This is a genomic window from Kribbella sp. NPDC020701 (assembly GCF_055562215.1).
Genome location: NZ_JBVHFT010000002.1, coordinates 359,281 through 415,442, shown reverse-complemented (window position 1 = coordinate 415,442; position 56,162 = coordinate 359,281). Strand labels below are relative to the sequence as shown.

Annotated in this window: 54 protein-coding genes and 1 riboswitch (1 of these 55 running past the window's edge); of the genes, 30 read left to right on the top strand and 24 right to left on the bottom strand. The window is 68.9% G+C overall.

The window, feature by feature from the left end; genetic code table 11:
* Positions 1-46: 46 nt before the first annotated feature.
* Complete coding sequence (locus ACZ3HV_RS05515) at positions 47-313, top strand: hypothetical protein (protein ID WP_465681207.1); 267 nt, start codon at positions 47-49, stop codon at positions 311-313.
* Here ACZ3HV_RS05515 and ACZ3HV_RS05510 read toward each other — a convergent pair.
* Positions 301-1,476 carry a DUF418 domain-containing protein gene (locus tag ACZ3HV_RS05510; protein WP_465681206.1) on the bottom strand — a complete coding sequence of 392 codons (1,176 nt, stop codon included), beginning with the start codon at positions 1,474-1,476 and terminating at the stop codon, positions 301-303. The genes ACZ3HV_RS05515 and ACZ3HV_RS05510 overlap by 13 nt on opposite strands.
* Before the next feature lie 148 nt (positions 1,477-1,624).
* Between ACZ3HV_RS05510 and ACZ3HV_RS05505 the strand changes: the two genes are divergently transcribed.
* Positions 1,625-2,581, top strand: a complete 957-nt coding sequence (locus tag ACZ3HV_RS05505; protein WP_465681204.1) for a DUF6528 family protein — start codon at positions 1,625-1,627, stop codon at positions 2,579-2,581.
* Positions 2,582-2,656: 75 nt separating this feature from the next.
* Positions 2,657-3,481, top strand: coding sequence for a class I SAM-dependent methyltransferase (locus ACZ3HV_RS05500; protein ID WP_465681203.1), 825 nt, complete (start codon positions 2,657-2,659; stop codon positions 3,479-3,481).
* 19 nt (positions 3,482-3,500) lie between these two features.
* On the opposite strand, the gene ACZ3HV_RS05495 is transcribed toward ACZ3HV_RS05500, so the two are convergent.
* Positions 3,501-3,641 carry a hypothetical protein gene (locus tag ACZ3HV_RS05495; protein WP_360368690.1) on the bottom strand — a complete coding sequence of 47 codons (141 nt, stop codon included), beginning with the start codon at positions 3,639-3,641 and terminating at the stop codon, positions 3,501-3,503.
* Positions 3,642-3,755: 114 nt separating this feature from the next.
* Between ACZ3HV_RS05495 and ACZ3HV_RS05490 the strand changes: the two genes are divergently transcribed.
* The gene (locus ACZ3HV_RS05490; RefSeq protein ID WP_465681202.1) at positions 3,756-4,613 is read left to right on the top strand and encodes a DNA-formamidopyrimidine glycosylase family protein; all 858 of its coding nucleotides are present in this window, start codon (positions 3,756-3,758) and stop codon (positions 4,611-4,613) included.
* A gap of 7 nt (positions 4,614-4,620) precedes the next feature.
* Here the strand turns inward: ACZ3HV_RS05490 and ACZ3HV_RS05485 are convergent, their stop codons facing one another.
* A complete protein-coding gene (locus ACZ3HV_RS05485; protein ID WP_465681200.1) occupies positions 4,621-5,460 on the bottom strand; it encodes a hypothetical protein in 840 nt (279 codons plus the stop codon).
* 141 nt (positions 5,461-5,601) lie between these two features.
* On the opposite strand from ACZ3HV_RS05485, the gene ACZ3HV_RS05480 reads away from it, so the two are divergent.
* The 3 genes from ACZ3HV_RS05480 (at position 5,602) to ACZ3HV_RS05470 (ending at position 10,485) form a co-directional block, all read left to right on the top strand.
* Positions 5,602-5,925, top strand: a complete 324-nt coding sequence (locus ACZ3HV_RS05480) for a rhodanese-like domain-containing protein (RefSeq protein WP_465681198.1) — start codon at positions 5,602-5,604, stop codon at positions 5,923-5,925.
* 230 nt (positions 5,926-6,155) lie between these two features.
* Positions 6,156-9,575, top strand: a complete 3,420-nt coding sequence (locus ACZ3HV_RS05475; protein ID WP_465681196.1) for a phosphodiester glycosidase family protein — start codon at positions 6,156-6,158, stop codon at positions 9,573-9,575.
* A gap of 10 nt (positions 9,576-9,585) precedes the next feature.
* Positions 9,586-10,485: a S66 peptidase family protein gene (locus tag ACZ3HV_RS05470; RefSeq protein ID WP_465681194.1), complete on the top strand. Its 900-nt coding sequence runs from the start codon at positions 9,586-9,588 to the stop codon at positions 10,483-10,485.
* Here the strand turns inward: ACZ3HV_RS05470 and ACZ3HV_RS05465 are convergent.
* The 3 genes from ACZ3HV_RS05465 to ACZ3HV_RS05455 form a co-directional block, all read right to left on the bottom strand.
* Complete coding sequence (locus tag ACZ3HV_RS05465) at positions 10,469-12,265, bottom strand: S9 family peptidase (protein WP_465681192.1); 1,797 nt, start codon at positions 12,263-12,265, stop codon at positions 10,469-10,471. The genes ACZ3HV_RS05470 and ACZ3HV_RS05465 overlap by 17 nt on opposite strands.
* A gap of 64 nt (positions 12,266-12,329) precedes the next feature.
* Positions 12,330-14,108, bottom strand: a complete 1,779-nt coding sequence (locus tag ACZ3HV_RS05460; protein WP_465681190.1) for an ABC transporter ATP-binding protein — start codon at positions 14,106-14,108, stop codon at positions 12,330-12,332.
* A complete protein-coding gene (locus tag ACZ3HV_RS05455; RefSeq protein WP_465681189.1) occupies positions 14,105-15,868 on the bottom strand; it encodes an ABC transporter transmembrane domain-containing protein in 1,764 nt (587 codons plus the stop codon). Before ACZ3HV_RS05455 ends, ACZ3HV_RS05460 begins: the two co-directional genes overlap by 4 nt.
* Before the next feature lie 177 nt (positions 15,869-16,045).
* Here ACZ3HV_RS05455 and ACZ3HV_RS05450 point away from each other — a divergent pair, with 177 nt between their 5' ends.
* A complete protein-coding gene (locus ACZ3HV_RS05450) occupies positions 16,046-17,467 on the top strand; it encodes a DHA2 family efflux MFS transporter permease subunit (protein WP_465681187.1) in 1,422 nt (473 codons plus the stop codon).
* On the opposite strand, the gene ACZ3HV_RS05445 is transcribed toward ACZ3HV_RS05450, so the two are convergent.
* Complete coding sequence (locus ACZ3HV_RS05445) at positions 17,454-18,470, bottom strand: GTP pyrophosphokinase (RefSeq protein ID WP_465681185.1); 1,017 nt, start codon at positions 18,468-18,470, stop codon at positions 17,454-17,456. The genes ACZ3HV_RS05450 and ACZ3HV_RS05445 overlap by 14 nt on opposite strands.
* A 149-nt stretch (positions 18,471-18,619) precedes the next feature.
* Between ACZ3HV_RS05445 and ACZ3HV_RS05440 the strand changes: the two genes are divergently transcribed.
* Entirely contained in the window at positions 18,620-19,813 is a 1,194-nt protein-coding gene (locus ACZ3HV_RS05440; RefSeq protein ID WP_465681183.1) for an ATP-binding protein, read from the top strand.
* Between the two features lie 11 nt (positions 19,814-19,824).
* On the opposite strand, the gene ACZ3HV_RS05435 is transcribed toward ACZ3HV_RS05440, so the two are convergent.
* On the bottom strand, positions 19,825-20,706 hold the full coding sequence (locus tag ACZ3HV_RS05435; RefSeq protein ID WP_465681181.1) for a 1-aminocyclopropane-1-carboxylate deaminase/D-cysteine desulfhydrase: 882 nt from the start codon (positions 20,704-20,706) through the stop codon (positions 19,825-19,827).
* A 108-nt stretch (positions 20,707-20,814) separates the two neighbouring features.
* Here ACZ3HV_RS05435 and ACZ3HV_RS05430 point away from each other — a divergent pair, with 108 nt between their 5' ends.
* From ACZ3HV_RS05430 to ACZ3HV_RS05415, 4 genes are all read left to right on the top strand, one after another.
* Positions 20,815-21,672 (top strand): DUF3152 domain-containing protein, encoded by an 858-nt coding sequence (locus ACZ3HV_RS05430; RefSeq protein ID WP_465681179.1) that lies wholly within the window; start codon positions 20,815-20,817, stop codon positions 21,670-21,672.
* 45 nt (positions 21,673-21,717) lie between these two features.
* The gene (locus tag ACZ3HV_RS05425; RefSeq protein ID WP_465681177.1) at positions 21,718-22,581 is read left to right on the top strand and encodes a hypothetical protein; all 864 of its coding nucleotides are present in this window, start codon (positions 21,718-21,720) and stop codon (positions 22,579-22,581) included.
* A complete protein-coding gene (locus ACZ3HV_RS05420; RefSeq protein WP_465681175.1) occupies positions 22,578-23,240 on the top strand; it encodes an alpha/beta fold hydrolase in 663 nt (220 codons plus the stop codon). The genes ACZ3HV_RS05425 and ACZ3HV_RS05420 overlap by 4 nt, the downstream gene beginning before the upstream one ends.
* 20 nt (positions 23,241-23,260) lie before the next feature.
* Positions 23,261-23,375, top strand: a riboswitch (TPP riboswitch).
* On the top strand, positions 23,369-24,694 hold the full coding sequence (locus tag ACZ3HV_RS05415) for a purine-cytosine permease family protein (RefSeq protein ID WP_465681173.1): 1,326 nt from the start codon (positions 23,369-23,371) through the stop codon (positions 24,692-24,694). It overlaps the preceding riboswitch by 7 nt.
* Here the strand turns inward: ACZ3HV_RS05415 and ACZ3HV_RS05410 are convergent.
* Genes ACZ3HV_RS05410 through ACZ3HV_RS05390 form a run of 5 tightly spaced genes read right to left on the bottom strand, consistent with a single transcriptional unit; the run spans position 24,636 to position 29,428 of the window.
* Positions 24,636-25,853, bottom strand: coding sequence for a cation:proton antiporter (locus ACZ3HV_RS05410; RefSeq protein ID WP_465681171.1), 1,218 nt, complete (start codon positions 25,851-25,853; stop codon positions 24,636-24,638). The genes ACZ3HV_RS05415 and ACZ3HV_RS05410 overlap by 59 nt on opposite strands.
* A gap of 38 nt (positions 25,854-25,891) precedes the next feature.
* The gene (locus tag ACZ3HV_RS05405) at positions 25,892-26,122 is read right to left on the bottom strand and encodes an anti-sigma factor family protein (RefSeq protein WP_465681169.1); all 231 of its coding nucleotides are present in this window, start codon (positions 26,120-26,122) and stop codon (positions 25,892-25,894) included.
* Entirely contained in the window at positions 26,119-26,757 is a 639-nt protein-coding gene (locus ACZ3HV_RS05400; protein WP_465681167.1) for an RNA polymerase sigma factor, read from the bottom strand. Before ACZ3HV_RS05400 ends, ACZ3HV_RS05405 begins: the two co-directional genes overlap by 4 nt.
* A 29-nt stretch (positions 26,758-26,786) precedes the next feature.
* Positions 26,787-27,491, bottom strand: a complete 705-nt coding sequence (locus ACZ3HV_RS05395) for a flavodoxin family protein (RefSeq protein WP_465681165.1) — start codon at positions 27,489-27,491, stop codon at positions 26,787-26,789.
* A gap of 8 nt (positions 27,492-27,499) precedes the next feature.
* Entirely contained in the window at positions 27,500-29,428 is a 1,929-nt protein-coding gene (locus tag ACZ3HV_RS05390) for a thiamine pyrophosphate-binding protein (RefSeq protein WP_465681164.1), read from the bottom strand.
* Between the two features lie 86 nt (positions 29,429-29,514).
* On the opposite strand from ACZ3HV_RS05390, the gene ACZ3HV_RS05385 reads away from it, so the two are divergent.
* Together ACZ3HV_RS05385 and ACZ3HV_RS05380 are read left to right on the top strand one after the other, a co-directional pair.
* Positions 29,515-30,132, top strand: a complete 618-nt coding sequence (locus tag ACZ3HV_RS05385; protein ID WP_465681162.1) for a hypothetical protein — start codon at positions 29,515-29,517, stop codon at positions 30,130-30,132.
* 17 nt (positions 30,133-30,149) lie between these two features.
* Positions 30,150-30,830, top strand: a complete 681-nt coding sequence (locus ACZ3HV_RS05380; protein WP_465681160.1) for a class I SAM-dependent methyltransferase — start codon at positions 30,150-30,152, stop codon at positions 30,828-30,830.
* A gap of 158 nt (positions 30,831-30,988) precedes the next feature.
* Here the strand turns inward: ACZ3HV_RS05380 and ACZ3HV_RS05375 are convergent, their stop codons facing one another.
* Both ACZ3HV_RS05375 and ACZ3HV_RS05370 read right to left on the bottom strand, forming a co-directional pair.
* Positions 30,989-31,555: a methylated-DNA--[protein]-cysteine S-methyltransferase gene (locus ACZ3HV_RS05375; RefSeq protein WP_465681157.1), complete on the bottom strand. Its 567-nt coding sequence runs from the start codon at positions 31,553-31,555 to the stop codon at positions 30,989-30,991.
* Positions 31,552-32,043: an RNA polymerase sigma factor gene (locus ACZ3HV_RS05370; protein WP_360368756.1), complete on the bottom strand. Its 492-nt coding sequence runs from the start codon at positions 32,041-32,043 to the stop codon at positions 31,552-31,554. Before ACZ3HV_RS05370 ends, ACZ3HV_RS05375 begins: the two co-directional genes overlap by 4 nt.
* 344 nt (positions 32,044-32,387) lie before the next feature.
* Between ACZ3HV_RS05370 and ACZ3HV_RS05365 the strand changes: the two genes are divergently transcribed.
* The 5 genes from ACZ3HV_RS05365 to ACZ3HV_RS05345 all read left to right on the top strand — a co-directional run bounded on the left by ACZ3HV_RS05365 (position 32,388) and on the right by ACZ3HV_RS05345 (position 37,001).
* Positions 32,388-32,957 (top strand): flavin reductase family protein, encoded by a 570-nt coding sequence (locus ACZ3HV_RS05365; RefSeq protein ID WP_465681155.1) that lies wholly within the window; start codon positions 32,388-32,390, stop codon positions 32,955-32,957.
* A complete protein-coding gene (locus ACZ3HV_RS05360; RefSeq protein ID WP_465681153.1) occupies positions 32,950-34,005 on the top strand; it encodes an ABC transporter substrate-binding protein in 1,056 nt (351 codons plus the stop codon). The genes ACZ3HV_RS05365 and ACZ3HV_RS05360 overlap by 8 nt, the downstream gene beginning before the upstream one ends.
* A complete protein-coding gene (locus tag ACZ3HV_RS05355; RefSeq protein ID WP_360368762.1) occupies positions 34,002-34,841 on the top strand; it encodes an ABC transporter permease in 840 nt (279 codons plus the stop codon). Before ACZ3HV_RS05360 ends, ACZ3HV_RS05355 begins: the two co-directional genes overlap by 4 nt.
* A 118-nt stretch (positions 34,842-34,959) precedes the next feature.
* Positions 34,960-35,667, top strand: coding sequence for an ABC transporter ATP-binding protein (locus tag ACZ3HV_RS05350; RefSeq protein WP_465681151.1), 708 nt, complete (start codon positions 34,960-34,962; stop codon positions 35,665-35,667).
* Positions 35,664-37,001, top strand: coding sequence for an LLM class flavin-dependent oxidoreductase (locus ACZ3HV_RS05345; RefSeq protein ID WP_465681149.1), 1,338 nt, complete (start codon positions 35,664-35,666; stop codon positions 36,999-37,001). Before ACZ3HV_RS05350 ends, ACZ3HV_RS05345 begins: the two co-directional genes overlap by 4 nt.
* A gap of 42 nt (positions 37,002-37,043) precedes the next feature.
* On the opposite strand, the gene ACZ3HV_RS05340 is transcribed toward ACZ3HV_RS05345, so the two are convergent.
* The gene (locus tag ACZ3HV_RS05340; RefSeq protein WP_465681148.1) at positions 37,044-38,021 is read right to left on the bottom strand and encodes a zinc-binding alcohol dehydrogenase family protein; all 978 of its coding nucleotides are present in this window, start codon (positions 38,019-38,021) and stop codon (positions 37,044-37,046) included.
* A gap of 98 nt (positions 38,022-38,119) precedes the next feature.
* On the opposite strand from ACZ3HV_RS05340, the gene ACZ3HV_RS05335 reads away from it, so the two are divergent.
* The 3 genes from ACZ3HV_RS05335 to ACZ3HV_RS05325 all read left to right on the top strand — a co-directional run bounded on the left by ACZ3HV_RS05335 (position 38,120) and on the right by ACZ3HV_RS05325 (position 40,720).
* Entirely contained in the window at positions 38,120-38,998 is an 879-nt protein-coding gene (locus ACZ3HV_RS05335) for a glycerophosphodiester phosphodiesterase (RefSeq protein WP_465681147.1), read from the top strand.
* Positions 38,999-39,271: 273 nt separating this feature from the next.
* On the top strand, positions 39,272-39,688 hold the full coding sequence (locus tag ACZ3HV_RS05330) for an ATP-binding protein (RefSeq protein WP_465681145.1): 417 nt from the start codon (positions 39,272-39,274) through the stop codon (positions 39,686-39,688).
* Positions 39,689-39,739: 51 nt separating this feature from the next.
* Complete coding sequence (locus ACZ3HV_RS05325; RefSeq protein ID WP_465681143.1) at positions 39,740-40,720, top strand: DUF5926 family protein; 981 nt, start codon at positions 39,740-39,742, stop codon at positions 40,718-40,720.
* Positions 40,721-40,987: 267 nt separating this feature from the next.
* Here the strand turns inward: ACZ3HV_RS05325 and ACZ3HV_RS05320 are convergent, their stop codons facing one another.
* A complete protein-coding gene (locus ACZ3HV_RS05320; protein WP_465681142.1) occupies positions 40,988-42,199 on the bottom strand; it encodes an arginine deiminase in 1,212 nt (403 codons plus the stop codon).
* Between the two features lie 234 nt (positions 42,200-42,433).
* Here ACZ3HV_RS05320 and ACZ3HV_RS05315 point away from each other — a divergent pair, with 234 nt between their 5' ends.
* The 3 genes from ACZ3HV_RS05315 to ACZ3HV_RS05305 all read left to right on the top strand — a co-directional run bounded on the left by ACZ3HV_RS05315 (position 42,434) and on the right by ACZ3HV_RS05305 (position 45,455).
* Complete coding sequence (locus ACZ3HV_RS05315; RefSeq protein WP_465681140.1) at positions 42,434-43,024, top strand: dihydrofolate reductase family protein; 591 nt, start codon at positions 42,434-42,436, stop codon at positions 43,022-43,024.
* A gap of 83 nt (positions 43,025-43,107) precedes the next feature.
* Positions 43,108-43,899, top strand: coding sequence for a glycosyltransferase family 2 protein (locus ACZ3HV_RS05310; protein WP_465681138.1), 792 nt, complete (start codon positions 43,108-43,110; stop codon positions 43,897-43,899).
* Entirely contained in the window at positions 43,896-45,455 is a 1,560-nt protein-coding gene (locus ACZ3HV_RS05305; protein ID WP_465681136.1) for an MptA/MptB family glycosyltransferase, read from the top strand. Before ACZ3HV_RS05310 ends, ACZ3HV_RS05305 begins: the two co-directional genes overlap by 4 nt.
* Here ACZ3HV_RS05305 and larC read toward each other — a convergent pair.
* Positions 45,452-46,774, bottom strand: a complete 1,323-nt coding sequence (gene larC / locus ACZ3HV_RS05300) for a nickel pincer cofactor biosynthesis protein LarC (RefSeq protein WP_465681134.1) — start codon at positions 46,772-46,774, stop codon at positions 45,452-45,454. The two genes, ACZ3HV_RS05305 and larC, sit on opposite strands and share 4 nt — an antisense overlap.
* A complete protein-coding gene (larB, locus tag ACZ3HV_RS05295) occupies positions 46,771-47,490 on the bottom strand; it encodes a nickel pincer cofactor biosynthesis protein LarB (RefSeq protein ID WP_465681132.1) in 720 nt (239 codons plus the stop codon). Before larB ends, larC begins: the two co-directional genes overlap by 4 nt.
* A 111-nt stretch (positions 47,491-47,601) precedes the next feature.
* Here larB and ACZ3HV_RS05290 point away from each other — a divergent pair, with 111 nt between their 5' ends.
* Positions 47,602-48,090: a DUF4446 family protein gene (locus ACZ3HV_RS05290; RefSeq protein WP_465681130.1), complete on the top strand. Its 489-nt coding sequence runs from the start codon at positions 47,602-47,604 to the stop codon at positions 48,088-48,090.
* Between the two features lie 46 nt (positions 48,091-48,136).
* On the opposite strand, the gene ACZ3HV_RS05285 is transcribed toward ACZ3HV_RS05290, so the two are convergent.
* Entirely contained in the window at positions 48,137-49,696 is a 1,560-nt protein-coding gene (locus ACZ3HV_RS05285) for a bifunctional phosphatase PAP2/diacylglycerol kinase family protein (protein ID WP_465681128.1), read from the bottom strand.
* Between the two features lie 173 nt (positions 49,697-49,869).
* Here ACZ3HV_RS05285 and serS point away from each other — a divergent pair, with 173 nt between their 5' ends.
* Both serS and ACZ3HV_RS05275 read left to right on the top strand, forming a co-directional pair.
* A complete protein-coding gene (gene serS, locus ACZ3HV_RS05280) occupies positions 49,870-51,144 on the top strand; it encodes a serine--tRNA ligase (RefSeq protein WP_465681126.1) in 1,275 nt (424 codons plus the stop codon).
* Positions 51,141-51,935 (top strand): HAD family hydrolase, encoded by a 795-nt coding sequence (locus ACZ3HV_RS05275; protein WP_360380202.1) that lies wholly within the window; start codon positions 51,141-51,143, stop codon positions 51,933-51,935. Before serS ends, ACZ3HV_RS05275 begins: the two co-directional genes overlap by 4 nt.
* A 171-nt stretch (positions 51,936-52,106) precedes the next feature.
* On the opposite strand, the gene ACZ3HV_RS05270 is transcribed toward ACZ3HV_RS05275, so the two are convergent.
* Positions 52,107-52,664 carry a WhiB family transcriptional regulator gene (locus ACZ3HV_RS05270; protein ID WP_360380200.1) on the bottom strand — a complete coding sequence of 186 codons (558 nt, stop codon included), beginning with the start codon at positions 52,662-52,664 and terminating at the stop codon, positions 52,107-52,109.
* Positions 52,665-53,236: 572 nt separating this feature from the next.
* Here ACZ3HV_RS05270 and ACZ3HV_RS05265 point away from each other — a divergent pair.
* Positions 53,237-54,055, top strand: a complete 819-nt coding sequence (locus tag ACZ3HV_RS05265) for an HAD hydrolase family protein (RefSeq protein WP_465681123.1) — start codon at positions 53,237-53,239, stop codon at positions 54,053-54,055.
* A 5-nt stretch (positions 54,056-54,060) separates the two neighbouring features.
* Here the strand turns inward: ACZ3HV_RS05265 and ACZ3HV_RS05260 are convergent, their stop codons facing one another.
* The 3 genes from ACZ3HV_RS05260 to ACZ3HV_RS05250 form a co-directional block, all read right to left on the bottom strand.
* Entirely contained in the window at positions 54,061-54,684 is a 624-nt protein-coding gene (locus ACZ3HV_RS05260) for a bacterial proteasome activator family protein (protein WP_360380195.1), read from the bottom strand.
* 64 nt (positions 54,685-54,748) lie between these two features.
* Positions 54,749-55,279, bottom strand: coding sequence for a CGNR zinc finger domain-containing protein (locus ACZ3HV_RS05255; RefSeq protein WP_465681120.1), 531 nt, complete (start codon positions 55,277-55,279; stop codon positions 54,749-54,751).
* Positions 55,280-55,465: 186 nt separating this feature from the next.
* On the bottom strand, positions 55,466-56,162 hold the 3' end of the coding sequence (locus ACZ3HV_RS05250) for an FtsX-like permease family protein (protein ID WP_465681118.1). Its footprint extends 1,937 nt past the window's final position; 697 of the gene's 2,634 nt are visible here — the last part of the coding sequence; the start codon falls outside the window, past its right edge — the gene reads right to left on this strand; the stop codon is at positions 55,466-55,468.

Genomic DNA, 56,162 nt, shown 5'->3' with positions numbered 1-56,162 from the left:
ATAGTGCCAATGGTGGCTGGATCTAGTTGGTAGCATGATTACTGCCATGACCGGATACATCGTTTTCGTAGTACTCGTGCTGGCCGTCATCGCGGCTCTGGAGATCAGCAACAGGCGCCACTCCACCGGTCTGACCGGTTCGGATGGCACCTGGGTCGCTGACGACCGCGACGTGGCCCGGACCAAGCTCGACCTGCTCGCCCTAGGTGGCGCGGCCGAGCCCTTCAACCACAAGCCCGCTGCGACCGCTGGGACCGTGCACACGATCCGCGGCGCTCGCCTCCTCACCCACCACGGCCGTCACGCGGCCTGAACCGATTTGCGCCAGTTGAGGGCGGTCACGTTGGTGGCCGCCCTCAGTGCGCCTTCCACCGGCCCGTAGCTGAAGGTGCTCAGCCAGATGTGGCTCAGCAGCACCTGTACGGCGAAGATGTCGATCGCGACGCCCGTCGTCGCTAATGGGGACAGCTGACCGACCAAGCCGAGGCCGACGCCGGTGAAGATCAGCAGGGTCGCGACGGACTGGCCCAGGTAGTTCGACAGGGCCATCCGGCCCGCCGGAGCCAGCAGGCGGCGGACGTCCTGTCCCCGGTCGGAGTGCATGATCCGCAGCAGCGTGGCGACGTACGCGGCAGTCAGGAAGGGCGCGGTCAGCACACTGGCCAGTACGGAGCCGGTGTCGCCGTTGCCGCCGGACGCATAGGCCACACCGCCCGTGATGCCGATGGTGAAGCCAACGAGTTGGATCAGTCGTAGCACTGCCTCGGTGCCGTTGAGGTTGTCGAGAAGTCGGCGGCGTCCGGCGACCATGCCGATCAGGAACGCGGCCAGGGTGGTCGGGCCTTGGACAGTGAGCAGTGAGAGGCCGTACGTCGGCAGGGCGCGGACGTGCTCGCCGACGACATCGCTGAACGAGCCGGCCAGGTTGGCAGTGGTCTCCTGCGCGGGTGCGACCGCCGTAGTCGGGTCGATGATCGCCGAGCTGTCGATGAACATCGTCGCGGCAGCCAGGGTGACGAAGAGGTAGGCATAGATGGCGCCGGCGACGATCAGGGCCGTCCGGTCCTTCACACGCCGCATGCCGAGCAGGACCAGCCCGATCAGCGCATAGACGCTGAGGATGTCGCCGGTGATCAGGAAGACCCCGTGCAGGCAGCCGATCACGAACAGGCCGCCCAGTCGGCGCAGCATCCGCGGCCGGAACGCTGCACCGGCTCGCTGTGCCGCCACCAGTTGCAACTGGAAGCTGTACCCGAAGAGGAACGAGAACAGCAGGTAGAACTTCATGTCCACGAACGTCGCCGACACCCAGTGCACCGACTCGTCGAGCCACGACCGGTACGCCGGATCCTCCGCGACGTGGATCGGGAAGCCCGAGGCGGCGAAGGTGATGTTCACGATCACGATGCCCAGCAGGGCGAAACCACGCAGCGCGTCGATGTCCTGGATCCGCGGCCGATTGCGTACCTGGCTCATGTGGTCCAGCACACCAATGCACGGCGCCGGGCACAGTAACCCTGACTCTCCCCCTAGGGGTGGACTTTGCTCTACCTCCGACGGGAACCCAACGGCCGCGGGCGTCGTCTGTAGCGACTGAAAGGGTTTTCCGATCTGAGGAGGGTGCATGCACCGGAGGACGTTCCTGCAAGGGCTGGCCGCGGCGGCCGTTGGCGCGCCGGCAGTCACGCTACTGGGGCAGCAGGACGCACAGGCGGCGGTGGTGGCTGCGAACTACTACGTGGCGACCACCGAACAGACCAAGAACAAGGTCCTCGTCTTCCCCAAGAACAAAGCGTTCTCGGACGCCAATGTGCACTGGAGCTTCAGCCCTGGCGGCGGAGCCTGGTCGAACCTGTCCGACGTGAAGATCCGCGAGACCGCGGCGCAGGGCTGGATCGCGCTGATGGCCGCGTCCGGCGGCAAGGCCGGGATCGTGAACATCGACAGCGAGAAGAACACCGAGCTGAACGACCTGGCCTGGAGCGCGATGCCGGGCGGGAACCCGCACGCGATCGAGCGGGTGCCGGGGAACGGGTCCGTGATCGTGGCGAGCTCCGACGGCAAGCTCACGCTGTACGCACCGAGCAGTGTCGGCAACCTCGGCAGCCTGGCGAAGGTGCAGACCGTGGACTACGCGGGTGCGCACGGGGTGCTGTGGGACCCGACGTACGAACTGCTGTGGGTGGTGGGGAAGAACCGGTTCAGCCACTACGCGGTGATGGGCAGCAAGCGGAACACGCGGCTCAAGTACGCCGCCCACTTCAGCTTGGGGAGTGGGAATCTCGGGCACGACCTGCAGCCCGACTACACCAACCACCAGAAGATGCTGATCACGGCGACGAAGGGGGTGTACGAGCTGCTGACCGACGGCGGGACGTTCCGGACCCGGAAGATCTCGTCGGAGACGCGGGTGAAGTCCCACGTGAAACACTCCTCCGGTGAGGTCGTGTCGATCCGTGGCGACGGGACGCAGCCGCGGGACTGGGCGAACAAGACGGTCCGCTTCTCCGCGTCGCCGGACCGGACCCGGTCGGGTGCGCAGTTCTACAAGGCGCGGATCTGGACGCCGGCCTTCCAGTAGATCTGCGCTGCCAATAAGTCGGCGCTGCCGGTAATTCGGTTCTGAGCCGCGTCGCGGTGTGCCAGAGTTCGAGCCGTGAGTGACTACCGGGATGTGAATCGGGCCAGCTGGGACGAGCGGGTGCCGGCGCATGTGGCGTCGCCGGACTACCGGGTGGCGTCGTTCGAGCAGGATCCGTCGTACCTCAGCGGGGTCGTCCGGTTCGACGTACCTCGGCTGGGCGACATCTCCGGGCTGCGCGGGGTGCACCTGCAGTGCCACATCGGCACTGACACGGTGTCACTCGCGCGGCTCGGGGCGCGGATGAGCGGGCTCGACTTCTCGGCGCCCGCCGTGGAGCAGGCGCAGTCGCTGGCCGATCGGCTCGGGCTGACCGCGGACTTCCACGTGGCCGATGTGTACGACGCGGTCGAGGTGCTCGGCGCGTCGTCGTACGACCTGGTCTACACCGGGATCGGCGCGCTGTGCTGGCTGCCCGACATCCAGCGCTGGGCGGACACGGTCGCCGGACTGCTCAAGCCCGGTGGGCGGCTCTTCCTCCGCGAGGGCCACCCGATGCTGTGGGCGCTGGCCGGCGAGGGCCTCGAGGAGCCCGTGCTGAGGCACCCGTACTTCGAAGCCGTGGAGCCGATCGTGTGGGACGAGGGCGGGACGTACGTCGAGACCGACGTCGAGTTCACTGTGAACCTGACCCACGAGTGGAACCACGGCCTGGCCGAGATCATCACCGCGGTCCAGAAGGCCGGACTGACGTTCGACTCGCTCGCCGAACACGACAGCGCGCCGTGGAATGCCATGCCCGGCCTGATGACCGAGGATGCCGCGGGCGAGTGGCGGCTGACGGAGAACCCGAACCGGCTCCCCGCCACCTACACCCTCCAGGCCCACCGCACTCAGTAGCTCAGTGCGCCCGTGACGCTCAGTGCGCCCGGCGCTGCTGGACCTTCTGGAACGCTTCCTTGAGCTTCTGCTGGTTCTCCGGCTTGCTCAGCTCGCGCTGCAAGACCTGAGCCACCTTGGCGACGACGGCACCCTTCACCAACGTCTTCACAAACCCCATGAGGGCCTCCCTACTCTGTTGCCACCGACGGTATCCGGCCGCGCAACCACCCTCCATAGGTGATCCGCCGGAGAAACCCGGGAAAGTGTCCCTGGGTTCGGGCACACTGGGACGGTGCCTGAGTTGCCGGAGGTGGAGTCGCTGGCGGGGTTCCTGCGGGAGCGAGCCGTCGGGCGGGCGTTCGTGCGTGCGGACATCACGGCCATCAGTGCGTTGAAGACGTACGATCCGCCGATCTCCGCGTTGGTCGGGTTGCTGATCGACGACGTGCAGCGGCACGGGAAGTTCCTGGACATCGAGGCGCAGGGCGTGCACCTGGTGATCCACCTGGCCCGCGCCGGCTGGCTGCGGTGGAAAGAGGAGCAGTCGACGACGCTGGTCCGGCCCGGGAAGGGCCCGATCGCGTTGCGAACCGTGCTGGACGACGGCTCCGGGTTCGACCTGACCGAGGCGGGCACGCAGAAGAAGCTCGCGGTGTACGTGGTCCGCGATCCATCCGAGGTGCCGGGGATCGCGCGGCTGGGGCCGGATCCGTTCACGCTCTCACTCGACGACTTCGCCGCCATCCTCAAGCGCGAGGGCCGCGTGCAGCTCAAGGGCGTCCTCCGGAACCAGTCCGTCATCGCGGGCATCGGCAACGCCTACTCCGACGAGATCCTGCACGTCGCGAAGATGAGCCCGTTCAAACCGGCTTCGAACCTCACCGACGACGAGCTCAAGATCCTGTACGACGCGATGCGCGAAACCCTCCAGGACGCGGTCGACCGCTCGGCCGGCCTCGCCGTCCAGGACCTGAAGTCGGAGAAGAAGTCCGGCCTGCGGGTGCACGGACGCAAGGGCGAGAAGTGCCCGGTCTGCGGTGACATTGTCCGCGAGGTCAGCTTCCACGACTCCTCACTGCAGTACTGCGCCACCTGCCAGACAGGCGGGAAGCCGCTCGCCGACCGCCGCCTCTCCAAGCTCCTCAAGTAGTCACCGGTCAAAGGTGAATGACGTACGGCGATGATGCCGACCGGCGGCCCGCGTCGAGCCGGGCCTGAACCTCCTCCGCTCCCGGCGGCCCGGTCAGCCGTGTCACCCATCCGATCGATCGGCCCGGCGCGAGCCGGTCGAACGTCCACCGGTGATCGCTGGCCGACCAGCCCGGCGGCAGTGGCAGCACGACCTCGCCACGGGCCCGCGTCCGGCCGAAGTTGGTGACCAGGACCGTGAGTTCGCCCGGTGCGCTCGGGTGGATGGAGGCCAGCACGGTGCCGACCGGTGCGATGAGCATCCGCCGTACGCCGGTGGGGACGAGCAGCCGCAGCACTCGACTGTCCGGCAGCGCGAACGGGCCGATCGTCGCCCGCTGCAGTTGGCAGCCGGAGACGGCGTACATCCGGCCCGCCAGCCGGATGTGGTGCTGACTGTCCGGATCGATCGGCCCGAGGAACCGTACGGCGACCTCCGCGGAGCGACGTGCGACCAGGTGCGCCGTCGGACCGGCCGGGGTGAGGTCCCAGACGCCGTCGGCGTTGGCGGTGACGGTATCCGGCGGGACGATCCGGAGTTTGCCCTGCAGTGCGACCCGGACGAGCGGTGGGTCGGCTGACTCGGGCAGGCGGACCACCAGGTCGTCGCCGTCCTGCCGCCAGGTCAGGGCCTTGCCGGTCAGGTCCTCGACGACGTGCAGTGGGGTGGTGGCCAGGCCCGGCAGCCGGACCTCGTGGTCGGGTGGCCGGCGGGCGATCCGGAGCAGGAGGAGCTCACGGCTTCGCAGGATCGCCTCACCCCAGGGTTGCGGCTCGAACTCCCCCGGGATCCCCTGAATCAGTGCCACCGCAGCCTCCTTCGAGCCACCGTCCGCAATCCGGGGAGCGTTGTCAATCCGTTATCCCACACCTCGGGCAATCGCATTCCCAGCCTCCCGCGCGACTGCCGGGGCCGACGGTGTGTGGGCCGGTCTGCCATGCTTGGCGGCATGTTCCAGAACCAGCAGATTCCCTCGGTCGTCGTGGCCGATCTCGACGACACGTTGCTGACCGAGGCGTTCGTGCTCGACGTCCGTGAGCCGGACGAGTGGGACCGCGGGCACATCGAGGGTGCCAAGCACATCCCGCTCGGCGAGCTGCAGGAGCGGGTCGGCGAGGTGCCGCTGGATCAGAAGGTGCTCTGCGTCTGCGCCGTCGGCGGCCGCTCCGGGATGGCGACCCAGTTCCTCAATCAGCTCGGCCGGGAGGCGATCAACCTCGACGGCGGCATGCACGCCTGGCAGACCTCCGGGCGTCCGGTAAGCACCAACTGACCACGAGCGTGGTGAGCCGGGTCAGCTTCGACGATCCAGAACCCGGCCACCGCCCGGCACGGTCGCCTCGACCCGCCAGCTGACCACCAACCTGAGAAGAAAACCTTCCGGTCGGGCTCTGGAGACGTTACTTTGTCACCGGTCGGTTGACCGGCGTACACCTGTGCCTCACACGGCGGTAGGGCACACGGCGTCGGATGGCCGCGTCCGTCCACGCTGGGGAGGCTGTTGTGTCGCTCTACCGATCTCTCAGTACCGCGCTCGGGGTGGGCGGCCTGCTCGCCGGCGCCGCGCTGACCCCGGCCTTCGCGCAGCCGGTCCCCGCTCCGCAGCCGGTCGAGGCCCAGCGGGCCTCGTCGTCGAGCTCGGACATCGCCGACGTCGCGATCGCTCCGGCCGGCGAAGGGCTGGTGACGAGCCGGCAGGACAGCCCGGTCGCACCCGGCGTCGACTACACCGCCTTCGAGCGGCTCGACGCCCGCGGCTGGTTGCGCGGCGACATCCTCGCCACTGACCTGGACAAGCACGGCGTGACCGTCGACTACGTCAACACCGGCAAGGTCTCCGGCGGTACGCCGCTCAGCCGGCAGCTGGCGCGGAAAGGCGCGATCGCCGGGGTCAACGGCGACTTCTTCGACATCAACGACACCACTGCGCCGCTCGGCGTCGGGGTCGAGCGGTCCGGCCGGCTGATCAACGCCCCGGCAGCCGGCCACAACGACACCGCGGTGATCGGCAAGGACGGCCTCGGGTCGATCGCCCAGCTCTTCCTGCAAGGTACGGCGACCGACGACGACGCGACGAAGCTCGAGCTGACCAACCTGAACTCGCCGGCCGTCAACTCCGGCGGGATCGGCCTCTACACCCCGGAGTGGGGCGACGCGGCCCGGACCAGGACCGTCGACGGCCTGCCGACCGTCCGCGAGGTGATCCTTCGCGACGGTGTGGTCGTCTCGTCGGCCGCCACACCGGCCACCACGCCGCTGGCCGCGAACGAGCAGGCGCTGATCGGCCGTGAGGCCGGCGCCGACGCGCTCATCGCTTTCGAGGTCGGCGACAAGGTCGACGTGCAGTACGGCCTGCGGCCCGACGCTGCGGACGTCGCGGTCGGCATCAGCGGCAACTACCAGCTCGCGAAGGACGGCAAGGTTCCCGACGACGTGCCGGACGCCGACCTTGCGCCGCGGACCGCGGTCGGGTTCGACGCCGACGGCAGCCGGATGATCCTGCTCACGGTCGATGGCCGGGCGACCGGCTCCCGCGGCTTGTCGCTGAAGGAGATGGGCCAGCTGATGATCGGCCTCGGGGCCGACGACGCGCTCAACCTGGACGGCGGCGGGTCGTCGACGATGCTGGCCCGCACACCCGGCAAGGCGGCGCCGTCGGTGGTGAACGACCCGTCCGACGGCGGCGAGCGCCTGATCCCGAACGGCCTCGGACTGCTGCCGGTCAAGGGCTCCGGCAAGCTCAAGGGCTTCCGCGTCGAGGCGCTGGGCACCGCGGCCGAGGAGCCGGACACCGACATCTCCCGCAGCTCCCGTGTCCTCACCGGTCTCAGCCGCGTTCTCACGGCCACCGGTCACGACGAGACCTACGCTCCGGCGACGGGTACGCCGTCCTGGTTCGGCGGAAGCAATGTCCGCGTCGACCAGCAGGGTGTGGTGACCGGTCGGAAGGCCGGCGAGGCGGTGATCACGGCGGCCCGCGGTACGGCGAACGGAAGGTTCCCGATGACAGTCCTCGGTACGCCGACCCGCCTGGCACCGTCGACCCGGCAGGTGTCGTTGCCGGACGCAATGGCCAAGGGCTTCTTCGAGGTCGACGGGTACGACGCCGACGGCTTCTCCACCTGGATCGAGCCCCGCGACGTCACGCTGGACTACGACCCGGCAGTCGTGAATGTGGTTGCTAAGGGCAATGGATTCCAGGTGAACGTGCTGAGCGACCAGGCGGTCTCGACAGTGATCACCGCCAAGGTCGGTTCCTTGAGCACTCAGCTCAGTGTCACCGCCGGGTTGGCCGCCACGGTCGTCGACGAGCTCGACGACGTCACCAAGTGGGCGGCGAACGCCGTACCGGTCGGAGCGGCGACGGCGTCGCGGTCGGCTGCCGAAGGGCATGACGGCGGTCAGGCGATCGCGCTCGACTACTCGCTCACGGGCAGTACGGCGACGCGAGCGGCGTACCTGTCCCAGACTCCGCAGCAGACGCTGCCCGGCCAGCCGCAGAAGCTCGGCGCGTGGGTGTACGGCGACGGCAAGGGTGCGTGGCTGCGGGCGAACGCGTACGACGCGGCCGGCGGTACGGCACAGACCCTGAACCTCGCCGCTTCGGTGGACTGGACCGGCTGGAAGTACGTCGAGGCGGACATCCCGCCCGGTCTGACGATGCCGCTGCGGTTCTGGCGGATCTACGTGGTGGAGACCGTTCCGACCCGGCAGTACTCCGGCCGGATCATCGTCGACGACCTGACCGTGCGCAGCGCGCCGCCGGTGACGGTGGCGCCGCCGGCGAAGGTGATCGACCCGATGGTGGTGACCGACGGGACGGTGACCGGCGGTGGCCGCTGGCGGTTCGCGGTCATGTCGGATGCGCAGTTCACCTCCGACGACCCGAACTCGGACTACGTCAAGCAGGCCCGGCGGACGATCCGCGAGGCGCTCGCGCAGAACCCGGACTTCCTGGTGATCAACGGCGACTTCGTCGACCGCGCGTTCGGGCCGGACATCGCGCTGGCCAAGCAGATCATCGACGAGGAGGTCGCGGGCAAGGTGCCGGTGCACTATGTGCCGGGCAACCACGAGAGCTACGGACCGGGGGACCTGTCCGAGTGGAGCAAGGTGTTCGGCTCGCCGACCAGCACCTTCGACCACAAGGGCACGCGGTTCATCCTGCGCGACTCGTCGCTCGGATCGCTGCGGGCCGGTGGGTTCGACCAGATCCTCGACCTGCGCGCGCAACTCGACGACGCGGCCCAGAACAAGGCGATCCGCAACGTCGTGGTGATGGCGCACCACCCGATCGACGACCCGTCACCGACGCAGAACTCGCAGCTCGGTGACCGCAAGGAAGCCGCGATGATCGTGCGGTGGCTGGCCGACTTCCGGGCCTCGACCGGGAAGGGTGCGGCGTACATGGCCGCGCACGCCGGGACGTTCGCGGCGACCCGGACAGACGGCGTGCTGCTGCCGCTGACCGGCAACTCGGGCAAGAGCCCGGCCGCGGCGCCGGATGCCGGTGGCTTCACCGGCTGGGCGCTGGTCAGGATCGACCCCAAGGCCTCGGCGGCTCCGGCCGGCGAGCGAAAGTGGTCCGCGCCTGAGCGGTCCTGGTTCCAGGTCGAGCTGCGTCCGCACGTGGACTCGCTCGAGCTCACCGCACCGGCATCACTGCAGCGTGGTGAGATGGGTACAGCGGCAGCCACCGTCGTCCAGGACAGCCGCCGGGTGCCGGTGGCGTTCCCGGTCTCGTCGGACTGGTGGGGCTCGCAGCAACTCCACATCGGCCCGGCCCGGACCGCGCCGTTCTGGGCGGTCGCGTCGTACGACCCGTCCACCGGCCAGGTGACCGCCCTGCGCCCCGGCACCGCTCAGCTCGGCGTCACCGTCAACGGAGTCTCCAAGAGCACTACCATCAAGGTCGATTGGTAGCGTCTGCGGCGTGACTGACGTGCTGGTGCCGCAGCGGCTGCGGAGTGGAGATCGGGTCGCCGTGGTGGCGCCGTCGGGACAGGTGGATGCCGAGCGGCTGGCGATCGGCCTGGAGCACCTGAAGGCCTGGGGGCTCGAGGTCGAGGTCATGCCGTCCGTGCTGACCGGTCATGAGCGGCTGACCTACCTGGCCGCCGACGACAAGGCCCGCGCCGAGGATCTGCGGACGGCATGGCTCGACTCGAGCTTCGCTGCGGTGTTCTGTGCCCGAGGCGGGTACGGCGTCCAGCGGATGCTCGAGTACGTCGACTTCGACGAGCTGGTCGCGGTGCCGAAGTGGTTCATCGGCTTCAGCGACATCACCGCACTGCACGAGCCGCTGAATGCACGGGGCCTGGTCACCATCCACGGACCGATGGCCGCCGCAGTCGAGCAGCTGGACGTCGAGGTCGGACGGGATCGCCTCGGCACGCTGTTGTTCGAGCCGGAGAGCATCACCGACCTGCTCGCACCCAATGGCGGTCGCGAGGTGTTCGGTGGCGTGGCCGAAGGACGCCTGCTGGGCGGCAACCTCGCACTGCTGGCGACGAGCCTCGGCACACCGACGTACGCGCAGCCGGCCGGAGTCGTCGTACTGGAGGACGTCAACGAGGACGGGTACCGGGTGGACCGAATGCTCACGCAGTTGCTGCGGTCCGGATGGTTCGACGAGGTCACCGGTGTCGTGGTCGGGGACTTCAGCGGGTCGGACGAGCTGATCGACGATGTGGTCCACGAGCGGCTCGAGCCCCTCGGCGTACCGGTCGTGGCGGGTGCCGCGGTCGGGCATGAGGCTTTGAACCTCGCCGTACCGCTGGGACTGCCGGTACGGCTCGACGCGACCGCGGGGACTCTTACTCCGCTGTGGTGAGGTGTTCCCGCAGGAACGTGAGGGCCCGGGGGTAGGCGTCCAGACGGTTCTTGAGCTTGGCCAGTCCGTGGCCTTCGTCCGGGTAGACCAGGAGCTCGCATGGCACGTTGCGTTTGGTCAGGGCGTCGGTGACCTGCTCGGCCTCTGACAGCGGCACCCGTGGGTCGTTGGCGCCGTGGATGACGAACAGGGGTGCCCGGATGTCGTCGACCCGGCTGAGCGGGCTCGCGGACGCCAGAAACTCCCGGTCCGTCGCCAGATAGCCGTACTCGCGCTCCCGCATCGCCCTGCGGTAGTCCGAGGTGTTCTCCAGGAACGTGACCAGCGAAGCGATCCCCACGATGTCCACACCGGCCGCCCACAGCTCCGGCTGGAACGCGACCCCGGCCAGCACCATGTAGCCGCCGTACGAACCACCCCACAGCGCGGCGTGCTCCGGGTCCGCACCGATGGACGGCAGCCAGGCATGGATCGCGGCCAGGTCCTTGACCGAGTCGAGCCGCAGCTCCCGGTCGTCGAGTGAGTACCAGCGCTTGCCGTACCCCGCCGAGCCGCGGACGTTCGGTACGACGACGGTGTGGCCATCGGCGGCGAGTGACGCGACCATCGGATTCCAGATGCGCATGGCCGCGCCTTCCGGACCGCCGTGCACGTGGACGACGGTGGAACCCAGGTCCGGACCGGTCGGCCGGAACACGAACACCGGCACCTGCTCACCATCGAACGACGGCACGAGCAGGCTCTCCGGATGCGTGAGCTGTGCCGGCGGCTCAGCCTTCCCCGGCGACCGCAACTCCACGATCTCGCCGGTCGACGGGACGTACCGGTACACCGTCGGCGGCCTGATCGGCGAGTTGTAGGTGATCGCCGCAAACGAGCCGTCGCTGGACCAGAGCGGATCCGGCGTCATCATCGTCAACGCGGCACAGCCGCCCGCGGGCAGATTCAGCGGGGTGATCGCTGCGCCGTCCTTCAGCCGGTGCAGCGCCAGCGACACCTCGCCGTCCTGCACCGCACCGACGAGCAGTTGCTCACCGCCGGGGGAGACCCAACCGGCCAGGTCACGGGCCTCGTCCACCAGTACGTCGCTCCACGCCGCGTCGGCGACGTCGTACCGGCGTAGCGCCATCCGGTCGCGGTCGGCGTTGCTCGACACCAGGAAGGCGGTGGAGTCCGGCAGCCAGGACACCGCCTGCTGGTCGTTGTGGGCGTCGGCCGCGGTCAGTTCCGTGACGGCCTGTGTGGTGGTGTCGACCAGGAGCAGTTGGACTGAGTTCGCCGGCGTGCTGGCCAGGGACAGCACGACCCACCGGTCGTCCGGCGACGGGTCGACTTGCATCACCCAGCCGCCGCCGTCGTACATGGCGGTCTCGGTGCCGGTCGACAGGTCCCGGGTGACCAGGTCGAAGTCGACGCCGTTGCGCCGGTTCGTGGTGAAGAGGATCCGGGTCGCCTTGGCGTCGACCAGGTGGTGGTTGTACTCGAGGTCGTGGACGAGCGGAGTGAGCACGGGTACGCCGGGCTCGTCGAGGTCGAGCACCGACAGTTGGCCGCGTTCGTTGCCGCCGCTGTCGTGCTCGACAACGACCTGCCGGGTGCCGGGGATGAACCGTGCACCGCGACAGGTGTCGTCCAGCTCGGTGAGTGCTCGCCAGGTCCCGTCGGGAGCGATCTCGTTGACCTGGCGGACGCCGGTGCCGTCGTAGAGGACGAGCAGGCGACCCTCGTCGTTCACGTCGAGTGCCAGGGTGGACGTCAGCGAGAACAGCGTTGTCAGCACTGCCCTATCCTCACACGGCTGAGGTCACCGGGGGCAGGCACGCGGCCTGCCCCCGGATGACCTGTCAGCGCTCGCCGTGCCAGGAGTGCCAGAGCGCCGCATACGGGCCCTGGGCATCGACCAGTTCGTCGTGCCCGCCCAGCTCCACGATCCGGCCGTCCTCCACGACGGCGATCACGTCCGCGTCGTGCGCGGTGTGCAACCGGTGTGCGATCGCCACCACGGTCCGGCCTTCCAGCACGCCGGCCAGCGACCGCTCCAGGTGCCGGGCTGCACGCGGGTCCATCAACGAGGTCGCCTCGTCCAGGACCAGCGTGTGCGGGTCGGCCAGCACCAGCCGGGCCAGGGCGACCTGCTGTGCCTGGGCCGGCGTCAGTGAGATCCCACCGGACCCCACCTCGGTGTCCAGCCCGTTGTCGAACCCGGCGACCCAGCCGTCCGCGTCGACCGAGCGCAGTGCTGCCCACAGGTCGGCGTCGGTGGCTTCCGACCGGGCCAGCCGCAGGTTGTCCCGGACACTGCCGACGAACACGTGGTGCTCCTGGTTCACCAGAGCCACGTGACTGCGGACCTGCTCTGCCGACATCTGGTCGAGGGCGGCACCACCCAAGGTGATGTCACCGACCCGAGGCGAGTAGATGCCCGCCAGCAACCGGCCCAGCGTCGATTTCCCTGCTCCAGAAGGGCCTACGAGCGCTACGCGGGCACCCGGCTGCACAGTCAGCGTGACACCGTGCAGCACGTCCCTGCCTTCCAGATAGCCGAACCGAACGTCGTCGGCCAGCACAGTCCGGCCCTCCGGCTCGGCGTCTCCGTCGGTGGCGGCTGCCTCGACCTCACGGACTCCGACCAGTCGCGCCAGTGACACCTGCGCCACTTGGAGCTCGTCGTACCAGCGGATCATCATGTTGACCGGCTCGACGAGCATCTGGATGTACAGCGCGCCAGTGGTGAGCGCGCCGACGGTGAGCCAGCCCTGGATGGCGAGACCGCCACCGAAGACCAGCACGGCGGCCAGCGCGACCGTGTGGGTCATGTTGATCACCGGGAACAGGATCATCCGCAGGTACAGCGTGTACCGCTCCCAGGCGACCCACTGGCCGATCCGGGTGTCGCCCAGCTTGATCCGGCGGTCGCCGAGCCGGTGCGACTCGACGGTCCGGCCGGCGTCCACGGTCTCGGCCAGCCCCGAGGCCACCGCGGCGTACCCGGCGGCTTCGGACCGGTACGCCGCCGGCGCGCGGCGGAAGTACCACCGGCCGCCGATGATCAGGATCGGCGTCGCGATCACCACGGCCACCGCGAGCTCGGGTGCGGTCACGACCAGCGCGCCGATCAGCAGCCCGGCCCAGATCACCGCGATGGTCAACTGCGGCACGGCGTCCCGCATCGCGTGCGAGAGCCGGTCGATGTCGGTGGTGATCCGAGACAGCAGGTCACCGGTCCCGGCCCGCTCCAGTACACCCGGCGGCAGTCCGACCGCGCGGACCAGGAAGTCCTCGCGCAGGTCGGCGAGCATCTCCTCGCCGAGCACCGCACCGCGCAGCCGGGTGAGCCGGATGAAGACCGTCTGCACCAGCAGGGCGATGACGAACCCGGTCACGACATACGGCAGATTCACATCGGTGTTGCCCTGCGACAGCTTCTCCACCACGTTGCCGAGCAGCCAGGGCCCGACCATGCCGCTCAGCGCCGCCACCGCGTTCACCAGCGTCAGCCAGCCGAACGCGCGGCGGTGCCGGCGGAACAGTGTCTTCAGGTAGGCGCGCACGGTCGTGCTGCCTGCCACCGGCAGCCGAGCCACTTCCTGCGGGGCTGCCGGATCGTACTCGGGGCGCTTCACAGCGACTCCTCTAGCGTTGGTTCGTCTTCACGGGTCACGACCGCGCGGTAGCGCGCGTTGGTGTGCACCAGGTCGTGGTGGGTGCCGACGGCATCGACGCGACCGTCCGGCACGAACACCACGCGCTCCGCGCGGTCCAGCATCAGCGGGCTGGAGGTGAACACCACAGTGGTCCGGCCGGCCCGCAGCAGCCGCAGGCCGTCGGCGATCCGGGCCTCGGTGTGCGCGTCCACCGCACTCGTCGGCTCGTCCAGCACCAGCACCGGCGGGTCGACGTACAGCGAACGGGCCAAGGCCACTCGCTGCCGCTGACCACCGGACAGGGACCGTCCGCGCTCGGTCAGCACGGCCTTCATCGCGTCGGACTCACCGGCCGGCAGCGTCTGCCGCAGTACGTCGAGGATGTCGGCGCACTGCGCTGCGTCGAGCGCTGTCTCCGGAGAGACCGCGCCACTCGCCGGCACGTCGAACAGCTCGCGCACTGTCCCCGACAACAGCACCGGGTCCTTGTCCTGCACCAGTACGACGGTCCGCGCCGAGTCCAACGGGAGGTCGTCCAGCGCGACGCCGTCGAGCAGCACCGAGGGCTCGTCGGCCTCGGTCGACGGGCTGTGACCACCCAGCCGGTCGGCCAGCCGACCGCCCGCGTCCGGGTCACCACAGACGACCGCGGTGAAGCTGCCGGTCGGGACGTGCAGACCGGAGACCGGGTCGAGCAGGTCGCCGTCAGGCAGCTGAGCCTCGGCGGTGCCCTTGGTCTCGTCGGTCCGCTGCAGTGACAGCACTCGCGCGGCCCGGCGGGCCGACACCTTCGAGAAGATGAACGCGCTCGCGGTCTCCTCGAACGTGTGCAGCGGCACCAGCATGAAGGTGACGAACCCGTACGTCGTGACGAGCTCGCCGACCGAGATCTGTCCGGAGATCACCAGCCGGACGCCCAGCCACACGACCACCACCAGGAACACCCCGAACAGCAGCACCTGGAGAGCCGCGATCAGCGACCACATCCGGGCACTGCGGACCGCACTGGCCCGGTACTCCTGCGAGGCGGCGCGGTAGCGGTCGAGGAACAGCTGCTCACCACCGATGCCCCGCAGCACGCGCAGACCGGCGACGGTGTCGGCGGCCAGCTCGGTGGCCCGGCCGCCCTTGGCCCGCTGAGCGTCGGCGCGACGCTCGGCCGGACCCATCAGCGGCACGATCGAGAACGCCAGCACCGGAACGGCGATGGCGACCACCAGACCGAGCTGCGGCTCATAGAACAGCAGGCCGATGACGACGGCGAAGCACGTGAGCAGTGCAGCGGCGAACCGGCCGAGCACCTCGACGAACCAGCCGATCTTCTCCACGTCGCCGCTGCTCACGGCGACCACCTCGCCGGCGGCGATCCGGCGGGTGAGCAGCGAGCCCAGCTCCGCGGCCTTGCGGAACAGCAGTTGCTGCAGGCGCGACGCCGTACTGATCCAGTTGGTCACCACGGCGCGGTGGAAGAACGAGTCGGCCGCCGACTTGGCCGCTCCGAACGCGAGCAGCAGGGCCCCGGCCAGGATCAGCTTGGGCCAGGAACGGTCGATCACCGCCTGGACGGCGAGACCGACGGCGACCGGAGCGGCGGCGATACCGCCGAAGTAGAGCAGGCCGAAGAACACCGCGAGGGCCTGCCCGCGCAGTTGCTGGTGCTCCAGCCAGACAATGAGTCGGAGACCGGACCGGGTGTCCGGCACACCCGGGTCGGCAAACGGAATGAGGCGCAGGGACATGACGTCTCGCAAGAGGCGTAGAAGGATGGAAGAAGGGCACCTGACCAGGCGAATGGATCCAGCCTAGGCGTCGCCGCCGACAGTCCGTCAAACCCTTTTCGTCCCAGGCGCCGGACCGTCGGGAATCGTTTCCGACGGCGGTAGTACAGTCTTCAACGGACGAGCGGAGGGAGCCGGGTGGAGGAGCTGACGCGCAGGCGGCGGCTGCTGGTCCTCGGCATCTGCTGCTCCAGCCTGTTCATCGTCGGGCTGGACTCCACGATCGTGAACCTGGCGCTGCCGGCCATCCGCTCCGAGTTCGGCGCCTCGGTGGCCAAGCTGCAGTGGACCATCGACGCCTACACGCTGGTGCTGGCGAGTCTGCTCATGGTCTCCGGCTCGACCGCCGACCGGATCGGGCGGCGGCGGACGTTCCAGGCCGGGCTGGTGGTGTTCGGGATCGGGTCGCTGCTGTGCGGGTTGGCGCCGACCGTGGACCTGCTGATCGTCTTCCGGATGCTGCAGGCGGTCGGTGGGTCGATGCTCAACCCGGTCGCCATGTCGATCATCACCAACACGTTCACCGATCCGCGCGAGCGTGCCCAGGCGATCGGCGTCTGGGGTGGTGTGGTCGGGCTGAGCTTGGCCGTAGGGCCAGTGGTCGGTGGCGCGCTGGTCGACGGCGCGGGCTGGCGGTTCATCTTCTGGATCAACGTGCCGGTCGCGCTGGCGGCCCTGGCGATGACTGCCTTCTTCGTGCCCGAGTCGCGCGCGGCGGTGCCGCGGCGGATCGATCCGGTCGGGCAGGTGCTGGTGGTGCTGCTGCTCGGCGGCCTGATTTACGGAATCATCGAGGGTCAGTCGGCCGGTTGGGGATCGCCGCTGATCATCGGGTGTTTCGTGCTGGCCGCGTCGGCGCTCGTCTGCCTGGTGCTGTACGAGCGGCGGCGGGATCAGCCGTTGCTGGACCCGCGGTTCTTCCGCAGCGCGCCTTTCTCGGGAGCGACGTTGATCGCGGTCGCCGGGTTCTCCGCCCTCTCCGGTTTTCTGTTCCTGAACTCCTTGTATCTGCAGTCGGTGCGTGGGTTCTCGGCGCTGCAGGCCGGGTTGCTGACGTTGCCGATGGCGGCGATGACGGTGGTGTTCGCGCCGCTGTCCGGGTGGCTGGTCGGGCACCGCGGTCCGCGGCTGCCGCTGGTGGTTGCCGGGAGCACGCTCGCCGCCTCTGGGCTGGTGTTGTCGCAGTTGAGCCTGACGACCTCGACCGCGGCGCTGCTCACCGGCTATCTGATCTTCGGACTCGGTTTCGGCATGCTGAACGCGCCGATCACGAATGCCGCGGTGTCCGGGATGCCGGTGTCCCAGGCCGGCGTCGCTGCCGCGATCGCCTCGACCAGCCGCCAGGTCGGAGTGTCCCTCGGTGTCGCGATCGCCGGCACCGTCCTCACCGCTCGGCTGGTCGGCCCGCTCGAGACCGGCTTCGTCGAGGCCGCCCAGCTGTGCTGGTACATCATCGCCGGCTGCGGCGCACTCGTGCTCGTGCTCGGACTGATCACGACCGGCGCCTGGGCCCGACGAACGGCGGCCTCCGTCGCGGAGGACCTGGTCAGGGCTCCGTGATGCCGGCGCGGGCGAGCGCCTTGAGCCGTCCCCGCAGGATCTTCTGGCGGCGCTCCTCGTCCGGGAACAGGTCGACGTACGCCGTCCCCTTCGCGGCCAGGAGGTCGTCGTCGAGGCGCCGTACCGTGCCGGCCGGGAAGCGGTGGGTCATCGCGGCCTGCACTGCGGAGCTGTCGATGCCGGTGAGAAGCTCGGTGAGCTGCTCCTCGGAGGTGACGCCGAGCCGGTCGAGGATGCCGAGCATCCACGCGTAGTGGTTGGTCTTGGCGTGCGGCGCGTCCGGGTAGCGACGGGTCAGGTACGTCGTCAGGATCGCCGTGGTCAGGTCCCGCGGGGTCTTGTCCGTCTCGGCCGCCGCGAGCTCGCGGTAGAGCCGGTCGATCTCGGTGAACTCGTTGTCCACCAGCTCCATCAACGCGGCCGCGAGCAGGAACCGCCGATCGAACTCGGGCTTGCGGTCCGGCGGGATGTCCAGCTTGTACCGGATGTCGTGCTCGAACTCGGCCCACGCGTGCTGGACCGCGGTCCGGACCTGGATCTCCATCGTCAGGTTCTTCAGTACGGCGTACTCCGGCAGCTCCCGGCGATGGGCGTTCAGCCGCACCAGATAGTGCTTGCTCGCGTACCCGAACACACCCTGCGCGCGGGTGTGCGCGCCCATGTCGGTGTGCTCGACGATCTCGAACTCGGCCTCGATCACCTCGCACACCCGGTCCACCGCCTCGACCAGGAACGTGATCACCCGGGCCGCGACCAGGTCGGTGATCTGGTTGAGCGGATCGTCGTACTTCGGTCGGCTCGGATCGTCGGGATTCGGTTTGGCCGCCTTCGCCAGGAACGACTCCGGATCCTTGGCCCGCGCGGTCGCGCTCAGGTAGTTGATGCCCTCTTCTTCACCGATCAGCTCGTCGATCAGCGCCTCGAGCTTGCGGGCACCTCCGACGTACTGCTGATGCACGCGCTCGTACAACGCCCCCGCCTGCCCAGCCCACTCCACCCGCATGGCCGAACCATAGTGCGCCACCGGTCGCTCGCGCTGTCTATCACTCTCTAGTCTTTTCACTAGAAAGTTGTAGACAGCTGTCGCGACACGCTCTCGCGGTGGCTAGCGAAATCTAAGGAAAACGCTAGACGGGCTCATACAGTGACAGCATGGATCCGATCCGGAATCCCTATGCGCCCGGCGCCGGTCAGCGGCCGCCTGAGCTGGCCGGACGCGACACCGAGGTGCGGCAGTTCGAGGTGGTGCTCGAGCGGGTCGCGGCAGGCAGACCGGAGCGGAGCCTGGTGCTCAGTGGGCTCCGTGGGGTGGGTAAGACTGTGTTGCTCAACACTTTGCGCAGCCAGGCGATCAAGCGGGCCTGGGGTACCGGGAAGATCGAGGCCCGTCCGGATCAGAGCATCCGGCTGCCGATCGCGCAGGCGCTGCACACCGCGATGCGGGAGCTGGGGCATCGGCACCGTGACGACGAGCGGGTCGACCAGTTCAGCGCCGTACTCAAGGCTTTTGCTTTGCGGACCGATGCGCACGACCGGAAGGGGATCCGGTGGCATCCGCCGGTCGACGTGGCGGCGGCGAAAGGCCGCGCGGACTCCGGTGATCTGGAGATGGATCTGATCGAGCTGTTCGCCGATGCGGCGGATCTGGCCGGCGATCTGTCGGTTGGCGTGGGGCTTTTCATCGACGAGATGCAGGACATCAGTCCGGACGATCTCTCCGCTTTGTGCGCTGCATGTCACGAGATCTCGCAGCAGAGCGCTCCGCTGGTTGTCGTGGGAGCCGGGTTGCCGCATCTGCCCGCCGTACTGTCCGCCAGCAAGTCGTACTCCGAGCGGCTCTTCCGCTACATCCGCGTCGACCGGCTGGCGCGGGAGGCGTGTGATCGGGCGCTGATGGTCCCGGCCGAGAGCGAGGGCGTGCAGTACGACGAGGAGGCGCTGGACGAGCTGTACGCCCAGACCGACGGTTACCCGTACTTCGTCCAGGCGTTCGCCCACTCCACCTGGGACCACGCCCCGACATCCCCCATCACCATCAAGGACGTCGCGGTCGCGGCCCCGGAGGCCTCCGCCGAACTCACCGTCGGCTTCTTCGGCTCCCGGTACGAACGCGCCACGCCCGCGGAACGCGAGTACATGCGGGCGATGGCCGAACTGGGCATCGGCGTCGACGACGGCTCCGTCCCCACCGCCGAAGTAGCCAGCACCCTCAACCGCAAACCCCAGTCCCTCTCCCCCGCCCGAGACGGCCTGATCAAGAAAGGCCTCGTCTTCTCCGCCGAACGCGGCACCGTAGCCTTCACAGTCCCCCACTTCGGCAAATTCCTCAGAACCCGCACCGCCTGACCCCACACCCGTCAGCCGGTTGCGTTGATCAGGGCTATGAGGGTTGTGCCTTGGGGGAAGGTTCCGCGGGTTATCTGGTCGTAGAGGGCGTACATCATCTTGGCTTCGTAGACCCAGTCCAGCAGCACGCCGTGCCTCGTCCCGAAGTCGTCGATGAAGGCATCCAACTCGGGGGTTCGTTTCGCGTAGCCGCCGAAGTGGTAGTTGCACTCGAGGTGCCAGGTGCCGACACGGGAGCCGTACGTCGTTCTCTGGAGTTCGGTGATCTGGTTCTCGAGGAACGCGCCGCCCTTCAGGACGGGGACGCCGACCACCGCCTGGGGAGCGCTTGCGGCGACGCCGGCCAGGGTTCCGCCGGTGCCGACTGCGCAGAACAGTACGTCGTACGGCTCCGTGAGTTCGGCCGGCAGTTCCGCGCATCCCAGGACGGCCTCGCGGTTGCTTCCGCCCTCGGGCAGTAGGTAGAAGTCGCCGAACTCTCGGTGTAGCGCAGTGATCACCGCATCGGAGGTCTTGGCGCGGTAGGTGGTCCGGTCGAGATAGGTGAGCCGCATTCCGCGGGCAGCGGCGTACGCGAGCGAGGGGTTCAGCGGCAGGTGCGCCTCGCCGCGGATCACGCCGATGGTGTTGAAGCCGCCGTGGTAGCCAACCGCGGCGGTCGCTCGGATGTGGTTGGAGTACGCACCACCGAAGGTCAGCAGCGTGTCGAACCCGAGGTCGCGCGCCGCGGACACGTTGTACTTCAGCTTGCGCCACTTGTTCCCGGGGATCTCCGGATGAATGAGGTCGTCACGCTTCAGCAGGAGACGCACTCCCGCCGCGGTCAGACGCTCGTCGCAAAGCTCCGACACCGGCGACGGCAACCGAAGACCGACCGACGAGAGATCGCTCACGATCCCACGATCACACGACGACGCAGCCGGGTAAATTCCTCCGAGCCGGTACGGCTTAACGTAACTGCCCTTTCGGGCGGGGCCGCTGGGTCGGTAGGGTCGACTGTCATGACCACCCTGCGGAGCGGCCAGCAGGCGGACGCGCCTGGGCGGAAGCGGCGGGGTGGTCGGCACAGTCGGCGGAAGTCTTATAAGGCGCAGTGGTTCTCGGTGACTGCGTTGGCTGTGCTGGGCACCGTGGTAGTGATGCATCCGGATGTGACCCATCGGCGAAGTCTGGCGGCTGACGTGGTGGCTGATATGCCGGTGAGTGCTCCGGTGACCGAGATTCCGGTGAGTACGCCGACTCCGGTTGTCACGCCGACGCAGCGGTTCACGACTCCGTTGCGACCGGCACCGAGTTTGACGCGGCAGCCGAAGAGCTCGAAGCCGAACGTCACCGTGTCCACCGGCAAGCTCGCCGTGGTGCCCGGGTTCAACAAGGCCAGCGGCGTACGGGACAAGCTGACGTATCGGGTCGAGATCGAGCAAGGGCTGTCGGTGAACGGTGCCGCGGTTGCGGCGATCATCCACAAGACGCTGACCGACCCGCGGGGGTGGCAGGCGGTGCACCCGGTCAACTTCGAGCGGACCGACAAGGTGGACGCGGATCTGCGCATCATCCTGGCCACGCCGACTCTGACCGACAAGCTCTGCCTGCCGCTCGACACCGGCGGTGAGGTGTCCTGCCGGGTCGAGGACCGCGTCGTGCTGAACGCCAAGCGCTGGATGTACGCGATCCCGGCGTACAACGGCGACGTATCGCTGTACCGGAGCTACCTGGTCAACCACGAGGTCGGGCACGCACTCGGCCATGGTCACTCGACCTGCACCAAGGCGAAGACCCCCGCGCCGGTGATGATGCAGCAGACCAAAGGCCTGGCCGGCTGCCTCCCGAACGCCTGGCCGACGATCAAAGCGACCTGATCCAACCCCGCGTTCGTGAGAAGCTGAGTCCGAGGGGAGGTAGCGATGTCGTCACAGGATTTCCCGACGTACGGCCGGGGCGATGAGCCCGAGCGGAGCGGCGAGGAGCACCACTACGCCCCGCCCACGCCGTACGGCGGCGGCACCTACGGCTCGGGCCCGCACGCCGACCCGCAGCCGGGCCCCTACGCCCAGCCCCAGCCCTACAACTCCCAGCCGGACAACGGCACCCCACCGCCCCAACAAGGCCCGCCCCAAGGACAGCCGCAGTACGCCGCTCAGCCCCAAGGCCCCATGTACGCCCAGCCGCCCACCTACCGCCCCGGGACCCCCTACGGCCCGCCGGCGCATCCACAGCAGCACGAGCTCCCGACGTACGGCCGGGATCAACCCGTCGCACCCCGTGACCCCCGCGCTGCCCGGGTGGTCGGGCTCGCCACGATCGTCGCGGCGATCTACGGCCTGCTCGTGGTCTCCGTCCAGCGGGTCGCCCTCCGGGAGATCTCCCAGGCCCCGGGCTCACCGCTCAACCACCCGCTCCGCACCGACGTGATCGACACGATCGGCCAACTGGTGCTGATCGTGGTCGGCGCGGCCGCGCTCGTGATGTGGATCCGGGACGTGCTCGCCCGTCGCAAGGCCGGGCGCCAGCCCGACCCGGTCGAGCTGGGTGGTCTGCTGCTGGTCGCAGTCTCTGCGATCCCGATTCTGGTCTGGCTGATCATGGTCCTGTCCACCGGACTGGGCGCCATCGACGACTCGGTCGACCGGCTGCCCACGGCGTACGGCTGGGGCGGCAGCGGTCTGCTGATCCTCGCCGCCGGTCTGGCCCTCGGGTACCGCGAGCTGAAGCCCGAGGTGCGCAACCCGGTCGTCCAGGGTCCGCCACCCAAAGCGCCCTGGGAGTGAACGCACCCGTCATCCTGGTCCCGGGCCTCGGCCTCGGGCCGGAGTCGTACGCCAAGACGGTCGAGCACCTGATCACGCCGCACCACGTGGTCACACTGCCCGGGTACGGCGAACCGGCCGGCGCGCGGGAGGACCTGCATCCGCGCGCATTGGGCGTGGCACTCGCCGACAAGATCCGGGAGCGGTCGGTCCTGGTCGGGCACTCGGCCAGCTGTCAGATCGTGGTCGAGACCGCGGTCATCAACCCCGAGCTGGTCCACGCGCTCGTACTCGCGGCTCCCACCGGAGACATCCGCATGTCGAGCTGGCTGGACCGGGCCGTCCGCTTGCTCGGATCCGCGGTACCGGAGTCACCCCGGCTCATCCGGGTCGTCACCCCGCAGTACGCGCGGACGACGCTCTCCACGATCGCCCGGGCCGGAGAGGCCGCCAGGCACCACGACCTGGCCGCCGTCATCACCCGGGTGAAGGCACCCGTGGTCATCGTGCGCTGTAAGCACGATCTGTTGTCGCCGGCCGACTGGGTGCAGAAGCTCGCGGAGCTGAGCCATGGTGAGGCCCGGACCCTGGATACCGGCTCACACATGCCGGTGCTGACCAATGGCCCAGAGATGGCCGCTCTCATAGAGCGAGCTGCCGCGGTGCCGCCGACGACCTGAGGCGTTATCGTTGAGGCGCTAACAACCTCTGCGGGAGCTCGCACCGATTGCGCGGGCTGAGAGGGCGACAGCTGGGTCGCCGACCGCCTGAACCTGACCGGGTAATGCCGGCGTAGGGAGCGGTCATCATGACCAGTACTGTTGTTCGTCCTGCCAGCCAGACCGAGGCACCGCTGGTCCTGACCACCGATGCCCCGCGGACCCTCGGATTCCTGGACCAGTTCACCCTGTGGGGGAACTTCGGCATCTCGCTGTTCGGACCGGTCACGGGTGCGCTGGTTGCGGCGTACACGGGCTCGCTGTGGCAGGGGCTGCTCGCGGTTGTCGTCGGCTGCGGAATCGGCGCGCTGGTGCTCGGCGGCGCCGCTGTGTTCGGTTCGCAGACCGGTGCGCCGGCGATGGCGTGTCTGCGCGGGCTGTTCGGCCGGCGGGGTTCGATGGCGCCGACCGTGCTGAACATCGCGCAGAACGTCGGTTGGGCCACGATGGAGATCATCGTCATCTCGCAGGCCGCGGTCGCGGTGACGAGTGAGCGGTGGCGCTGGCTGTTCGTCTTACTGGCCGGGGTGATCGCGACGACAATGGCCGTCCGGCCGCTCGGCAGCGTGAAAGTGCTGCGGAAGTTCATGGTCTGGCTGGTGCTAATCGCGTCGGTGTACCTGTTCGTGCAGGTCCTCAGCAAGCCGGTGCAGGCTATGCCGCAGGACAGCGTGTTCGGCTTCTGGCCGGCTGTCGACCTGGCCACCGCGGGTGTGGTGTCGTTCGCGCCGCTGGCCGCCGACTACACGCGGCACTCGCGCACCAACAAGGCCGCCTTCGCCGGATCGTCACTGGGCTACGGGATCGCGGCGATCCTGTACTACGCACTCGGCGTGTTCGCGGTCGCGACACTGCAGACCAACAGCGAGGACGTGATCACCGCGCTCGTCACACTGCCGGCCGGTGCGATCGCGCTGTTCGTGCTGCTGGTGGACGAGGTCGACGAGGCGTACGCGAACGTGTACTCGACCACGATGGCCGCGCACAACCTGATCGGCCACATCGACCGCCGGTGGATCTCGGTCGCGATCGGCGTGCTCGCCACCGGTCTCGCGCTGATGGTTGACCTGGGCAACTACACGCAGTTCCTCTACCTGATCGGCTCGGTCTTCGTCCCGCTGTTCGCGGTCGCGATCGCCGACTTCTTCGTGGTCAGCAAGATGAACTGGGACGTCTCCGATACGGCGCGCTTCCGCTGGCAGCCCACGGTCGCGTGGCTGATCGGCTTCGTCGCCTACCAGCTCGTCAACCCCGGAACGGTCTCCGGGTGGTCCCCGTTCTGGCTCGACCTCCAGCAGAAGCTCTTCAACAACCAACCGGTCCCCGGCTGGCTCGGCGCGACGTACACCTCCATCATCATCTCGATGTTGGCCGCGGTGCTCCTCGGCCGGATCGGACGTCGGCAGGCTGCCTGAGCAGTACGAGCGCGACCGCCGGGAACACCAGCACGGACAGCAGTCCGGCGCAGACCAGAGCGGCGGCGGTGACCGGAGCCATCAGCCCGGTCGCCACGCCGATCTGCGTCGCGGTGACGATGAACGGCAGCGACGTCGCCTGCAGCAACCCCGCGGCCGCGGTCTGCCGGGGCCCTAGGGTGCGCACCGCCAGGTACGCCGGTACGCCGCGGACGACGAGCAACGCGATCAGGAACAGCGGGACGCGGACGAGTGCGCCCGGGTCGTCGAGCAGGCCCCGCAGGTCGAGCCGCAGCCCGCTGGTCACGAAGAACACCGGGATGAGGAAGCCGTACCCGAGCGCCTCCAGCTTGATCCGGAAGCGTGGATGCGAGCTCGCGTCGCGATCGACCAGCCCGACGACCGCGCCGGCCAGGAACGCGCCGAGGATCGTCTCCAGCCCGAACTGTTCGGCCAGGGCGACGAAGGCGACCAGCAGTACGACGGCCGCCCGGACCCGGATCTCCGCCGTGGTGTCCTGGAGCCGCAGCAGGACGCCGCCGATCCGCTGCGACCGCCCGGCCGTCGCGACGACGAAGCCGGTCACGACGACGAGCAGCGCGAACAGCCCGACCATGATCAACCGTTCGCCAGGGCTCCCGCCTTCGGTCGAGAACACCAGCGACAGCACGAGAACCGCGGCGAAGTCGGCCACCGAGGCCGCCGCGATGGTGAACCGGCCGACCGCACCGTCGGCGCGGCCCGCGTCCTTGAGCACCGGCACCACCAGACCCAGCGAGGTCGCCGAGAGCGTGACGGCGAGCAGGAGCGCGCTGTGCACCCAACCGGCAGCCGAGAACGCCGCACCCGCGACACCTCCCAGCGCAAGGGTCACCAGGTAGCCGAGGACGGCGAGCCGCAGGACCTGTCCGCGCAGTTGGTGGACGTCGATCTCCAACCCGGCCAGGAACAGCAGGAACGCCAGTCCCAGCAGGGCAAGGATCTGCAGCGGCAGGTCGACGTCGACCAGGCCGAGGCCGTGTGGACCGACCACGATGCCGGCCACGATCTCCAGCACGACGGCCGGGAAGCGAAGACGCGGGGCCAGGCCGAGGAGCAGTGGCGCGAGCAGCGCGATCACTACGACGACGAACAGGTTGGTGAACTCCACATCCGGCATATCGGATCAGTGCCGCCGGAGCACCCGGGCGTTACAGGTCAGTCGCGGGGGAACGAGCGGAAGGCCTGCAGAAGGCCGTCGCGCGTCGCGTCGGACAGCGTCTCGGGCTCCACCCTGCCGACCTCGGCGATCGTACGGCGCATTTGGTCGACGTAGATCTCGCAGCCGTCGCAGAGCGCGAGATGCTCGACGAAGCGCTGCTCCGTCTCGGGGTCCAGTGCACCGTCGAGGAAGGCGGTGACGAGTTCGACCAGTTCGGCGCACGTCATGACTCAGCTCCGGTGGTGGTGAAATAGTGCTCGAGATGGCCGCGGACCGCTGCGCGTGCACGATGCAGCAGGACCCGCTGGTTGGCCGTTGAGATGTCCAGCAGTGCGCAGACGTCCTCCGCCGTTCGGCCGTCGATGTCCCGCAACGTCAGCACCACCTGCTGCCGGACCGGCAGGCGCTCGATCGCCGCGGCGACGCCGGCTCTCACCTCGTGCGCGAGTACTTCACTCTCGGTGGTCGGCCAGCGTTCCGGAAAGGCGAGCCAGCCGCCCGGGTACTGGTCGTGGGCACCCCGGAACCGGCCCGGGTCCACGGTCGGCTCGCCATCCTCGACCAGGCTGGCCCACGGCACCGTCCGTTGCTCGCGGGCACCGCACTTGCGCGCGATGTTGACCAGGATCCGGTAGACCCAGGTCTGCAGCGAGGATCGGCCCTCGAACCGCTCGATGCCCTGGAACACGGCCAGCCAGGTGTCCTGGACGACCTCCTCGGCAGTGGCCGCGGTCGACACGAACGACCGGGCCAGCCGCAGCATCGAGCCCGACCAGCCGTTCAGCAGGCACGCGAACATCTCCTCGTCCCCGGCCCGCAGCCCGGCGACGAGGACGTCGTCCGTCGGCAGTACCACCCCCACACGCCGACGGTACAGCAGCAGCGCGCCGATCAGCGGTACTCCGGGTTCTCGAAGTCGAAGCGGCAGCCGGCGTCCCACTCGGAGCGCTGGTTGCCGTAGGCCGGGACGCCGCCCAGGTCCTTCAGCATCCTTGCCAGGTGCAACAGGTTCCAGGTCATGAACGTCGTGTTCCGGTTGGTGAAGTCGTTCTCCGGGCCGCCGGAGTCCATGTCCAGGTACGACGGACCCGGACCGGCCTCGCCGATCCAGCCGGCGTCGGCCTGCGGCGGGATCGTGTAGCCGAGGTGCTGCAGCGAGTACAGGATGTTCATCGCGCAGTGCTTCACGCCGTCCTCGTTCCCGGTGATCAGGCAGCCGGCGACGCGTCCGTAGTACGCGTACTGCCCGTGTTCGTTGAGAATCGACGAGTTGCCGTACAAGCGCTCGATCACCTGCTTGGTGACCGAACTGTTGTCGCCCAGCCAGATCGGTCCGGCGATGACCAGGATGTCGGCCGCCATCACCTGCTCCTGGATCGCCGGCCACGCGTCGGTGGCCCAGCCGTGCTCGGTCATGTCCGGCCAGACGCCGGTGGCGATGTCGTGGTCGATCGCACGGACCACGTCGACCTGGACGCCTTGTTTCTCCAGGATCTTCCGGCTGACGTCGATCAGGCCCTCGGTGTGGCTGACCGCGGGCGAGCGTTTCAGGGTGCAGTTCAGGTACAGCGCGCGGAGGTCGTCGTACTCGGGCATGGTTTCTCCTAGAGAAGTTCGGCGTCCTGCTCGATGCAGAGCAGGGCCGGTCCGGTGGTGGTGAAGAGCTCGGTCATCGCGTTGTCGAGGTCGCCGCGGCGGGTGACGCGCAACCCGGTCGCGCCGCAGAGTTCGGCGTACGCCGCCCAGTCGGGGTTCCGCAGTGAGGTGTGCCAGACGGGGTAGTCGGCGGCGAGTTGTTCCTTGCTGATCTTGCCGAGTGAGTGGTTGTCGAGCAGGACGTGCTTGATCGGGATGCCGTACTTCACCGCGGTTGTCAGCTCGGCGGCGTACTGGCCGAACCCGCCGTCGCCGGTGACCGCGACGATCGGCCTCTCCGGCGCGGCGGCCCAGGCGCCGAGGGCGGCCGGGTAGCCGAAGCCGATCGAGCCGAGGTAGCCCGACATCAGCACCGGCTGGCCCTTCGACTCCAGGTACCGGCCGAGCGAGTACGCATGGTTGCCGACGTCAACGGTCACGACCGCGTCGGCGGGCAGGTGCTTGCTGAGCGCGTCGAACACCGCGGCCGCCGAGACACCGCGACCGCGATCGTCCTGGACCCGGCGGGCCTTCTCCGCGCGCCAGATCGCCCACCGCTCGGCGACGTCCGGGCGCTGGTCCTCGGCCTTCGGGTCGGCGAGCATCCCGGTCAGCGTGGTCAGCGCGAGGCCGGCGTCGCCGAGGACGTCCACGGTGACGGCATCGAACCGGCCGATCGCGGCATGGTCGTCGTCGATCTGCACGATCGGCTTGTACGCCGCGATGCCGGTGTGGTTGGCGAAGGAGGCGCCGACCACGATCAGCAGGTCCGACTCGTTCATCAGCCAGCTGGCGACCGGCGTACCGCTGCGACCGAGCACCCCGGCGCCGAGCGGATGTGTGTCGGGCACCAGGCCCTTCGCCTTGAAGGTGGTCAGGACCGGTGCGTGCAACCGCTCCGCGAGCGCACGGACCTCGTCCTTCGCGTCCCGGGCGCCGTGGCCGACGATCAGCACCGGCCGCCGGGCGCCGCGGATCAGGGCCGCGGCCCGGGTCAGCGTGTCCTCGTCGGGCCGGATCTTCCGCCGCGACAACCGGCCGGCCGAATCCTGCGCGGCCGCCTCGGACGGCAGGACCTGCACCTCGTCGGGCAGCACGAGATGGGCGACGCCACGACCGTCGATCGCGTGCTTGACCGCCAGTGCCGCGAGCTCGGCGTGATCGCTACCGGCCTGGACCGCCGTACTGGAGACCGCGACGTCCTTGAAGACCGCGGTCAGATCGAGGTCTTGGAAGGCGCCGCGGCCGAGGACCCTGGACGGCACCTGACCCGAGATGGCGAGCACGGGCGATTTGTCGAGCTTGGCGTCGTACAGGCCGGTGAGCAGGTTGGTGGATCCAGGGCCGGCGATGGCGAAGCACGCGGCCGGGCGGCCGGTCAGCTTGCCGTACGCGCTGGCGGCGAAGGCGGCGGCGCCCTCGTGCCGGATGCCGACGTACGTCAGCTCACCGCGTTCCTCCGCCCGCCGCATCGCCTCGGCGAACCCGAGGTTCGAGTGGCCGACCATGCCGAAGACATGACTGATGCCATGGGCAACCAAAGTCTCGACCAGTACGTCGGCGACCGTCCGGACCGGCTGGGCCGGAGCGGGCAGTCGCACGTAGACACCGTCGGCCCGCTCGTCCACCGGGTACGCCGTGACGCCGTCGGAGAAACCCTCCGGCGGCTGACCGGTGATCGGGTCGTAGTCGTACCCGTGCCACGGGCACCGCAGCAGCCCTTTCTCGATCGAACCCTCGCCGAGCGGACCACCCTGGTGCGGGCACCGGTTCTCCAGCGCGCCTAGCCGGGCGCCGCATCTGGCCAGCGCGACACTCCGGCCGTCCACGACCACACTGCGCACCCGCCCGTCCGCGGGTACGTCGACCTCGTCCACCCGGTGCCACTTCTCCGACATGTAACGTCTCCCGCCCTGTGCGACACGGACCGTTCGAAGGATCAGTGCCGGACCAGGGCCTGGCGTTACAGGAGGAGACTGCACCCATGGATGAACGTTCGCTCGCCGTAACCCGGCGGTCCCTGCACGGTGTCGCCGAGTTGGTGCTGGCCGGACCGCAGTACCGGGAGTCCGGGGAGATCAAGCTGCGTGTGCTGCCCGGTGGGTTCGGGACTGTCGTCGAGCCGGATCTCCGGGTCGAGGGTGACGTGCTCGTCGCACCGGCCGGGTCGTTCCCGTTGGCCGGTAGTCATGCCGAGCTGGCTGCCGCGGCCGGTGTGGAGGCCAGGCGGCTCGACGACGTGTACGCCGGTGGTCCGGCGATCGATCCGGATGAGCGGATCGAGATCGACCCGGTGGCCGCCCGGGTGCTGGTGGATGCCTTCGCCCGCGGTGAGGCCGCGCTCCGGTCCCTGGCGCCGGACGAGGAACCCATCCTCTGGCCCGAGCATTTCGACATCGGCATCAGCCTCGGCGAGGTCAACTACGGGATCTCGCCGGGTGATGACGCCATCCCCGAGCCCTACGCGTACGTCGGCCCCTGGACACCGCGCACCGGTGAGTTCTGGAACGCCTCGTTCGGTGCCGCGCGCTCGATGGCCGAACTGGCCGATGTGCTCGGGTTCTTCCGGATGGGGAGAGCGCTGGTCACTGACCCGGAGTAACCGGGATACTTTGGGCCATGCTGAATTCCGCACTGCGCAGCCGGGCCGAGTACGCGGAACTCGGCGCGGACGGGTTGGCCGCGCGTACGACGCCCGAGCGGGACGCGGCGGTCGTCAAGGCCGTCGAGGAGTTGCTGGCCGGGCGTGAGTCGGTGCTCGACCTGTGCTGCGGCTACGGCCGGATCGCGCTGCCGCTGCGGAAGGCCGGCAAGGTCGTCCGCGCGCTGGACATCTCGCCGAACCTGGTCGAGGCCGGTCAGGCGATGGCGGCCAAGGAGGAGTTGTCGATCGACTGGGCGATCGGCTCGATGACCGACCTGCCGTACAAGTGGGACTCCTTCGACGCGGTGATCTGCCTGTGGACCGCGTTCCACGAACTGTTCGCCGAGGACGAGCAGATCTCCACGATCTGCGAGATCTCCCGGGTGCTGAAACCGGGTGGCGTGGCGATCATCGAGGGCCCGGCCTGGGGTCCGGCGACGGCGGCCGAGATCGCCAACGGGATGCGGCAGGGCCCGGAGCACCGGATCGTCACCACCGAGCACTTCGGCACCAGCAGCGTGCACTTCATCCACGACGAGATCAGCTACGGCCGGCTCTGTACGGCCGCGGGGATCGAGGACTACAAGGTCTACAAGCGGGAGTGGGGCGGGCGTCGCCGGCTCATCCTGGAGATCCACCAGCCGGCCACTGACTGACGTGTCAGTTTCTTGACCTGAATTCTTTTCCGGAACCATTTCACTTCCCCGTATCCCTTGCAGGCAAGGGGAAAACAAGAAGCAGATCCCCACTCCACATTGGGGATCTGCTCCTTTGTTCTGCGAGTGTAAATCAATTCCCCAGGTGCCGGGAAAACTCAGCTTTTTGCTTCAAGATTCAGCAGGAATCGCTTCGCCTCCAGGCCGCCGGCGTACCCGGTGAGCGCGCCGGTCGAGCCGATCACCCGGTGGCACGGCAGGACGACGCAGACCGGGTTCGCGCCGAGCGCCGTACCGACGGCCCGGGCGGCCTTCGGCTTGTGGATCTCCCCGGCGACCGCGCCGTACGTCGTGGTCCGGCCGTAGCTGGTGTGCAGCGGCAGATCGTTGAGCACGAGTCGCTGGAACGGCGTCGCCAGGGCGAGATCCACCTCCAGGTCGAACGCGTGCCGTCGACCGGCGAGGTACTCGTCCAGTTGCCGTCGTACGTCGTCCAGTGCGCCGGGCTGCCGCAGTACGCGCGGTGACACGGCCCGGGCGAGCCGGTTGGTGATGGACTCCTCGTCGCCGAAGGAGCTGGCCACGACCCGGCCGTTCGCGACCGCGAGCAGCATGGTGCCGATCGGGGTGTCGTGCAGGGTGTAGGCCACGTCGGCATCCGGCAGGATCGGTGGTTTCAGGTCTGTGGTGGTGAACCGGGCGAGCCGGCTCTCGAGGTCATTCATGCGTCTACTCCGAGTTTGGTGCGCAAGGTCGCGAGGGCGTCGCTGACGAGCCGGCGCGATGCGGCAGGCGTGGTGTCCAATGCGGCGGCCACGCCGTGGTGGTCGAGGTCGCCGATGTATTTCAGCGTGATCGCGAAGCGCTGGCGTTCGGGCAGTGCGTTGACCGCCTGCCAGAGGTCGGGATCCGGCCAGTCGGCGACGTCCGGGCCGTCGACCGCGATCGGCGGGGCTTCGTCGAGCGGGCGTTGTGGTTTGCGGGCGCGGTGCAGGTCGGTCGCGCACCGGGAGGTGATGGTCAGCAGCCAGCTGCGCAGGTTCTTCGCCGAGGTCAGGCCGGGGTAGGCCGCGAACGCCTTCTCCCAGGCGCGCTGGGCCACGTCGTCCCCGTCCACCGGCCCGGCCAGAGCACGCGCCAGCCGCGCCACGTCCCGCCAGTGCGCGTCGACGAGCGCCTGGAACGGCGGCAGTTCGACTTTCTCCCGAGCCATCACGCCAGTAGAACGCATCAGGTTCGGCCGATGTGAGGGTGCCTGGTCCGGATTCCGAGATTGTCTAGTTACTCAGTGGACATTGATGAGAAGATTGCTGACATGACGACGACCTTGCTCACCCGCCGTCGCGTCATCGATCTGCTGCGGACGGCGAGCGCCACCTGTCGGTGACGCCTGCGCCGTATCGCGTTGCCCCGGCGGAATTCCGCCGTACGAGGCCTGTCTGACCACCGCCTCCCACACCCCGCCCGGCTGTGGTGCTTCCTGCTGCCCTGGACGCGATGAGCTGTCCCAGAGCGAACCGCGCCGGTCGTCCCTGCCCCCGTACCCGAGGGAGAGACATGTCAGTCCATGCGATCAACCCGTCCGATCGTCCGCCCTTGTCCGTCGTCCCGGACCGCCACGAGGAGCAGACCGTCGACGCCGACGTGTTCCGGTCCGTGTTCCGTCGCCACGCCGCCGGTGTCGTGGTGATCACCGCGGACGCCGGGCACGGTCCGGTCGGGTTCACCGCGACCTCACTGGTCTCGGTCAGCCTGCTGCCACCGCTGGTCTCGTTCGCGATCGCCACCAGTGCGTCCAGCTGGCCGACCGTCAGCATCGCGGACAGCCTGGTGATCAACTTCCTGTCCGCCGACCAGCAGGCCATCGCCGGGCGCTTCGCCACCAGTGGCATCGACCGGTTCGCCGAGCCGACCCGCTGGTCCCGCCTGAACACCGGTGAGCCGGCTCTCGACGAGGCGCCGAGCTACCTGCGCGCGCAGGTCGAGCACCGCTTCGCCGTGGGCGACCACTACTTGGTCGTCGCCCGCCTCGCCACCCATACCGAACGACGTGAGCACGACCCGTTGCTCTACCACGACGGCCGCTACGTCACCGCCACCTCTGACCCGAAAGCACACCATGTCTAGGACCAAGTACGCCGTTATCGCCGCAGCCCTCGCGACAGTCGCCCTGGTGGCGGGCTGCGGAGGTGCCGCGGACGCCGGCAGCGGCTCCGCCAAGCTCTCGCTCGACGCCGCCCTGCCGACCACCGTCCCGGACGGCACCAAGATCGTCGTCGGCGACCCGGCCACTGAGGTGGCGCTGAAGCTGTCCGGCCAGATCGACAAGGTGTCGAAGTTCGTCCAGTTCGCCAACCTGAGCGGCGGTCCGCAGACCACCGAGGCGTTCCGGGCGCACGCACTCGACCTCGGCTCGGTCGCGGAGATCCCGCCGATCCACGCGACCTGGACCGGTCTGCACGTGAAGATCGTCGCGTCGAAGTTCCGCAAGGACGCGCTCCAGCACCCGATCTACAAGCTCGGTATCGCGCCCGGCGTGAGCGTGAAGACGCTGGGTGACCTGCGCGGCAAGAAGATCGCCTACAGCCCCGGTCAGGCGCAGGGCGCCCTCGTCCTCAAGGTGCTGCAGAAGGCCGGCCTGACCAAGGAAGACGTGAAGCTGGTCGAGCTGCCGAGCACTGGCGACGTGTACTCCAACGCGCTGGCCGCCAAGCAGGTCGACGTCGCTCCGATCGGCGGCGTGCAGATCAAGCGCTACCTGGCCAAGTACGGCAAGGACGGGGCCAGCACGATCGACCACGGTCTGCGCGACGACGCCGGACACCTCTACGTCGTCACCGAGTCCCTGGAGGACCCGGGCAAGGCCGCCGCGATCCGCGCGTACGTCGCCGCGTGGGGTGTCGCGCAGGACTGGATCGACAAGCACCCCAAGGAGTGGATCCAGGGGTACTACGTGAAGGACCAGGGACTCACCGAGGCCGACGGCCAATGGCTGGTCGACAACGCCGGTCACCCGGACATCAGCGCGGACTGGAGTGACGCGATCCAGCGGCAGCAGCAGACCATCGAACTGGTCGCCAAGGAGACCGGCAACAAGGTGATCCAGGCCAAGGACCTGTACGACCTGCGCTTCCAGACGGTCGCGGCCGACGCGATCAAGGGAGCCACCAAATGAGTGCCACGACGCTGCCCGGCCTGCGGACCCGGGAGGCCACCGGGACCAAGGCCGTCCGGCGTCCCCGGCTCGGACTCGGGAAGCCGATCAGGTTCGGAGGTGCGATCGGACCCGTTCTGCTGCTGGTGATCTGGAGCATCGGATCGGCCACCGGCTGGATCGACCAGCGGGTGCTGTCCGCGCCGTGGACCGTGGTGACGACGGCCGGTGACCTGATTGCCGACGGCCGCCTGCAGTCGAACCTGTGGACCTCCACCCAGCGGGCCCTGCTCGGACTCGCGCTCGGCATCGTCCTGGGCGTCGTACTCGCGCTGCTGTCCGGACTGTCCCGGCTTGGCGAGGCCATCCTGGACGGACCGATCCAGATCAAGCGAGCGATTCCGTCGCTGGCGCTGCTGCCGCTGCTGATCCTCTGGCTCGGCATCGGTGAGTCGATGAAGGTCGTCACCATCCTGCTCGGGGTGTTCGTGCCGATCTACATCCACACCCACAACGGCCTCCGCACGATCGACAGCCGGTACGTCGAACTCGCGCAGACCGTCGGCCTGTCCCGCCGGGACTTCATCCGCCGGGTGGTCCTGCCGGGCGCGCTGCCCGGGTTCCTGCTCGGCCTGCGGTTCGCGGTGACCGGCGCGTGGTTGTCGCTGGTCGTCGTCGAGCAGATCAACTCCACCAGCGGCATCGGCTACATGATGGAACTGGCCCGCACGTACGGGCAGACCGACATCATCATCGTCGGCCTGGTCCTGTACGGCGCTCTCGGCCTGCTGTCCGACGGAGCCGTCCGCCTGATCCAGAGGAGGGCCCTGACATGGCGCCGAACACTAGCGTCCTGACCGTGCTTTTGGCCGGGCCTCCGGCGCCGGCGTGGTCATGGGGCCTTGGTTCCCGGCCTTCCCTCGTCGTTCCAGTCGCTTCGCTCCCTTCACTCCTCAGTCCAGGCCGGGAGGCCCCATGACCGCGCTCATGACCGCCACCGTCCACGTGTGGGATCTGGTACGCCGGTACGACGATCGCGCCGTACTCGACGGGCTTGACCTGGATATCGCACCGGGTGAGTTCGTGGCGCTGCTGGGGAAGAGTGGATCCGGGAAGAGCACGTTGCTCCGGGCGCTGGCCGGGTTGGACTCGGATGTGGCCGGCTCCGGGAAGCTCGTCGTACCGGCCAATGTGTCCGTGGTCTTCCAGGACTCGCGGTTGTTGCCTTGGGCACGAGTGTTGGACAACGTCGTCCTCGGGCTGCCGGGTGCATTCGACCGTGGCCGGGAGAGTCTCGAGGAAGTCGGGCTCGCCGGGCGCGAGAAGGCCTGGCCGAACGAGTTGTCCGGGGGTGAGCAGCAGCGGGTCGCACTGGCGCGGTCGCTGGTGCGCGAGCCGGAGTTGCTGCTCGCGGACGAGCCGTTCGGTGCGCTGGATGCGCTGACCCGGCTGAAGATGCATGTGCTGCTGCGGAAGTTGTGCGCCGCCCACCAGCCCGCCGTACTGCTGGTGACGCATGACGTCGACGAGGCGATCGTGCTCGCCGACCGGGTGATCGTGCTCGACGAGGGCCGGCTGGTCGCTGAAGAGGTGGTCGAGCTGGGTGCGTCCCGTAGCCCGGCCGATCCAGGATTCGCCGCGGTCCGGTCGCGGCTTCTCGACGCGTTGGGAGTTTCGTTGTGAGCAAGCAGTTGCATCTGAACGCGTTCCTGATGAGCACAGGGCACCACGAGGCCTCGTGGCGGTTGCCGGAGAGCGATCCGTTCGCCAACATCTCGGTCGAGCACTACCAGGGGCTGGCCCGGACCGCGGAGCGCGGCAAGTTCGACTCGGTGTTCTTCGCGGACTCGCCGGTACTGCTCGGGGACGTCGGCCGCCGGCCGGCGGGGACGCTCGAGCCGACGGTGCTGCTGACCGCGATTGCGGCGGCGACCTCGCGGATCGGGCTGATCGCCACCGCGTCGACGACGTACAACGAGCCGTTCAACCTGGCCCGGCGGTTCGCCAGCGTGGACCACGTGAGTGGTGGGCGCGCGGGCTGGAACGTCGTGACCACGGCGGGTCCGGAGGCGGCCCGGAACTTCAATCTCGCGGATCAGCCGGCGCACGCCGAGCGGTACGAGCGGGCCGCGGAGTTCCTCGAGGTGGCATACAAGCTGTGGGACTCGTGGCAGGACGACGCGGCGGTCGCGGACAAGGCGGACGGCGTGTGGGCGGTGAACGACCGGGTGGTGCCGATCGACCATGTCGGGCGGCACTTCCAGGTGCGAGGCCCGCTGAACCTGCCGCGGTCGCCGCAGGGGCACCCGCTGATCGTGCAGGCCGGGTCGTCGGAGGACGGCAAGGGACTGGCGGCGCGGTACGCCGAGGCGGTCTTCACGGCCCAGCAGACGCTGGAGGACGCGCAGGACTTCTACCGGGATCTGAAGGCGCGGGCCGCGGCGCTCGGCCGTGATCCGTCGTCGGTGAAGATCCTGCCCGGGATCGTGCCGGTCATCGGCGGGACCGTCGAGGAGGCGCAGCGGCTCGAGCGTGAGCTGGATTCGCTGATCCGGCCGGACTACGCGCGGCTGCAGCTGGCGAAGACGCTGAAGGTCAAGCCGGAAGACCTGCCCTTCGACGAGCAGTTGCCCGCGGATCTCCCCGACGAGGACGAGATCGAGGGTGCCAAGAGCCGCTACACGCTCATCGTGACCCTGGCCCGGCGCGAGAAGCTGACCGTCGGCGAACTCATCGGCCGCCTCGGCGGTGGCCGCGGGCACCGCACCTTCACGGGTACGCCGGAACAGGTGGCGGACGCGATCCAGCACTGGTTCGAATCCGACGCGGCCGACGGCTTCAACATCATGCCGCCGGTCCTCCCGTCCGGACTGACCACGTTCGTCGACGAGGTGATCCCGATCCTCCAGGCGCGCGGTCTGTTCCGCACCGAGTACACAGGCACGACCCTGCGCGACCACTACGGCCTGGCTCGCCCGGTAGGCCGCAGCAAGGCGCTGCAGGAGGCGACCGCCTGATCCCTTGTGCCGGCCCTGTCAGGTGGCAGGGCCGGCACAGGCTCAGCTGACGCGGACGACCAGCTTCCCGACGGCTTGGCCGTCCTGCATGATCCGGTGGGCTTCGCCGATCTGATCCATCGTGAAGACCCGATCGATGCGGATCGGGAGTTTGCCGGCCGCCACCAGGTCGACGTACTGCTGGAAGGCCCCTGCGGGGAGGTCGCTGCTCTCGCCGCCGTACGCCGCCAGCCGGACGCCGTTCGGGAGATAGCCGATCGGGTAGAAGTCGGGGATCGTCCAGTTGTCGCTGAGCATTCCGGTGAAACACACCGTGCCGTGCACCGCGGTCGCCTTCAGGGTGTCCGGCAGGACATTTGTGCCGACGAGTTCGAGGGCCGCGTTCACCCCGCCGGGCAGGATTTCCCGGACCTTCTCCGCAACGTTGCCATCGTCAACGATCGGGTAGTCGACCCCGAGTTCGCGCAACACGTCGGTGCGCTGGGGATTGCGCGTCGTCGAGAACACGGTCAGCCCGTGCTCCTTCGCCAGTACGGCGGCTGCCACCCCGACGGACGACGTACCGCCGCGGACCAGCAACGTCTGCCCGGGCTCGATCGCGAGGCCGGTGTGCAGCGAACCGTGGGCCGTCTGCAGCATCTCCGGCAGCGCGCCGAGCGTGGCCCAGTCGAGGTTCGTCGTCACCGGGATGACCGACGACGCCGGTACGACGGTGTACTCGGCGTACCCGCCGTCGAACTCCCGGCCCATCCCGCCCATCATCGCCACCACCTGCCGGCCCGGCTCGAACTCGCCGCCCGGCGCTGCGTCGACGGTCCCGGCCGCCTCGATCCCTGGGATCACCGGGAACCGCGCGTTCGTCGCGAACCCCGCGCGCAGGTGGTACTCCGACCGGTTCAGGCCGAACGCCTCCACCTTGATCCGGACCCATCCGGCCACGGGCTCGGGGACGGCGACTCGTCGTACCCGCATGTCCTCCGGCGCACCCGGACCGTCCAGCACGATCGCCCGCATCTCCATGCGCCCATCTTCGCTCGGCCGGGTGATGAGAAACCGTTTTCCAACAATCGGCGTGCCTCGGTGACTTCCTCACCTGAAGGGGTGACAGAGTTGTCCATATGGGACAGAGCTTCCTTGGAAAGACGCGCCCCAGAGTGGTGGCCCACCGTGGCGCCAGCGAGATCAGTCCCGAGCACACGCTGGCGGCGTACCGCCGGGCGGTCGACGTGGGAGCCGACGGTCTCGAGTGCGACATCCGGCTCACCGCGGACGGACATCTGGTCTGCGTGCACGACCGCCGGATCGAGCGCACCTCCAACGGCCGTGGCGTGCTGTCCACAATGAGCCTCGAGGAGCTCGAGGCGTTCGACTGGGGTTCCTGGAAGACCCCGTGGGTGGATCTCGACGACGAGGCCGAGCTGCCGAGTCCCGACATGCGGAAGGTGCTGACCCTCGACACGTTGCTCTCCACCGTCCGCGATGCCGGCCGGCCCGTCGAGCTGGCGATCGAAACCAAGCACCCGACCCGGTACGCCGGTCTGGTCGAGCGCCGCCTGATCGAGGCGCTCGACCGCTTCGGCTGGGCGCATCCGAAGGTCGGCACGGAGTCCCCGGTCCGGGTGATGAGCTTCTCCTGGCTGTCGCTACGCCGGCTGCGCACGATGGCGCCGGGTCTCCGAACGGTCCTGTTGATGGACCGCGTACCGCTCCGCTTTCGCGACGGTTCGCTGCCGACCGGGGTCTCGTACGCCGGTCCCAGCCTGGAGATCGTCACCGCGCACCCGGAGTACGTCGATCGTGCGCACAAGCACGGGCACCAGGTTCATGTCTGGACCGTCAACGCCGAGGCTGACGTCCGGCACTGCCGCGACATCGGCGTCGACGCGATCATCTCCGATCGGCCCGAGGCCACGCTGAAGACCCTCGCCGAACCCGTCAAGCCGCCGGTTCCGACGGTCACCTACCCGCCCCGGCGCCGCGACCGCCGACAGTCCTAGGCGGCCGCGGAAGGAGTAGGACGCCGCCCGAGGTGACGAAGTTTGTTACACATCACGGGAGTTTTGTGTGGCGTGTGTCACGCAGTGCGGATACGTAGCGGAGTGAATGCGGGCCGTTATTGCAACGTTCATTTCTGTCGATTTCGTCTCGGTTTCTCCGCGTTTACGCGTGATCCACGGACGGCTATGTAACGGAATTACTGCAGTGGTTTTCCGGGGCCGGAAGCTGGGCAGATGTGATGGTGGCTGTACCGACCATCGAGGAGACCCTGCTTGTCCTCTGCGACCTTGCCCGCCGACGTGAGCGTTGTGGACGTCGTACTGCCGCACGACGTGTCCGCGGTAGCCGACTCCCGGCGCCGTCTGGCCGCATACCTGAAGCGCTACCGGGTCGCTGTAACCGCCTCCGACGACGCTCAGCTCGTCCTGTCCGAGCTGCTCTCGAACGCGATCCGGTACGCCCCGCCGCTTCCGGCGGGTGAGGTCCGCGCGGCCTGGTGGATCGACAAGGCCGGCATCCACGTCGAGGTGACCGACGGCCGTGGCGACACCGAACCGCAACGGATCAGCGACACCCACCCCGAGTCGATCGGTGGCCGCGGCCTGGCGATCGTCGACATCCTCACCTCGACCTGGGACGTCCGCACCGCCGCCAAGCACCGCACCGTCCACGCCATCATCCCGAACTGACCGTCGGGCGGGTTGGCCGTCGGGCGTGGTCGGCTGCCAGACTGCGGGGTTATGGGAAAGAAGTCGCGGCAGCGCGCGAAGAACACGACGACCGTCACGCTCGATCCGGCCGACCTGGTGAACGTCGGCCAGCGGGAACCATGCCCGTGTGGCTCGGGCAAGCGGTTCAAGCAGTGCCACGGCCGGGAGCGGGCGCAGGCGGCGGACACCTTCGTGGTGCGGCCGTTCGAGGGCCTGCCGTCGGAGTGTGACCTGATCGCGTTCCGCGAGATCGTCCCGTCGGGTACGGCGGAGATCGTGCTGACCGCCGACGCCGGCACGGATGCCGCGGGCAAGGTGGTCAACCTGGTCACCCTGCTGCCGATGGCGATGCCGGGCCTGGTCCGCGACGACGAGTCGATCTGGATCGGCCTGCAGACACACGCGTCGTCGGGTGACCCGAGCCGCGACCTCGGCCACGCGATCACCGCCGCGCTGCACACCGAGCCGGGCAACCCGATCCAGCTCGGCGACCTGATGAAGGAAGGTCCGCGGCTGCAGGACCTGATCGACACCTCGAAGCCGATCGAGGTGAAGGTCCACGAGGGCTTCGACTTCTGGGTCGGCGAGAATGTCGAGGACCCGACCGGCGAGGTCGCCGCGGGCCTGGAGCGCGCGAACGCGGCTGCTGCCCCGACCGTGCGGCTGGAGTCGGTCGAGGGCGCGTACTGGACGCAGATCGGCGACCGCCGTTACCTGCGCTGGGTGCTGCCGCACAGCGAGGACACCTTGCTCGACGCCCTCGCCCGCCTGCACGCCGCCGGCTCGTCCGCCCTCATCGAAGGCAGCCGCCTGATCGGCTCCTTCCGCGCCCTCGGCGTCCTGGCCCCCGTCTGGGAGCTCCCCGCCGACACCGAGGCCGCCGACGTCGAGAAGCCCGCCGCCGACTTCGCCGTGGCCCTGGACAAGGCCCTCGCCACCGAGGCCCCGCTCACCACCGAAGAACGCGCCGCCAAGGCCGGTCTCTCCAGCCGCCAGCTCACCATCCGCTGACCGCCGAGAAGCCGAACGCCCGGGTGCACAGGCACCCGGGCGTTTCGCATTCGGCCGCAGAGATCCACGGCGATGAGATGGACCCTCTGGATGGTTTACTGAGAGTGGTCTAGGCCGGGAGGCGGGGGCGCGCCTGCGACCGGACCAGATACGTGGACGGCCCAAGTCCTGCTGACGGGGGAGCAACAGGGCCTGGGCCTAGCCATGAAGAGTACTCATGATGGGTGCCCGCCACAAGCCCCGATTTCACTGCGCGTGTCGCTGGGCTCACCCGACCGGCGCGCGGAGCACCGGGCACGACATGCAGCGCGGTCCGCCACGGCCGGAGCCCAGCTCGGAACCGGAGATACGGATGACATCGATCCCGGACTCCTCCAGGCGCGCATTGGTCTCGATCGTCCGCTCGTAGGCGATGCACACGCGCGGCGCGAGCGCGAGGGTGTTGTTCCCGTCGTCCCACTGCTCGCGTTCGGCGGTGACCGGGTCCAGGCCGGTGTCGATCCGGCGCAGTGTGTCGATGCCGAGGGCCTTCGCGGCGGCCACGAGGAACGGCTCGGGCTCCGCGACGTGCAGCTGTTCGCCGTCGGTGGTGACGGCTAGCGCGCGCATCTCCTCGGCCATGTTCGGATACATCAGTACGGCGTCCACGTCGACCATCGTGCAGACCGTGTCGAGGTGCATCGTCGCGCGCTGCTGAGCGATCGGCACCGCGAGTACCGTGTGCGCCAGGTCCTTCGCGAACACCCGCCGGGCCAGCCGCTCCACGCCCGCCGGCGTCGTCCGCTCGCCGACCCCGACTGCGAGTACGCCGGGGCCGAGCGCGAGTACGTCACCGCCTTCGACGTGCTCGAGCTGGTGGCCGTAGACCTTGTCGGCACCGACGAACCGCGGATGGAACGTGTAGATCAGCTCGGTCAGCTGGGTCTCGCGCACGCGAGCCGGCATCGCGAGCGAGGTGACCGCGACCGAGTCCCGGATCCAGAGGCTGGAGTCGCGGGTGAAGAGCAGGTTCGGCAGGGGGTCGATCAGGAAGTCCTCGTGCGCCAGCAGGGACGTGACCAGCCCACCTACGCGGACTTCGTCGTTCCGTACGCCGGCCATCAGGGCCTCGGCGAGCTGAGCCGGATCGAGCTCGCCGAGCGAGGCCCGGAGGTACTCGCGCAGGGTGTCGCCGAGCCGAAGGTCCTCGGTCGCGCCGCTGACCGCTTGAGCGCGGGCCGCCGGATCGCTGAGCGCCTCGGTGAGTAGCTCGCCGAGGTACAGCACCTCGACGTCGCGATCCCGGAGCGCCTGGGCGAACGCATCGTGCTCCTCCTGAGCGCGGCCGACCCACGGGATGCCGTCGAACAGCAGCTTGTCATTGTTCCGCGGGGTGAGCCGGCGGAGCTCGTTCCCCGGCCGGTGCAGCATCACCGTCCGCAGTGGTCCGACTTCACTGTCGACGCCGTACGCCGCCCCGACTGCCTGCGCCTCGGTCATGAGCCCACCCTCTCCACGAATGCCGCATCGAGTCCGGTCTGCCAACCACGCTACGGCAGCCCACCGCCTCTCGGCAGACGTCACGCTCTCTGTCTGATTGTCCGACAATATCCCTCGGTAAGCCGGGATCGGCCACGGGGTGCGGGATATCGGCCAGGTGGCAGATGTTCCGGCGGTCGCGCGGCGGCAGGATTTCCGGTGTCAGGACGACTCGACATCGGAAGAGGTAGTGAGATGACGCGCAAGGTGACCGCCAACATCATGCTTTCGCTGGACGGCCGGGTGAACGGTGCCGGCGGGGACTACGACATGAGCTGGATCGTGCCGCACGCGATCACCGAGGCGGCGCGGGATCACATGATCCGGGTGACCGCGCCGGCCACCACGATCCTGCTGGGCCGGAAGAACTACGAGGGCTTCGGCGGCTTCTGGCCCGCGGTCGCGGACGACGAGAACGCGGCGCCGCAGGACCGGGCGGTGTCGAAGTGGATGACCGAGACGGAGAAGGTCGTCTTCTCCTCGACGCTGACCGAGGCTCCGTGGCAGAACTCGCGGATCGTCGACGCCGATCCTGCCGACGTCGTCAAGCAGCTGCGGGCCGAGGGCGGCGGCGACATCATCGTGCTGGCCAGCGTGAGCGTGATCAAGGCGCTGCTGGCCGCGGACGAGGTCGACCAGCTGAGCATCACGCTCGCGCCCGAGGTGGTCGGTGGCGGAGCGCGCCTGTTCGACGACGGTCTGCCGGGGTCGTCGTGGCGGCTGGCCGACTCGACGCCGACCGAGTCCGGCGCCATCTGCCTGCTCTTCGACCGCGTCCGCTCCTGATGGTCGTACGAAAGAACGAGATATCCACAGCAGCCGGGATCTGACGCGGTCGATCGGCTCGGAAGGAACTAGGCTGCGGTGCTGTGTCCGGTCATGATCTGCCATCCGAGCCTTATCAGCGTGCCGTCGCCTGTGTGATTCCGGCGAAGGACGAGGCGGAGCGGATCGCGGCCACCGTGGACGCGGTGCACAAGATCATCGGGGTGGACCTGGTCGTGGTCGTCGACGACGGCTCCGCGGACGGTACGGCGCAAGCCGCCGAGCGCGCCGGGGCAGTCGTCGTCCGGCACGACCGGAACCGGGGGAAGGCGGCGGCGATGGAGACCGGAGCGGCGGCGGTCGCGGAGCGCGATGGCGCCCGGCCACGGCACCTGCTGTTCCTCGACGCCGACCTGACCGACTCGGCGACGGCCGCCGCGCCGCTGATCGAGCCGGTGCAGACCGGCCAGGCCGACATGACCATCGGCACGCTGCCGGTGCAGTTGCGGCCCGACGGGTCGAAGGCCGGTGGCCACGGGTTCGTGGTCCGGCTGGCTCGAGCCGGTATCGAGGAGGCGACCGGCTGGGCTCCGGAGCAGCCGCTGTCGGGGCAGCGCTGCCTGACCCGGGCCGCGTTCGACTCCGCCGTACCGCTGGCGGCCGGGTTCGGGGTCGAGACCGCGCTGAGCATCGACCTCGGCCGCAAGGGCTTCCGCATCATCGAGGTGCCGATCGAGGTCGCGCACCGAGCGACCGGGACGGATCTGCGCGGCCAGCTTCACCGCGCGAAGCAATACCTGCACGTCCGTCGTGCCCTCGCCGCGCGCAGTGCCCTGCCCGCGGAGGGCGGCGGTCCGTCGTTGCGCAGCCTGTTCCCGCGGAAATCGTCGCAATGAGCACCAGCGAGACCACCACCGACCGGCAGTTGGGCAACCGGTACGGGCGTCGCGCAGTCGCGTTGTACCTCGCCTGTACGGCGCTGATCGTCGCGGCCGGTCTGCTCGGCCCGTCCGTCGTCGTGCTGACCCTGACCAACCGGCACGCCTGGCTGCCGTCGTACTGGTTCGACAGCAAGCCGAACGACTGGCTCGTCACGGTGATGATCTACGTCGCCATCCTGCTCGGCGGGTACGGCGTCTTCCTGGCCACCAAGGCGCTCAAGAACGGCTGGGCTCCGCGGGTCAACCGATTGATTGCCCTGGGCATCGGTACGACGGCGGCCATCACGCTGGTCCCGCCGATGGCCTCCGGCGACGTGCTGATCTACGCGGCGTACGGACGGATCATGTCGCTCGGCGGCAACCCGTACACGACCGCGCCGGCGGACACGATCCGGCTCGGCTACGACCCGGTGATCGCGGCGACCGAGCGGCCCTGGCAGGGCGCGAAGAGTGTGTACGGCCCGATCGCCACGTGGATCCAGTGGCTCGCGTCGCTGATCGGCGGCGACTCGATGCAGCTGACCGTGTGGATGCTGCAGTTGTCCGTCGCGATCAGCCTGGTCGTCACCGGACTGCTGCTGCTCAAGCTCGTCGGCCCCAACCTGCCGAACCGTCGACGCGTGATCATGCTCGGCCTGGCGAACCCGCTGATCCTGTGGACCGTCCTGGCCGGCGCGCACAACGACGCGATCGCGGTGATGTTCGCGGTGATCGCGCTGGTGCTGTTCCGGCGGCACGTGTTCTGGGCCGGCATTCTGCTCGGTGTCGCGGGCTGCACCAAGCTGTCCATCGGCCTGGTCGGTGTGGCGATGCTGTGGTCGCTGCGAGCGGATCGACGCAAGGCACTGATCTTCTGCGGCGGCGGTGCGCTGGCCATGGGCGGTCTGTACGCCGTGGTCGGGCTGCAGGCGTTCCAGCAGGCGCGTTCGCAGACGTCGTTCATCTCGACGGGTACGCCGCACAAGGTCCTGCTGAGCTTCTTCACCCTGTTCCTGCCGAACGGGCTGGTGCGGACGGTCCTGGCGATCCTCGCGTGGGTCGGCCTGATCGTGGTCGCGATCCTGCTGACGCAGGTGTTCCCGAAGTCACTGGTCCCGCAGACGCATCCGGACGACCCGACGCCGGCCGCGATCCGCTACACCGCGATCTACGCGATCGCCTGGATCCTCACCGCGATGTACTCACTGCCCTGGTACGACCTGATCGCCTGGGTCGCACTGGCCGCGGTCGCCGCGTCGAAGGTCGACGGGCTGATGGTGGTCCGGACGACGATGCTCGCGATCGCGTACGTCCCCGGCCGAGATCCGAACGCACGTCAGGTCGCCGCGAGCCTGTCCGACTCCCTCGAGTGGTTCAGCGCGCGGCTCCGCGACACGATCTGCCCGGCTGTCGAGCTCGCGGTCCTGGTCCTGCTGATCGTCTGGGCCCGTCGCGGCGGAGCACAGTGGTGGCCGTACGACTGGCCCCGCCGCAAACAGAAGACCCTTCCGCAGAAGGCCGAAGCCCGCTAACCCCAGAGGTCGTGCCCGGCCGCGATCGCCTTGGCCAGCACGGTTTTGACCGGCTTCTTCAGGGCGGCGGCCGCGGCGGCCACGTCGTCGTACTCCGGCTGCACGTTGACCACCTGACCGCCGTACCGGGCGATCTTCACGTGGATGCGCTGCCCGTCGACGTCCACTGAGGCGAACTCCCGGTCCGCGGCGTGCTTGCGGATGCCGAACTCCCGCAGGCCGATCGCAGAGGTCTCGGCCAGGATCACCGAGCGGACCAGTTCGGCCTTCGCGCTGCCGACCAGAACCGACAGGGTGTGCGCGGGGCGGCCCTTCTTCATCAGGATCGGGGTCAGCCACGCGTCGGCCGCGCCGGCCTCCATCAGCCGGGCCAGCACCTGCGGCCAGATCCGCGGATCCAGGTCATCGACATTGGTCTCGTAGACGAGTTCGGTGGACGACTGCTCGATCGACTCACCCAGCACCACGCGCACGATGTTCGGCACCTCGACCGGATCCCGCCCGCCCGCGCCCACGCCGGTCTGTTCGATCCGCATCGGCGGCAGCAGCCCGAAGTCGTCGGCGAGCGATGCAAGCAGGGCTGCTCCGGTCGGCGTCGTCATCTCGTACGCCGCTGCGCCGCCGGTGACCGGTGCTTCGGCCTCGGAGAGCAGATGCAGTACGGCCGGACCCGGGATCGGGATGCCGCCGTGCTGACCGCGCACCTGGGTACCGCCGCCGAGTGCGATCGTCGAGACGACGACCCGGTCGATGTCCAAGGACACGGAGGCCGCTGCCACGCCGACGATGTCCGCGATTGCGTCCAGGGCGCCGACCTCGTGGAAATGCACGGCATCCGGCTCGACCCCGTGAGCCGAAGCCTCCGCGCGAGCCAGGCGAGCAAACGTGTCCAAGGCCCGGTCCCGGACCGCATCGGTGAGATCGGCCGCCTCGAGGAGACGCCGGACATCAGCCCAGGCCCGGGTCGGCGGATGACCGTGCCCTCCCCCCGACCCAGCGTCCCCGTCGTGCTCGTGCCCATGCCCAGCACCGGGCTCAGCCGGCGCATGCCCGTGCCCGTGCCCGTGCCCGTGCCCATGCCCGTGTCCGTGGTCGGCGTCCGGGAAGTTTTCCGGGTGGGGCGTTCCGTTCACCTGGACGCTGGCTTTGGTGGCGGCGATCTGGTGGCGGAGGGTGTGCTCGACGGTCACGGACAGGGAAGGGTCCACAGCGGCGACGGCCGCGTTGACCACGGTCACGTCGGCGCCGGCGTCGAGGAACGCGCCGAGCAGCATGTCGCCCGAGGCCCCGGCCGAGCAGTCGATCCAGGCGATTCTCACTGGTTCTCCTTGGACTCGCGAGGAGCGGAGCGGCGGGCAACCCGGGCGGCAAAGACGCCGGCCCCGAAGCCGTTGTCGATGTTCACTACGGAGACTCCGGGCGCACACGAGTTGAGCATCGCCAGCAACGCCGCCAGCCCACCGAACGAAGCGCCGTACCCGACCGACGTCGGTACGGCGACCAGCGGTACGCCGACGAGTCCGCCGACCACACTGGGCAGCGCACCCTCCATACCGGCCACGACGATCAGGCAGTCCGCGGCGTCGAGGCGCTCACGCACGCCCATCACCCGGTGCAGCCCGGCGACACCCACGTCGGTGATCAGGTCGACGTTCGCCCCGAAGACCGTGGCCGTTGTCGCAGCCTCGGCCGCCACCGGGGCGTCCGACGTACCGGCCGCGACCACGGCGACCGTCCCACGCAGTACGGGCGCCGCACCGAGCACCGCCGTACGCCCGACCGGATCGACCACCGCGGACGGCAGCGCCGCGGCGACAGCCTCCTGAGCCTCCTCCGTCAGCCGGGTGGCCAGCACGGCGTGACCGGGGTGGGTTGCGTGCAGCGTGCGCAGCAGTTCGACCACCTGAGTCGGCGTCTTGCCGGCGCCGTAGACCACCTCGGCGTCGCCGGTCCGCTCGAGCCGATCGGTGTCGAGACGTGCATATCCCAGGTTGTGGACACCCGGCTGAGGACGTTGATCAGGCAAATGAGTCACGTCGAGAATCTACGTGGCCTGGGACGATGCCACGTCGCGTGGTCCAAACATGCACTCTTCGCAGTCGCCTGAATACTCAGGCATAAAGGCCCATGCCTTAGGCTGCGGTGCGTGTCTTCGTCGTTAGCCGGTGCATTTGGAATTGCCGCTCTGTTCGTGGCGGTGCTCGCCCTGGTGTTCGCCATTCAGGCCTTGCGGGCTCATGCCGGCACGTCCAAGTCGGCCGGTGTTGCGCCGAGTCCGGCGCCTGAGCCGGAGCCTCAGCAGCCGGAGGCCAAGCCCGGCACGGTCCGGTCCGAGCTGCGCAAGCTCGGCAAGGAGATCGAGGTCACCCGCGGGGAACTGCGCCAGACGCTGCAGCACCTGGCCGTGGTCCGGTACGACGCGTTCGGGGATACCGGCGGGAAGTTGTCGTGGTCGATGGCGCTGCTGGACGACCAGGGCGACGGGGTCGTGCTGACGTCGATCAACAGCCGGGCCGATGCGAGGACGTACGCCAAGGAGGTCAGGGCGTTCGCGAGCGAGGCCAAGCTGTCGCCGGAAGAGGAGGAAGCCATAGAGACCCTCCGGAAAGAATCCGAGCAAAAACCCCCCAACTGAACTGCGCTCTCCGGGCGCGGGGTGGGGTGGGGCTCGCAACGCCGGGTTAGCGGCGTTTGGGGACTCGGGCGGTGAGGGCGCCGGGCTCGATTTCCGCGGTGAGGAAGCGACCTGGACCGATCGGGTCCCCGTCCAGCTGCCGTTGGACGTCGACCGCCGCGACGATCTCGACCTTGCGCCCGGTGAACCGCTCCAGGTACATGTCCTTGCGGTTCGTCCGCGTCATCAGCCGCCAGACGACGATCGGCCACTGCGTCACCCGGCGCGGAGCGATCACCACGACATCGAGCAGCCCGTCGTCGGGCCGCGCGTCCGGCAGCAGCGGGATGTTCGCCTGCAGCATGCCGACGTTGCCGACCACGACCGTACGGACCCGCCGCTCGATCGGCGCCCCGTCGTCCAGCGCGAGCCGCACCCGGACCGACGGGTGGTTGATGTTCTTGGCCGCCGACACCAGGTACGCCGTCCAGCCGATCTGCGCCTTCAGGTGCGGCGGCGCGTCCGAGATGATCGCGGCGTCCAGCCCGAGCCCGGCCATCACCGCGAACCGGTCCGTGTCCAGCTCGTCACCGCGCACGCTGACCAGGTCGATCCGCCGGTCCCGGCCGTCCAGGATCCGCTCCAGCGCGTCGTCCAGGTCGAGCGGGATGTGCAGGTTCCGGGCCAGCAGGTTGCCGGTGCCGGCCGGGATCACCCCGACCGGGATCCCGGTGTATGCCAGCGCCGCGCAGACCACGCGGACCGTACCGTCACCGCCGGCGACCAGCACCAGATCCGACTCGTTCTCGATCGCCTGCTTGGCCATCGCGTTCCCGGCGTCGTCCACCCGGGTCTCCAGCCACAGCGGGTCGTCGTACCCGCGGACCGCCAGCGCCCGGGTCACCTTCCGCCGGAACGCCACCCCGTCGCCGACCTTGATCGGGTTCACGATCACGGCCGCCCGCGGCGGGATCGTCGTACCGTCGCTCTCCGCCGGCGTACGGCGTCGCCGCCGGCGCAGCCCGGGACGGAGACCGAAGCCGATCGACGTCGCGGTCAGGATCGCCAGGCCGAGCGCCCACCCGCCGAGCACGTCGGACAGGTAGTGCACGTTCAGCGCGATCCGGTCGGCCGACGCGATCCACACCACCGCGATCGCCGGCAGCATCACCAGCAGGCGGAACCGGCGCCGCCAGCCGCGGACCGACGGCAGCACGACGCCCAGCGCGCCGGCCATCACGAATGCGGCGGTCGCATGGCTCGAGACGTACGACCAGCCGACGGCGTCGACCAGCGCCTGGGGCGGCCGGGGCCGCTCGAAGATGTACTTGACCGCCTGGACCAGGCCCAGCTCCGCGCCCGCGGTCACCAGCAGCCAGAACGTCAGCACCCGGGCCCGACGCTGCCAGAGGTACGCCGCCACGACGACGACTACTGTCCGTGAGGTCCACGGCAGGACCACCGCGCCGACGACCTGCCAGAAGTCGATCACGCTCTCGTGGGTGGCGCCGTACGCCGCGGCCCGGGCCGCGACGGACTGGTCCCAGCGCTCGAGCGGCGGCCAGTGTTCGAAGACCAGCACGGTGATCACGATGAACGGCAGCGCACCCAGGACGACCGTGAGCACACGGCCGACCGAACTGGGTGGATGGTGGTTCATGACCCGCTCAGATCCCCCTCGATGATCGCGTGCAGTAAGTGCTTCATCGAGAGTCGCTGGCACATCTACTCTCGATGAAGCACACCACATCATCCCGAATAGACTTCGCCGTCTGTGACACGCCCCGATACCCTCGTCGTGTGATTGACGCGAAACTGCTCCGTGAGAACCCCGATGTCGTGCGCTCGGCCCTGACCAAGCGCGGTGAGAGTGCGGACCTGGTCGACCAGATCCTGGTGGCCGACAGTGAGCGTCGATCGTCCCTCTCCGCCTTCGAGTCGCTCCGGGCCGAGCAGAAGACGCTCGGTAAGCAGGTCGCCCAGGCCAAGGGCGACGAGCGCACCGCGCTGCTGGACCGGACCAAGACCCTGGCCGCCGAGGTGAAGGCGAACGAGGCCGCCGCGAACGAGGCCGGGAACCGCTTCGACGAGCTCGCCCGCGCACTGCCGAACCTGGTCTCCGACGAGGCCCCGGTCGGGGGCGAGGACGACTTCGTCGTGGTCGAGGAGGTCGGCAAGCCGCGGGACTTCGCCGCCGAGGGCTTCGAGCCGCGCGACCACCTCGAGCTGGGCGAGCTGCTCGGCGCGATCGACATGGAGCGCGGCGCGAAGATCAGCGGCTCGCGGTTCTACTTCCTCAAGGGCGCCGGCATGCTGCTCCAGCTCGGCATGCTGCAGCTGGCCATCCAGCAGGCGGTCGAGTACGGCTTCACCCCGATGATCACCCCGACGCTGGTCAAGCCCGAGGTGATGGGTGGCACCGGCTACCTGTCGGCACACGACGACGTGTACAGGCTGGCCGACCCGGATCTCTACCTGGTCGGCACCTCGGAGGTGTCGCTGGCCGGGTACCACATGGACGAGATCCTCGACCTGGGAGAAGGCCCGATCCGGTACGCCGGCTGGTCGTCCTGCTACCGCAAGGAAGCTGGGTCGCACGGGAAGGACACCCGCGGGATCATCCGCGTCCACCAGTTCGACAAGGTCGAGATGTTCTCCTACTGCAGCCTGGACGAGGCCGCCGCCGAGCACCAGCGGCTGCTCGGCTGGGAGAAGGAGATGCTCGACAAGATGGAGCTGTGCTACCGGGTGATCGACACCGCGACGGGTGACCTCGGCATCTCGGCGTACCGGAAGTTCGACTGCGAGGCGTGGGTGCCGACGCAGGGCCGGTACCGGGAGCTGACCTCGACGTCGAACTGCACCGACTTCCAGGCCCGCCGGCTGAACATCCGGCACCGCGACGCCGACGGCAAGACCCAGCCGGTCGCGACGCTGAACGGGACGCTGGCCACCACCCGCTGGATCGTCGCCATCCTGGAGACGCACCAACTGGCCGACGGCTCGGTCCGGGTCCCGACCGCCCTCCGCCCGTACCTGGGCGGCCGCGAGATCCTCGAACCGGTTGGCCGATGACGGACGGCCCGCGGCCGACGGCCGTTGCCCTGGACATCGATGGAACGCTGATCGACCACGACGAGGGGCTGTCGCCCGCGGTCGTCGACGCGGTACGGCGTACTGCCGCGCAGGTGCCGGTGATCCTGGCGACCGGCCGGGCCTGGTCGACCACGAAACCGGTGGCCGAGCGGTTCGGCCTGCCGGCCGGCGGATTCGTTGTCTGCAGCAACGGCGCGCGCACGCTGCGGTTCCCGGACGGGAAGGTCGTGGACGAGCGGACGTTCGATCCGACCACGGTGATCGCCTCCGTGCGCAAGTACGCCCCGAACGCCCGGATGGCGGTCGAGGAGTACGACGGCAGCTACCTGGTCACCAAGCCGTTCCCGGACGGCGATCTCGGCACCGGAGCGACGATCCGGGTGGTCAGCGACGACGAGCTCGCACCGGAGCCCGTGACCCGGTTGATCATCCGGGACCCGGAGCAGTCCGAGGCCGACTTCGTCCGCCTGGCGGAACGCCTCGGCCTGCACGGCGTGAGCTACTTCGTCGGGTGGACCGCGTGGCTCGACATCGCCCCCGAGGGTGTGGACAAGTCGACCGGGCTGAAGGTCGCGCTGGCTCAGTACGACCTGGACCCGTCCGGCCTGGTCGCGATCGGTGACGGCCGCAACGACATCGAGATGCTGACGTACGCCGGTCGCGGGATCGCGATGGGGACGTCGCCGGACGAGGTCAAGGCCGCCGCCGACGAGGTGACCAAGTCGGTCCAGGACGACGGCGTCGCCGCCGTCCTCAACCGCTGGTTCTGATTCCTGACGGTTGTCAAGAGCAAGCGAAAGGCCCGGAACCCCTGTCTGTACAGGGATTCCGGGCCCTCGTTGCTCCTTCATCTCTTTTCTTCTCCGCTGTCGAGCGCAAAGCTCGAGAGTGAAGAAGAGAGGAGGGGTGTCCGATAGTCCGCTGGCGGGCCGAGTATCGGATCAGGCGACCCGGCTGCTGCCGGTCCGGCGTGGCTGGAGCTGCTGGTGGTCGATCACGGTGTCGAACGCGTCGAGTACGGCGTTGACCTCCGGGCGCGGCCGCGGCGTCTTGGCCGCCGGGCTCTGTCCGCGGCGGGCGCGGCGCAGGTGACGCTTCACCGTGGACAGCGAGCATCCCAGTCGCATCGCCAGGGACTCCAGGCTGTCGTTGGGGTACTGCGTACGCAGCCGCAGCACTTCCTCGTGGCTGACCGGCCGGCGGGTGCCACGGGCACCGGCGAGCTGGTCGAAGTCGTCGGCCTGGACCTCGACATCGAGCAGGTTGCGGATCGAACGCCGTTGCACCGCGGTGGTTCCGGCGACGAAGCCGCTCACGTCGTGCTCCGCGACGGCGCTGTACAGGCAGTCGGTGAACAGCGGGCACGCAGCGCACAACGTTTTCGCGTCACGCACCAGTTGCTCGTACCGCTCCCGGGTGCGACGGGTGGCGGACGCGGGCGGCGGCTCTTCCATCAGGCGGTGCTGGAAAATGTCCGAGCGGGCGATGCAGCCGGTCATTGCCCCTTCCCTGTTGGAAGATGTGTCGACAGCCACTCGGGAGCTATTGCCCCCTGGCCCCGCTAGATTGGCGCTGTTGACGGTCATCAATGGCTCCCCAAGTATCAGGACCCGCGTGAACGAACGGTGAAACGACGTTCGGTCCTACAGATCCACTAGCTGATGGACCGGCGAACTGTTGCCGGACCCACCGTGTCGTCCCGGGCGCGGGACGCACCGATCCATAACTGTTGACGCCGCTGCCGCGGTTTTGGTTGCAGCCAACTCCGCAACGGTTTGGTGGCGTTTGTGTCTTGTTCAGGGTTGGTGGGGCAGTATCAGTCGCGCTGATCCAGAACAGGCTTACGACGCGGCCGAATCGCCCCCGGTTCCCCGCCAGACCAACGCATGAAATCACGCGCAAACCGGGCTGCGCAGGGGAACTTGCTGCCTTTGCAGCATCCTGCCGTAACGGTCTGATGACGTTGTCAAAAGCTCAATCAGATAAGTCAGAAACGTCTGAAACCGACGTCGGATGGCTTGCGCCGGACGTGCCGACAGGAGTAGTGGAACCCGGAGGATACGGTGGCCGCGTGACCGCCACCGACAGCCCTCGTCCACCCCGCCTGATCGGCACCGATCTCGACGGAACGCTGGTCCGCAGCGACGGAACGGTGTCGGCGCGCACCCGCGCGGCGGTCCTCGCGGCCCAGCACGCCGGAAGTGTTTTCGTGATGGTCACCGCCCGGCCACCTCGCTGGCTGCACGACCTGTCCGACCTGGTCGGTGATCACGGTGTCGCAATAGTTGCCAACGGCGCCATTCTGTACGACGTCGTGCGCCGCAAGGCGATCCGGACCCGGTTGATCGACCCGGCGGTCGCCCTCGAGGTCGCGCAGGCGATCCGCGCGGAGATTCCCGACGTGGAGTTCGCGATCGAGCGATCGGACCGCTACGGACAGGAACCGAACTACCTCAACCGGTGGCCGAGGCCCGACAACACGCTGGTCGCGGCCATCGACGTACTGCTCTCCGAGCCGGCTGCCAAGCTGCTCGTCCGCCACCCCAGCTGGCATTCCGACGAACTGCTGGCCCGCATCGGTCCGGTCGTCGGCGATCGGGTGACCGCGAGTCACAGCGGTGGTCACAGTTTGGTGGAGATCTCCGCGAGTGGTGTCTCCAAGGCCGCGATGCTGGCCGATTTCGCTGCGGACCAAGGGATTTCGGCGGCCGAGACGATCGCGTTCGGTGACTCGGTCAACGATCTGCCCATGCTGGCCTGGGCGGGTACGTCGTACGGCGTGGCCAACGCGCATCCCGACGTACTGGCCGTGGTCGACGTGGTGTGCCCGGCAAACGACGAGGACGGCGTCGCCGCCGTCCTCGAAGTGTTGTTTCAGCCTTTGAATTAAGGGATCTACAGGTACATCCCGCCGCTGCCGGGGCCGTCGGTGTTGCCGGCCTGCGGCGCACCGGGGAAACCGGGGACGCCCTCCTCGGCCGGCACCTGCTGGCCACCGGGGAGTGCGCGGCGCATCTGCTCCAGCTGCTGGCGCGCCGCCATCTGCTGGGCGAACAGCGCGGTCTGGATGCCGTGGAACAAGCCCTCCAGCCAGCCCACCAGCTGGGCCTGCGCGATCCGCAGCTCGGCCTCGGTCGGCGTGGTGTCGTCGGTGAAGTCGAGGCTGAGCCGTTCCAGCTCCTCGACCAGCTCGGGCGCAAGGCCGCTCTCGAGCTCCTTGATGGACGCCTCGTGGATCGCCTTCAGCCGTTGCCGCGAGGCTTCGTCGAGCGGAGCGGACTTCACCTCCTCGAGCAGGTTGCGGATCATGTTGGCCACCCGCATCACCTTGGCCGGCTGCTCGACCAGTTCGGTCACCGATCGCGGTTCGTCCTGCTCGTCGTGCTCGTCCCGATCACGCTCGGAGCGCGGCGGCCCCTCGACGGCCATTCCGTCCGGCCCGACGATCAGCACCTTGCCGTCCTCGGTCCGCGCACCGGCCATCGGAATTTCCTGGCTCTCGCTGCTGCTCTCGGTCATTTGCCCATCCTAGATCTGCTTCTGGATCCGCTGTCCGCACCCCGAACGGTCGCCTGTGGACAACTCAGGACGCCTTCGCGCGATGCCGCCGGACCGCGTCCCGGTTCGCGCAGGCGGGGCTGCAGTACCGCTGCCGGCCGGTGCGCGACAGGTCGGCGTACACGGTGTCGCAGCCCGCCGCCGCACAGCGCCCGAGCCTGGTGATGCCACGGCCCGCCAGGTGCAGCGCCGTACCGGTGCTGATCAGCGTCGTGACCAGCCGGCCGACCGGCACTCTGTCCGGCCGGTAGTGCATGTGCCAGCCGTCGCCGGCGTGGTTGGTGAGGCGTGGATGCTCGGTGTACTTGGCCAGCATCGCGTTGATCAGGTCGACCCGCGTCCGCTCATCGGTCGCGTCCACGACCGCGAGCCACTCGTCGAGAGCGACTCGCACTGCCGCCAGGTCCGCCGCGGTGACGCGGCGCTCGCGGACCAGGCGGCTCTCGACGCCACTTTCCTCGCACCGCTCGGCCAGCTCCTCGGGGGTGGTCGCCGGCCGGGTGACCAGATTGACCGCGAGCAGGACCGCGTCCGCGCCGTAAGGGTTGAGATGCATAATGCCATTACATCACGATGGACACATGACAGCCGGAGACGAAGTTCATCGGCACCGCTGGAACGCGGTGTCGTCCCATCAGGTCAGCGAAGGCATGGTCGTGTACCAGCGGTGTGCCTGTGGTCAATGGAGAGTCACAAGCACACCGCCGTACCCCGTCGCCTACCCCGAGATCGCCCAGGCCGGCTAGTCGATCCGGCTCACCATCGGTAGCCGGGACCGTGTCATCAGCCAGGCGAGCAGCCCGGCGAAGAGCGGTACGACGATCACGATGCCGCCGAGTTCCGCCCACGGGACGATGAAGTGCGGGGAGCCGAAGGCCGCGTGGGCCGTGTAACCGTAGAGCGCGCCGACACCGACACCCAGAACACAGCCGAGCTGGCCGAGCACCCAGGCTTGGGCGGCCGCCAGGGACCGCCGCCGGCGCGGTTGGGCCCCGATCGCCGCGAGGGTCGCGAGATCCGCGCGGCCCTCGGCGGCCGACAACGACACGGAGATCGCCACGCCGAGCAGGGTGACCACGGTCGCCGCCGCGAGAATCCCGATCAGGAACACGCGCGCCGGGCTCTGGTAGCCCTCCTCCAACTGCAGTACGTCGTCCCCGCCGAGGATCCGCGCCACCGCGGCGAGCTCCGTATCGGTCGGCTTGCGGGTCAGCTCGTACTGGATCTCGGACACGTCGATCCGGCCGTACTTCCGGGCCCCGTCCGGGGTGATCAACGCGCTGCTGCGGAGGAACTCGACGTTCGGCGTCATGCCTACGGAGGCCGCCTCGACGGCCCAGCCCTTGTCGCCGGTGTCAGACGGGCCTTGGTTGTGCAGCGTGATGGTCTGGCCGGCCGTGAGCTTCGTACTGGGGATCACGACCTTGCCGGCCCGCAGT

Coding starts and splice junctions, on each gene's coding strand:
- ACZ3HV_RS05260 (WP_360380195.1), bottom strand. CDS start 54,684: ATGACCGAGAGCAGCAGCGAGAGCCAGGAAATTCCGATGGCCGGTGCG.
- ACZ3HV_RS05255 (WP_465681120.1), bottom strand. CDS start 55,279: ATGCATCTCAACCCTTACGGCGCGGACGCGGTCCTGCTCGCGGTCAAT.
- ACZ3HV_RS05305 (WP_465681136.1), top strand. CDS start 43,896: ATGAGCACCAGCGAGACCACCACCGACCGGCAGTTGGGCAACCGGTAC.
- ACZ3HV_RS05445 (WP_465681185.1), bottom strand. CDS start 18,470: ATGCGGGTGGAGTGGGCTGGGCAGGCGGGGGCGTTGTACGAGCGCGTG.
- ACZ3HV_RS05370 (WP_360368756.1), bottom strand. CDS start 32,043: ATGGCTCGGGAGAAAGTCGAACTGCCGCCGTTCCAGGCGCTCGTCGAC.
- ACZ3HV_RS05375 (WP_465681157.1), bottom strand. CDS start 31,555: ATGAATGACCTCGAGAGCCGGCTCGCCCGGTTCACCACCACAGACCTG.
- ACZ3HV_RS05390 (WP_465681164.1), bottom strand. CDS start 29,428: ATGTCGGAGAAGTGGCACCGGGTGGACGAGGTCGACGTACCCGCGGAC.
- ACZ3HV_RS05360 (WP_465681153.1), top strand. CDS start 32,950: ATGTCTAGGACCAAGTACGCCGTTATCGCCGCAGCCCTCGCGACAGTC.
- ACZ3HV_RS05455 (WP_465681189.1), bottom strand. CDS start 15,868: ATGTCCCTGCGCCTCATTCCGTTTGCCGACCCGGGTGTGCCGGACACC.
- ACZ3HV_RS05350 (WP_465681151.1), top strand. CDS start 34,960: ATGACCGCGCTCATGACCGCCACCGTCCACGTGTGGGATCTGGTACGC.
- ACZ3HV_RS05380 (WP_465681160.1), top strand. CDS start 30,150: ATGCTGAATTCCGCACTGCGCAGCCGGGCCGAGTACGCGGAACTCGGC.
- ACZ3HV_RS05415 (WP_465681173.1), top strand. CDS start 23,369: ATGACCAGTACTGTTGTTCGTCCTGCCAGCCAGACCGAGGCACCGCTG.
- ACZ3HV_RS05340 (WP_465681148.1), bottom strand. CDS start 38,021: ATGGAGATGCGGGCGATCGTGCTGGACGGTCCGGGTGCGCCGGAGGAC.
- ACZ3HV_RS05515 (WP_465681207.1), top strand. CDS start 47: ATGACCGGATACATCGTTTTCGTAGTACTCGTGCTGGCCGTCATCGCG.
- ACZ3HV_RS05395 (WP_465681165.1), bottom strand. CDS start 27,491: ATGCCCGAGTACGACGACCTCCGCGCGCTGTACCTGAACTGCACCCTG.
- ACZ3HV_RS05365 (WP_465681155.1), top strand. CDS start 32,388: ATGTCAGTCCATGCGATCAACCCGTCCGATCGTCCGCCCTTGTCCGTC.
- ACZ3HV_RS05405 (WP_465681169.1), bottom strand. CDS start 26,122: ATGACGTGCGCCGAACTGGTCGAACTCGTCACCGCCTTCCTCGACGGT.
- ACZ3HV_RS05335 (WP_465681147.1), top strand. CDS start 38,120: ATGGGACAGAGCTTCCTTGGAAAGACGCGCCCCAGAGTGGTGGCCCAC.
- ACZ3HV_RS05510 (WP_465681206.1), bottom strand. CDS start 1,476: ATGAGCCAGGTACGCAATCGGCCGCGGATCCAGGACATCGACGCGCTG.
- ACZ3HV_RS05495 (WP_360368690.1), bottom strand. CDS start 3,641: ATGGGGTTTGTGAAGACGTTGGTGAAGGGTGCCGTCGTCGCCAAGGTG.
- ACZ3HV_RS05505 (WP_465681204.1), top strand. CDS start 1,625: ATGCACCGGAGGACGTTCCTGCAAGGGCTGGCCGCGGCGGCCGTTGGC.
- ACZ3HV_RS05270 (WP_360380200.1), bottom strand. CDS start 52,664: ATGACCGGCTGCATCGCCCGCTCGGACATTTTCCAGCACCGCCTGATG.
- ACZ3HV_RS05440 (WP_465681183.1), top strand. CDS start 18,620: ATGGATCCGATCCGGAATCCCTATGCGCCCGGCGCCGGTCAGCGGCCG.
- ACZ3HV_RS05355 (WP_360368762.1), top strand. CDS start 34,002: ATGAGTGCCACGACGCTGCCCGGCCTGCGGACCCGGGAGGCCACCGGG.
- ACZ3HV_RS05275 (WP_360380202.1), top strand. CDS start 51,141: ATGACGGACGGCCCGCGGCCGACGGCCGTTGCCCTGGACATCGATGGA.
- ACZ3HV_RS05480 (WP_465681198.1), top strand. CDS start 5,602: ATGTTCCAGAACCAGCAGATTCCCTCGGTCGTCGTGGCCGATCTCGAC.
- ACZ3HV_RS05325 (WP_465681143.1), top strand. CDS start 39,740: ATGGGAAAGAAGTCGCGGCAGCGCGCGAAGAACACGACGACCGTCACG.
- ACZ3HV_RS05425 (WP_465681177.1), top strand. CDS start 21,718: ATGTCGTCACAGGATTTCCCGACGTACGGCCGGGGCGATGAGCCCGAG.
- ACZ3HV_RS05430 (WP_465681179.1), top strand. CDS start 20,815: ATGACCACCCTGCGGAGCGGCCAGCAGGCGGACGCGCCTGGGCGGAAG.
- ACZ3HV_RS05315 (WP_465681140.1), top strand. CDS start 42,434: ATGACGCGCAAGGTGACCGCCAACATCATGCTTTCGCTGGACGGCCGG.
- ACZ3HV_RS05385 (WP_465681162.1), top strand. CDS start 29,515: ATGGATGAACGTTCGCTCGCCGTAACCCGGCGGTCCCTGCACGGTGTC.
- ACZ3HV_RS05410 (WP_465681171.1), bottom strand. CDS start 25,853: ATGCCGGATGTGGAGTTCACCAACCTGTTCGTCGTCGTAGTGATCGCG.
- ACZ3HV_RS05320 (WP_465681142.1), bottom strand. CDS start 42,199: ATGACCGAGGCGCAGGCAGTCGGGGCGGCGTACGGCGTCGACAGTGAA.